Annotated in this window: 54 protein-coding genes, 1 tRNA gene, 1 other RNA gene and 1 pseudogene; 22 read left to right on the forward strand and 35 right to left on the reverse strand. The window is 70.8% G+C overall.

Annotated features, from left to right (window positions below; translation table 11 throughout):
* Positions 1-521: 521 nt before the first annotated feature.
* Positions 522-1,496 (reverse strand): annotated as a pseudogene (locus ADY59_RS52570) (ATP-binding cassette domain-containing protein); the annotation flags it as partial.
* 150 nt (positions 1,497-1,646) lie between these two features.
* Positions 1,647-2,129 carry a MarR family winged helix-turn-helix transcriptional regulator gene (locus ADY59_RS16095; protein WP_049562936.1) on the reverse strand — a complete coding sequence of 161 codons (483 nt, stop codon included), beginning with the start codon at positions 2,127-2,129 and terminating at the stop codon, positions 1,647-1,649.
* A gap of 50 nt (positions 2,130-2,179) precedes the next feature.
* Between ADY59_RS16095 and ADY59_RS16100 the strand changes: the two genes are divergently transcribed.
* Positions 2,180-3,325: an FAD-dependent monooxygenase gene (locus ADY59_RS16100; RefSeq protein WP_049562938.1), complete on the forward strand. Its 1,146-nt coding sequence runs from the start codon at positions 2,180-2,182 to the stop codon at positions 3,323-3,325.
* On the opposite strand, the gene ADY59_RS16105 is transcribed toward ADY59_RS16100, so the two are convergent.
* Positions 3,287-4,165 carry a 4-hydroxy-tetrahydrodipicolinate synthase family protein gene (locus ADY59_RS16105; protein WP_049562939.1) on the reverse strand — a complete coding sequence of 293 codons (879 nt, stop codon included), beginning with the start codon at positions 4,163-4,165 and terminating at the stop codon, positions 3,287-3,289. The two genes, ADY59_RS16100 and ADY59_RS16105, sit on opposite strands and share 39 nt — an antisense overlap.
* Positions 4,166-4,236: 71 nt before the next feature.
* On the opposite strand from ADY59_RS16105, the gene ADY59_RS16110 reads away from it, so the two are divergent.
* The gene (locus ADY59_RS16110; protein WP_049562941.1) at positions 4,237-5,100 is read left to right on the forward strand and encodes a LysR substrate-binding domain-containing protein; all 864 of its coding nucleotides are present in this window, start codon (positions 4,237-4,239) and stop codon (positions 5,098-5,100) included.
* A gap of 61 nt (positions 5,101-5,161) precedes the next feature.
* Positions 5,162-6,619 (forward strand): ATP-binding protein, encoded by a 1,458-nt coding sequence (locus ADY59_RS16115; protein ID WP_049562942.1) that lies wholly within the window; start codon positions 5,162-5,164, stop codon positions 6,617-6,619.
* Positions 6,620-6,634: 15 nt separating this feature from the next.
* Here ADY59_RS16115 and ADY59_RS16120 read toward each other — a convergent pair whose 3' ends face one another.
* Positions 6,635-7,588, reverse strand: a complete 954-nt coding sequence (locus ADY59_RS16120; protein ID WP_049562944.1) for a serine hydrolase domain-containing protein — start codon at positions 7,586-7,588, stop codon at positions 6,635-6,637.
* Positions 7,589-7,762: 174 nt separating this feature from the next.
* Between ADY59_RS16120 and ADY59_RS16125 the strand changes: the two genes are divergently transcribed.
* From ADY59_RS16125 to ADY59_RS16135, 3 genes are all read left to right on the forward strand, one after another.
* Positions 7,763-8,719 (forward strand): polyprenyl synthetase family protein, encoded by a 957-nt coding sequence (locus ADY59_RS16125; protein ID WP_231618742.1) that lies wholly within the window; start codon positions 7,763-7,765, stop codon positions 8,717-8,719.
* 89 nt (positions 8,720-8,808) lie between these two features.
* Entirely contained in the window at positions 8,809-9,468 is a 660-nt protein-coding gene (locus ADY59_RS16130; protein WP_049562947.1) for a hypothetical protein, read from the forward strand.
* A gap of 51 nt (positions 9,469-9,519) precedes the next feature.
* Positions 9,520-10,086, forward strand: coding sequence for a hypothetical protein (locus ADY59_RS16135; protein WP_063780676.1), 567 nt, complete (start codon positions 9,520-9,522; stop codon positions 10,084-10,086).
* On the opposite strand, the gene ADY59_RS16140 is transcribed toward ADY59_RS16135, so the two are convergent.
* Positions 10,055-11,506: an MFS transporter gene (locus ADY59_RS16140; protein WP_049562951.1), complete on the reverse strand. Its 1,452-nt coding sequence runs from the start codon at positions 11,504-11,506 to the stop codon at positions 10,055-10,057. The genes ADY59_RS16135 and ADY59_RS16140 overlap by 32 nt on opposite strands.
* Positions 11,507-11,549: 43 nt before the next feature.
* Positions 11,550-12,242, reverse strand: coding sequence for a class I SAM-dependent methyltransferase (locus tag ADY59_RS16145; protein ID WP_156325536.1), 693 nt, complete (start codon positions 12,240-12,242; stop codon positions 11,550-11,552).
* 242 nt (positions 12,243-12,484) lie between these two features.
* Between ADY59_RS16145 and ADY59_RS16150 the strand changes: the two genes are divergently transcribed.
* Positions 12,485-13,774, forward strand: a complete 1,290-nt coding sequence (locus ADY59_RS16150) for an LCP family protein (RefSeq protein ID WP_231618743.1) — start codon at positions 12,485-12,487, stop codon at positions 13,772-13,774.
* A gap of 268 nt (positions 13,775-14,042) precedes the next feature.
* Here the strand turns inward: ADY59_RS16150 and ADY59_RS16155 are convergent, their stop codons facing one another.
* The 3 genes from ADY59_RS16155 to ADY59_RS16165 form a co-directional block, all read right to left on the reverse strand.
* On the reverse strand, positions 14,043-15,152 hold the full coding sequence (locus ADY59_RS16155) for an aromatic ring-hydroxylating oxygenase subunit alpha (protein ID WP_049562953.1): 1,110 nt from the start codon (positions 15,150-15,152) through the stop codon (positions 14,043-14,045).
* A gap of 13 nt (positions 15,153-15,165) precedes the next feature.
* Complete coding sequence (locus ADY59_RS16160; RefSeq protein ID WP_063780680.1) at positions 15,166-15,840, reverse strand: VC0807 family protein; 675 nt, start codon at positions 15,838-15,840, stop codon at positions 15,166-15,168.
* Between the two features lie 111 nt (positions 15,841-15,951).
* Positions 15,952-16,431: a tetratricopeptide repeat protein gene (locus ADY59_RS16165; protein WP_049562956.1), complete on the reverse strand. Its 480-nt coding sequence runs from the start codon at positions 16,429-16,431 to the stop codon at positions 15,952-15,954.
* Positions 16,432-16,502: 71 nt separating this feature from the next.
* Between ADY59_RS16165 and ADY59_RS16170 the strand changes: the two genes are divergently transcribed.
* Positions 16,503-17,432: an ATP-binding protein gene (locus ADY59_RS16170; RefSeq protein ID WP_049562958.1), complete on the forward strand. Its 930-nt coding sequence runs from the start codon at positions 16,503-16,505 to the stop codon at positions 17,430-17,432.
* 109 nt (positions 17,433-17,541) lie between these two features.
* On the forward strand, positions 17,542-17,928 hold the full coding sequence (locus ADY59_RS16175) for an SCO5389 family protein (protein ID WP_049562960.1): 387 nt from the start codon (positions 17,542-17,544) through the stop codon (positions 17,926-17,928).
* A 5-nt stretch (positions 17,929-17,933) separates the two neighbouring features.
* Here ADY59_RS16175 and ADY59_RS16180 read toward each other — a convergent pair whose 3' ends face one another.
* Genes ADY59_RS16180 through ADY59_RS16190 form a run of 3 tightly spaced genes read right to left on the reverse strand, consistent with a single transcriptional unit; the run spans position 17,934 to position 20,581 of the window.
* Positions 17,934-18,929 (reverse strand): LLM class flavin-dependent oxidoreductase, encoded by a 996-nt coding sequence (locus tag ADY59_RS16180; protein WP_049562961.1) that lies wholly within the window; start codon positions 18,927-18,929, stop codon positions 17,934-17,936.
* Positions 18,930-18,962: 33 nt separating this feature from the next.
* Positions 18,963-19,634 carry a ribonuclease HII gene (locus ADY59_RS16185; RefSeq protein WP_049562962.1) on the reverse strand — a complete coding sequence of 224 codons (672 nt, stop codon included), beginning with the start codon at positions 19,632-19,634 and terminating at the stop codon, positions 18,963-18,965.
* Positions 19,635-19,645: 11 nt separating this feature from the next.
* Positions 19,646-20,581 carry a LysR family transcriptional regulator gene (locus ADY59_RS16190; RefSeq protein ID WP_049562964.1) on the reverse strand — a complete coding sequence of 312 codons (936 nt, stop codon included), beginning with the start codon at positions 20,579-20,581 and terminating at the stop codon, positions 19,646-19,648.
* Positions 20,582-20,660: 79 nt separating this feature from the next.
* On the opposite strand from ADY59_RS16190, the gene ADY59_RS16195 reads away from it, so the two are divergent.
* The 3 genes from ADY59_RS16195 to ADY59_RS16205 all read left to right on the forward strand — a co-directional run bounded on the left by ADY59_RS16195 (position 20,661) and on the right by ADY59_RS16205 (position 25,838).
* Positions 20,661-21,935, forward strand: a complete 1,275-nt coding sequence (locus ADY59_RS16195; protein WP_049562965.1) for a pyridoxal phosphate-dependent aminotransferase — start codon at positions 20,661-20,663, stop codon at positions 21,933-21,935.
* Between the two features lie 131 nt (positions 21,936-22,066).
* A complete protein-coding gene (locus ADY59_RS16200; protein ID WP_049562967.1) occupies positions 22,067-22,711 on the forward strand; it encodes a GNAT family N-acetyltransferase in 645 nt (214 codons plus the stop codon).
* Between the two features lie 157 nt (positions 22,712-22,868).
* On the forward strand, positions 22,869-25,838 hold the full coding sequence (locus ADY59_RS16205) for an AfsR/SARP family transcriptional regulator (RefSeq protein WP_049562969.1): 2,970 nt from the start codon (positions 22,869-22,871) through the stop codon (positions 25,836-25,838).
* A gap of 345 nt (positions 25,839-26,183) precedes the next feature.
* Here ADY59_RS16205 and ADY59_RS16210 read toward each other — a convergent pair whose 3' ends face one another.
* Positions 26,184-27,581 carry a N5-glutamine methyltransferase family protein gene (locus ADY59_RS16210; protein WP_049562971.1) on the reverse strand — a complete coding sequence of 466 codons (1,398 nt, stop codon included), beginning with the start codon at positions 27,579-27,581 and terminating at the stop codon, positions 26,184-26,186.
* Between the two features lie 152 nt (positions 27,582-27,733).
* Here ADY59_RS16210 and ADY59_RS16215 point away from each other — a divergent pair, with 152 nt between their 5' ends.
* Positions 27,734-28,081 carry a hypothetical protein gene (locus ADY59_RS16215; protein WP_049562973.1) on the forward strand — a complete coding sequence of 116 codons (348 nt, stop codon included), beginning with the start codon at positions 27,734-27,736 and terminating at the stop codon, positions 28,079-28,081.
* On the opposite strand, the gene ADY59_RS16220 is transcribed toward ADY59_RS16215, so the two are convergent.
* Entirely contained in the window at positions 28,032-28,625 is a 594-nt protein-coding gene (locus ADY59_RS16220) for a TetR/AcrR family transcriptional regulator (protein ID WP_049562975.1), read from the reverse strand. The two genes, ADY59_RS16215 and ADY59_RS16220, sit on opposite strands and share 50 nt — an antisense overlap.
* The gene (locus ADY59_RS16225) at positions 28,622-29,143 is read right to left on the reverse strand and encodes a GNAT family N-acetyltransferase (protein ID WP_049562976.1); all 522 of its coding nucleotides are present in this window, start codon (positions 29,141-29,143) and stop codon (positions 28,622-28,624) included. Before ADY59_RS16225 ends, ADY59_RS16220 begins: the two co-directional genes overlap by 4 nt.
* Before the next feature lie 60 nt (positions 29,144-29,203).
* On the opposite strand from ADY59_RS16225, the gene ADY59_RS16230 reads away from it, so the two are divergent.
* The 4 genes from ADY59_RS16230 to ADY59_RS16245 all read left to right on the forward strand — a co-directional run bounded on the left by ADY59_RS16230 (position 29,204) and on the right by ADY59_RS16245 (position 32,559).
* A complete protein-coding gene (locus tag ADY59_RS16230) occupies positions 29,204-29,650 on the forward strand; it encodes a winged helix-turn-helix transcriptional regulator (RefSeq protein ID WP_156325537.1) in 447 nt (148 codons plus the stop codon).
* 29 nt (positions 29,651-29,679) lie between these two features.
* Positions 29,680-30,474, forward strand: a complete 795-nt coding sequence (locus ADY59_RS16235) for an SURF1 family cytochrome oxidase biogenesis protein (protein WP_082310143.1) — start codon at positions 29,680-29,682, stop codon at positions 30,472-30,474.
* A gap of 10 nt (positions 30,475-30,484) precedes the next feature.
* Entirely contained in the window at positions 30,485-31,228 is a 744-nt protein-coding gene (locus ADY59_RS16240) for a tyrosine-protein phosphatase (RefSeq protein ID WP_049563044.1), read from the forward strand.
* Between the two features lie 134 nt (positions 31,229-31,362).
* On the forward strand, positions 31,363-32,559 hold the full coding sequence (locus ADY59_RS16245) for an amidohydrolase family protein (RefSeq protein ID WP_049562978.1): 1,197 nt from the start codon (positions 31,363-31,365) through the stop codon (positions 32,557-32,559).
* On the opposite strand, the gene ADY59_RS16250 is transcribed toward ADY59_RS16245, so the two are convergent.
* The 4 genes from ADY59_RS16250 to ADY59_RS16265 form a co-directional block, all read right to left on the reverse strand.
* On the reverse strand, positions 32,556-32,912 hold the full coding sequence (locus ADY59_RS16250; protein ID WP_049563045.1) for a YkvA family protein: 357 nt from the start codon (positions 32,910-32,912) through the stop codon (positions 32,556-32,558). The two genes, ADY59_RS16245 and ADY59_RS16250, sit on opposite strands and share 4 nt — an antisense overlap.
* A gap of 61 nt (positions 32,913-32,973) precedes the next feature.
* Positions 32,974-34,389 carry an amidase gene (locus tag ADY59_RS16255; protein ID WP_049562980.1) on the reverse strand — a complete coding sequence of 472 codons (1,416 nt, stop codon included), beginning with the start codon at positions 34,387-34,389 and terminating at the stop codon, positions 32,974-32,976.
* Positions 34,390-34,395: 6 nt separating this feature from the next.
* Entirely contained in the window at positions 34,396-35,355 is a 960-nt protein-coding gene (locus ADY59_RS16260; protein WP_049562982.1) for an LLM class F420-dependent oxidoreductase, read from the reverse strand.
* A 57-nt stretch (positions 35,356-35,412) separates the two neighbouring features.
* Complete coding sequence (locus ADY59_RS16265) at positions 35,413-36,081, reverse strand: TetR/AcrR family transcriptional regulator (RefSeq protein WP_049563047.1); 669 nt, start codon at positions 36,079-36,081, stop codon at positions 35,413-35,415.
* A 173-nt stretch (positions 36,082-36,254) separates the two neighbouring features.
* Here ADY59_RS16265 and ADY59_RS51450 point away from each other — a divergent pair, with 173 nt between their 5' ends.
* Positions 36,255-37,226 (forward strand): hypothetical protein, encoded by a 972-nt coding sequence (locus ADY59_RS51450; protein ID WP_197093682.1) that lies wholly within the window; start codon positions 36,255-36,257, stop codon positions 37,224-37,226.
* Between the two features lie 102 nt (positions 37,227-37,328).
* Here the strand turns inward: ADY59_RS51450 and ADY59_RS16275 are convergent, their stop codons facing one another.
* From ADY59_RS16275 to ADY59_RS16295, 5 genes are all read right to left on the reverse strand, one after another.
* On the reverse strand, positions 37,329-38,387 hold the full coding sequence (locus ADY59_RS16275; RefSeq protein ID WP_049562983.1) for an aspartate-semialdehyde dehydrogenase: 1,059 nt from the start codon (positions 38,385-38,387) through the stop codon (positions 37,329-37,331).
* Positions 38,384-39,658: an aspartate kinase gene (locus ADY59_RS16280; protein ID WP_049562985.1), complete on the reverse strand. Its 1,275-nt coding sequence runs from the start codon at positions 39,656-39,658 to the stop codon at positions 38,384-38,386. The genes ADY59_RS16275 and ADY59_RS16280 overlap by 4 nt, the downstream gene beginning before the upstream one ends.
* Positions 39,659-39,744: 86 nt before the next feature.
* On the reverse strand, positions 39,745-40,275 hold the full coding sequence (locus tag ADY59_RS16285) for a DUF5063 domain-containing protein (protein ID WP_049562987.1): 531 nt from the start codon (positions 40,273-40,275) through the stop codon (positions 39,745-39,747).
* Positions 40,268-40,867: a recombination mediator RecR gene (gene recR / locus ADY59_RS16290; protein ID WP_049562988.1), complete on the reverse strand. Its 600-nt coding sequence runs from the start codon at positions 40,865-40,867 to the stop codon at positions 40,268-40,270. Before recR ends, ADY59_RS16285 begins: the two co-directional genes overlap by 8 nt.
* Before the next feature lie 3 nt (positions 40,868-40,870).
* Positions 40,871-41,221 (reverse strand): YbaB/EbfC family nucleoid-associated protein, encoded by a 351-nt coding sequence (locus ADY59_RS16295; protein ID WP_082310144.1) that lies wholly within the window; start codon positions 41,219-41,221, stop codon positions 40,871-40,873.
* Between the two features lie 341 nt (positions 41,222-41,562).
* Here ADY59_RS16295 and ADY59_RS16300 point away from each other — a divergent pair, with 341 nt between their 5' ends.
* A complete protein-coding gene (locus tag ADY59_RS16300; protein ID WP_197093683.1) occupies positions 41,563-42,978 on the forward strand; it encodes a GAF domain-containing protein in 1,416 nt (471 codons plus the stop codon).
* Between the two features lie 38 nt (positions 42,979-43,016).
* Here ADY59_RS16300 and ADY59_RS16305 read toward each other — a convergent pair whose 3' ends face one another.
* Positions 43,017-45,671: a DNA polymerase III subunit gamma and tau gene (locus tag ADY59_RS16305; RefSeq protein ID WP_049562991.1), complete on the reverse strand. Its 2,655-nt coding sequence runs from the start codon at positions 45,669-45,671 to the stop codon at positions 43,017-43,019.
* Positions 45,672-45,702: 31 nt separating this feature from the next.
* Positions 45,703-45,798, reverse strand: an RNA gene (gene ffs, locus ADY59_RS47995) — signal recognition particle sRNA small type.
* 83 nt (positions 45,799-45,881) lie between these two features.
* On the opposite strand from ffs, the gene ADY59_RS16310 reads away from it, so the two are divergent.
* A tRNA-Ser gene (locus ADY59_RS16310) sits at positions 45,882-45,969 on the forward strand.
* Positions 45,970-46,034: 65 nt separating this feature from the next.
* Here the strand turns inward: ADY59_RS16310 and ADY59_RS16315 are convergent.
* From ADY59_RS16315 to ADY59_RS16330, 4 genes are all read right to left on the reverse strand, one after another.
* A complete protein-coding gene (locus tag ADY59_RS16315; RefSeq protein ID WP_049562992.1) occupies positions 46,035-47,282 on the reverse strand; it encodes a tyrosine-type recombinase/integrase in 1,248 nt (415 codons plus the stop codon).
* A 10-nt stretch (positions 47,283-47,292) separates the two neighbouring features.
* Positions 47,293-47,532, reverse strand: a complete 240-nt coding sequence (locus ADY59_RS53705; RefSeq protein WP_049562994.1) for a helix-turn-helix domain-containing protein — start codon at positions 47,530-47,532, stop codon at positions 47,293-47,295.
* Between the two features lie 110 nt (positions 47,533-47,642).
* A complete protein-coding gene (locus ADY59_RS16325; protein ID WP_053174811.1) occupies positions 47,643-48,818 on the reverse strand; it encodes a DUF3631 domain-containing protein in 1,176 nt (391 codons plus the stop codon).
* Between the two features lie 44 nt (positions 48,819-48,862).
* Positions 48,863-49,774: a bifunctional DNA primase/polymerase gene (locus ADY59_RS16330; RefSeq protein ID WP_049562995.1), complete on the reverse strand. Its 912-nt coding sequence runs from the start codon at positions 49,772-49,774 to the stop codon at positions 48,863-48,865.
* Between the two features lie 183 nt (positions 49,775-49,957).
* Between ADY59_RS16330 and ADY59_RS16335 the strand changes: the two genes are divergently transcribed.
* Positions 49,958-51,034: an MrcB family domain-containing protein gene (locus tag ADY59_RS16335; protein ID WP_049562996.1), complete on the forward strand. Its 1,077-nt coding sequence runs from the start codon at positions 49,958-49,960 to the stop codon at positions 51,032-51,034.
* Between the two features lie 67 nt (positions 51,035-51,101).
* Here ADY59_RS16335 and ADY59_RS16340 read toward each other — a convergent pair whose 3' ends face one another.
* The 4 genes from ADY59_RS16340 to ADY59_RS16355 all read right to left on the reverse strand — a co-directional run bounded on the left by ADY59_RS16340 (position 51,102) and on the right by ADY59_RS16355 (position 54,811).
* Entirely contained in the window at positions 51,102-52,055 is a 954-nt protein-coding gene (locus tag ADY59_RS16340; protein WP_082310145.1) for a hypothetical protein, read from the reverse strand.
* 4 nt (positions 52,056-52,059) lie between these two features.
* Positions 52,060-53,913 carry a DNA polymerase gene (locus tag ADY59_RS16345; RefSeq protein WP_049562998.1) on the reverse strand — a complete coding sequence of 618 codons (1,854 nt, stop codon included), beginning with the start codon at positions 53,911-53,913 and terminating at the stop codon, positions 52,060-52,062.
* Positions 53,910-54,191, reverse strand: a complete 282-nt coding sequence (locus ADY59_RS16350) for a hypothetical protein (RefSeq protein WP_049562999.1) — start codon at positions 54,189-54,191, stop codon at positions 53,910-53,912. The genes ADY59_RS16345 and ADY59_RS16350 overlap by 4 nt, the downstream gene beginning before the upstream one ends.
* Positions 54,192-54,295: 104 nt before the next feature.
* Entirely contained in the window at positions 54,296-54,811 is a 516-nt protein-coding gene (locus ADY59_RS16355; RefSeq protein WP_049563000.1) for a single-stranded DNA-binding protein, read from the reverse strand.
* 122 nt (positions 54,812-54,933) lie between these two features.
* Here ADY59_RS16355 and ADY59_RS16360 point away from each other — a divergent pair, with 122 nt between their 5' ends.
* The gene (locus ADY59_RS16360; RefSeq protein WP_156325538.1) at positions 54,934-55,203 is read left to right on the forward strand and encodes a hypothetical protein; all 270 of its coding nucleotides are present in this window, start codon (positions 54,934-54,936) and stop codon (positions 55,201-55,203) included.
* 13 nt (positions 55,204-55,216) lie between these two features.
* Here the strand turns inward: ADY59_RS16360 and ADY59_RS16365 are convergent, their stop codons facing one another.
* On the reverse strand, positions 55,217-55,435 hold the full coding sequence (locus ADY59_RS16365; RefSeq protein ID WP_049563003.1) for a hypothetical protein: 219 nt from the start codon (positions 55,433-55,435) through the stop codon (positions 55,217-55,219).
* Positions 55,436-55,560: the final 125 nt, after the last annotated feature.

Here is a 55,560-nt window from a genome sequence, read left to right on the forward strand (position 1 = left end):
CCCCCTCAGCGGCAGGCGCCCCCACCGGCCGCTCCGCGGACCGCCCACCTTCCCAACGGCCGCCCACAGGGTGAGCCACCACCGCAGGATGGACCACCACCGCGGGGTGGGCCGCCCCCGCAGGGTGAATTGCTCCCGCGGGACCGGCCGCCTCCGCAGGATGGGGTGCCTCCGCAGGTTGGGGTGCCTCCCAAGCAGGCTCGGCCTTCGAGGGGGGCACCTCCTCCGAGGTGGGTCCCAGCTTCGGACTGGGCGCCGTCGGCCGAGAGAGGGCCGACGCCGCAAGGCGGGCGCCCTCCGATGGCGGGTGCAGCGCCGGGAGGTGCGTCGTCCATGGGGATAGGGTCGCCGCCGTCAGGCGTGCCTCCTGCGTTGGGGATTCCGCCTGCGGACGGTGTGCCGGCCTTGGGAGGAGCGCTGCCTCCAGGAGGCGCGTCCGGTTCGGCGGGGGCACTGGCGTCGCGCGGTGTGCTCCGCCATTGGTGCGGCCCTGCCCTGCGGTGCGGCCTTGCCCTGCGGTGCGGCCCGTCCTTGGGGTGGGCACGGAGCCAGGCGGCACGCTGGTGGGACTGGCGGATGCGCCCCGCGGCACCGTGGGTGCGGGACCGGGCGCGCCAGGCCCCGGTGCCCATACCGGCCTTGGCCACCTTGCGCGGGATGGCGGCCAGCCGGACGGCGTTGGCGGAGACGAGGTCGGCGTGCCGGGCGAGCTCGGCCTTCCACTCCTCGTGCGCGAGCGCCTGGGCGGCCCGTTCGGCGGCCTTGGCGGCGAGGTAGCCGCCGTAGCCGTTGCCGTAGCGGCGGACGGCGCCCTGGTCGACCTCCAGAATGGTGGAGGTGACCCGGTCCAGGAACACGCGGTCGTGGGTGATGGCCACGACGGTGCCCCGGTGGCCGCGCAGGTGCTGTTCGAGCCAGGCCACGGCCTGGTCGTCGAGGTCGTTGGTCGGCTCGTCGAGCAGCAGCAGTTCGGGGGCGGAGGCGAGCGTTGCGGCCAGGGCGAGCCGGGAGCGCTCGCCGCCCGACAGCGTGGCGACGGGCCGGGCCCGGGAGAGGCCGGGCAGGCCGAGCCCGTGCAGTGCGGCGTCGACCCGCGCGTCGGCCTCGTAGCCGCCGCGTGCCTCGAACTGTTCGACGAGCGCGGCGTACGCGTCCATGGTGTCGTCGGTCAGCGTCTGCTCGGCGGCCCGCATGCGGGCTTCGAGGTCGCGCAGGTCGGCGAGCGCGTGGTCGACGGCGTCGCCGACGGTGGCGCCCGGCGGCAGCTCCAGCGCCTGCGGGAGGTAGCCGACGCCGCCCGGCGCGGCCACGGTGAGTTCGCCGTTGTCCGGCCGTTCCACCCCGGCCATGAGCTTGAGCAGGGTGGACTTGCCGGAGCCGTTGTCGCCGATGACGCCGGCCTTCTCGCCGGGTTTGACGGTGAACGACACGCGGTCGAGCACGACGTGTTCGTCGTAACGCTTGGTGACCTGGGATAGGGAAAGTTGGGTACGCATAGGAAGCACCACCTCCTGTTCTTCGCGCGAACATGAACAGAGCGGGACGCTCGGCGGAGCCGTTTGGCTCTACGCGGAAGCGCCCGGCGCGAACATCACAGGAAGCAGTAACCCATAGGGCGTTGATCTAAGAACACAAATGGGGATAAGTCAAGCCCCTTTCCCCTCGGTCAGCTTCGCGGTGGCGGCGACCTGGATGGCGGTGGCGCGTTCGAGGAAGCCCAGGATCACCTCCAGCTCCTCGTCGGAGTAGTCGGCGTAGAGCTCGGTCAGCCCTGTCACCAGCGGCTCGAACAGCTCCCAGAACCCGCTGATCCGCTCGTGGTTGACCTCGACGATGACCCGTCGGCGGTCCTTGGGATGCCGTACGCGCCGGACCAGCCACTTGGCCTCCAGCCGGTCGATCAGCCCGCTGACGGACGCGGGCGCCAGCCCGGTGTGCTGCGAGATCTCCCCCGCCGTCAACGGCCCGAGGCGCTGGAGCAGGTCGAGCGTCTTCTCCTCGCTCATCCCCAGGCCCATCCGCTCGCCCATGGCCGTGTGGTACATCACGGCGGCGTTGCTGTTGGCCCGCCCGGCGTCGCCGAGGGCTTCGAGCAATTTCTTTCGGCGCTCCGAAATACCTCTGGACACCGGCGCCCCTTCGTCATATATTTCGTTCGACCGAACGAAAGGTTATCACGATGAAGGCTCTGGTCATAGGCTGCGGCATCGGCGGCCCCGCCCTCGCGATGGCGCTGCACGAGGTGGGTATCGAAGCGGAGATCTACGAGGCGTACGGCGACACGGCGCACGGCATCGGCTCGTTCCTCAACCTGGCCTCCAACGGCCTCGACGCCCTGCGCACGCTGGGCCTGCACCGCGAGGTGATGGCGGCCGGCATCCCCACGCCGGACATGGTCATGTGGAGCGGCACCGGCAAGCGCCTGGGCACGGTGGCCAACGGGCTGGCCCTGGACGACGGCACGGTCAGCCACACGGTCCTGCGCTCCGACCTCTACCGGATCATGCGCGACGGGGCCGACCGGCGCGGGGTGCGGATCTCGTACGGCAAGCGGATGGTGTCCTTCGAGGAGACCGGCGAGCAGGTGACGGCGGTGTTCGAGGACGGCACGCGGGCCGGCGGCGACCTGCTGATCGCCGCCGACGGAGTACGGTCGCGGACCCGGCACCTGCTCGACCCGGGGGCGCCCGAGCCCCGCTACGCCGGGCTCTACAGCGGCGGCGGGATCATCCACGACAAGGACTTCACCGGCGAGCCGGGCGTCTACCACATGGTGTTCGGCAAGCGCGCGTTCTTCGGCTACTCGGTGGCCGAGTCGGGCGAGACCTGGTGGTTCGCGAACCTGCCGCGCGCCTTCGGGGACGTGCCGGACGACTGGCGTCCGATCCTGGTCAAGGCGTTCAAGGACGACGCGAACTTCTCCGGCGAGCTGGTCAGGCGCGCCGAGATCGGGCCGATGCTGCCGATCCACGACCTGCCGCCCGTGCCGGTCTGGCACCGGGGCAGGGTCGTGCTGACCGGCGACGCCGCGCACGCCACCTCGCCCAGCTCCGGCCAGGGCGCTTCGCTGGCGATCGAGGACGCGATCGTGCTGGCCCGCTGCCTGCGTGACGCGGACGACCACGACGCAGCGTTCCGGCAGTTCGAGGCCGAACGGCGCGAGCGGGTCGAGCGCGTGGTGGCGTACGCGAAGACGATCAGCAACAGCAAGGCGGCCGGGCCGGTGGCGCGGGTGTTCCGCGACGCGCTGATGCCGTTCTTCCTGAAGAAGAGCGCCGGCCAGGAGTCACTCGCCTGGATGTACCGCCACCAGGTCAGCCTGTGAGACGGCCCGCTCGCTCGCGGGCAGCAGCGGCAGGCGCACGTCCGGGGTCGGGATGAGGCCCCGGGCGTGCAGGACGCCCTTGATGACCGTGGGGTTCGGCTCGGTGAACAGCGCGGCCGAGAGCCTGGCCAGCCGATGCCCGAGCGCCCTGGCCCCGGCCACGTCACCGGCGTGCCAGGCGGCGACCAGCTCGGCGAACCGGTCGGTCGCCAGATGCGCGGAGGCCAGGATGCCGCCCGACGCGCCCAGCGCCAGCAGCGGCGAGACGAACACGTCGTCGCCGCCCAGCACCGCGAACCCGTCGGGCAGGTCGCCGAGCAGGTCCACGGTGTCCTGGTCGATCCCGCCGACCGCGTACTTCACCCCGGCGACCATCGGGTGCGCGCCCAGGTGCCGCAGCGTGGCGGCGCTCACCGCCTGCCCGGTCCGGTAGGGAATGTGGTAGATCACCAGCGGCACCGGCGTCCCCTCGGCAAGCGCCTCGAAGTGCGCGATCACCCCACGCTCCGACGGCCGCAGGAAGTACGGCACTGTGACCAACGCCGCGGCGGTCCCCTCGGGCAGCTCGGTCAGCGCCCGCGCCACGGAGCGCGTGTCGTTGCCCGTGACACCGACAGTCAGCGGCGCCCCACGCTCGCCGCAGACCCGCGCGCACACCTCGATCACCCCGGCCCGCTCGTCGGCGTCGAGCGCGGCCACCTCGGCGGTCGTCCCCAGCGCCACCAGCCCCGCCGCGCCCTGGTCCAGCACGTGCCCGGCGAGCTTCTCGACAGCGTCGTACGCCACCCCGCCCGTCTCGTCGAACGGCGTGATCAGCGGTACATGAATTCCACTCAGCATGCTTCGAGCTTGGCCCCTGGACATTCGGTAGGTCCAGCGATGATTCGTGACGTCCACCGTAAGCTTGACTAATGCTCGACCCTCGCAAGCTACACCTTCTGCGCGAACTGTCCCGGCGCGGCACCATCGCCGCCGTCGCCGAGGCCGTCGCGTTCACCCCATCGGCCGTGTCCCAGCAGCTCAGCACCCTGGAACGGGAGGCGGGCGTGCCGTTGCTGGAGCGCACCGGCCGCACCGTCACGCTGACCCCCGCCGGACACCTGCTGGTCGAGCACGCCCAGGCCGTACTCGAACAGCTCGAACGCGCCTCCGCCGCGCTCGCCGCCGTCCGGGGCGGTCCCGCCGGTCCGCTCCGCGTCGGCGCCTTCCCCACCGCCGCCCGCGTCCTGCTCCCGCCCGCGCTCGCCGCCCTCACCGGCGCCCACCCCGCCGTCGTCCCGATGATCTCCGAGATCGACCCCGCCGACGTCTCCGCCGCCCTGCGCGCCGGCGAGGTGGACGTGGCACTGGTCCACGAATACGACTTCGTCCCGCCGGTCACCGACACGTCGCTGGAGACGGAGCCGCTGTTCAGCGAGCCGATGTACCTGACGAACCGGGCCGCGATCGCCGACGCGGCCGGCGACCCGTGGATCGTCGGCAAGCCCGGCACCCTCTGCCACACCATGACCATCCGGGCATGCCAAGCAGCCGGCTTCGAACCGCTCGTCCGCCACCACATCGACGACTTCGACACCGTCCTCGCCTTCGCCGCCGCCGGCGCGGGCGTGGCGCTCGTCCCGCGCCTCGCTGCCCTGTCGCCGCCGCCCGGCGTCACCCTCACCGCGCTCCCCCTCAGCCGCCGCACCCTGGCCGCCTTCAGACGCGGGTACGGCGACCACCCGGCGATCAGAGCCGCCCTGACCGCGTTCCACGCGGCGATCGCCGAGCTTTAGTCGATCCGGTCTTAGTAAGATTGGTTCTTACTAAGATGTCATCGACCTTCTGGAGGCGGCCATGGCGACGACGTTCAGCGGACGCGCCCCGGATCTCCGCATACTGGACGACCAACTGCGGAGCGTGGTCGAGGGCAGACATACGACCCGAGGGCGCGCGCTGATCATGAGCGGTCGTCGCAGGGTCGGAAAATCGCGCCTCGTGCAGGAGTTCTGCGACCGCTCGAAGCTCCCGTACGTCATCTTCCAGGCCACCCGCGGCCGGGCCCCGGCAGCGGAACGGCGTGACTTCGTCGAGGCCACCGTTTGTGCCGGTCTTCCCGGGGCCGCGCTCGTCCAGGGGTCCGAACCGGCGGACTGGAACGGCGCGCTCAGGGCACTGGCCACCGCGACCGCGGACTCGCCCTGCATCGTGGTCTTGGACGAGGTCCCCTGGCTGATCGAGCAGGATCAGGAATTCGAGGGTGCGCTCCAGACGGTCTGGGATCGCTTCCTGTCCGCCCAACCGATCCTGCTGATCCTTGTGGGCAGCGATCTCACCATGATGGAAGCCCTGCAGGAGTACGGGCGTCCATTCTTCGGGCGGTCGGCCAGTATGACGATCCGGCCGCTGTCCCTTGCCGACGTCGCCGAGATGACCCGGTTGCCAGCGGCCGACGCCGTGGACGCACTCCTCATCACCGGCGGGTTCCCGGAGATCGTCCAGTCCTGGGAGCCTGAATCGTCCCGCCTCGACTTCCTCCGCCGAAGCCTCGATTCGCCGCTGTCACCACTCCTCGCGGCCGGGGAGCTGTCTCTCCTCGGCGAGTTTCCCGCCGGTACGCATGCGCGCGTGGTGCTGGAGGTCATCGGCGCCGGCGAGCGCACGTTCGGCAAGATCGCCGAGAAGGCCGGCAACAACGCCGCGCTTCCCTCCGGCACTCTGGCTCCGATCCTCAAGACCCTCGTCGAGAAGCGGGTGGTGGCAGCGGAAGTCCCGCTCTCCACCAAACCCGAGGACAAGAACAAGCGTTACCGGGTGGCCGACCACTACCTGCGGTTCTGGCTGTCCTTCCTGCAGAAGGCCGTCGCCGACAGCGAGCGGGGGCGTCCCGACGTGGCGCTGCGCCGTATTGAGCGATCCTGGACGGCCTGGCGGGGGCGCGCAGTCGAGCCGATCATCCGCGAATCCATGGCCAGAGCCCTGCCAAATGACCGATGGCCTGACACCGAAGAAGTCGGCGGCTGGTGGAACCGTCAGAACAACCCGGAGATAGACCTGGTCGGTGCCGATCGGGCGCCGCCGGCGAAGCACATCCATTTCGTCGGTTCGATCAAGTGGCTCGAACAACGGCGATTCGACCGGCACGACTACGACGAGCTGACGCGGGGCGCCGAATCCGTGCCGGGGGTCACCGGCCGGACCGCCAGAGTGGCCGTTTCCAGGTCCGGCTTCGAGCCCGGCCTTCCGGTCGAGCAGTGGGGTCCGGACGATCTGCTGGCCGCCTGGCGGGCCGTGCCCGGCCAGGCCGCGTTCTGACGCCGGCCTGCGGTCCTAGGCCGGGTCGAGCGCCTTCATGACGGCTGTGGTGCTGGGCTGGGTGAAGTCGTCGTAGTCGCCCGCCGTCACGGCCACCACCAGCCCCTGCGACGGATCCAGGAACAGCCGCTGCCCGCCGTTGCCGTGCGCGCCGATCTTGCGCGGCTCGCCGGTGTCGACGTACCAGTGATAGCCGTACGCGAAGTTCTCGCCGATCTCCACCCGGGGCCGCAGCACCTCGTCGAGCCAGTCGGCCGGCACGACGCCGCGGCCGCCGTCCAGCACCAGCTCGCCGATGGCCGCCAGGTCCAGCGGTCGTAGCCGCAGCCCCGCGGGAGCCAGCGGCACCCCGTCGTCCCCGGTCGTCCACTCGAACGCGCCGATCCCGAGCGGCTCGAACAGCACGTCCCGGGCGTACTCGGCCAGCGACTGTCCGGTGCCCCGCGCGATGATCCCGCCGACCAGGGTCGTGGCGCCCCCGCAGTACGACCACCGCTTCCCGGCCTCCTCGACGAGGGGACGTTCCAGGACGTAGCGGTAGCGGTCGGGCGCCGCCTCCATGGCGAGCTCGCTGTTGGCGGTGCTCGTGTACGGGACGCTCTCGTCCCAGTCGAGGCCGAGGGTCATGGTCAGGGCGTGCTCGATGGTGAGGTGCGCCCGGGACGCATCGGCCACCAGGTCCGGATATTCGGGGAACTGCGCCACCAGCCCGGCACTCGGCTCCGGGACCAGCCCGTCCTTGAGCGCGATCCCGTACAGCAGGGCGACGACGCTCTTGCTCACCGACCGGACGTCGTGCAGCGTCGTGGCGTCGAACGTGACGTGCCCCAGAGCGTCGCCGAGCCGGTAGTCCTCCCCCGCCCCGTAGTGCTCCACCAGCACCTCGCCGTGCCGCAGGACGACCAGCCCGTGCAGGTTCGGCGCCTCACCGGCGCGCAGAACGGCCTCGACGCGATCCGCCATTGTCATGATGACCTCCCAGGAGTCGGCACATCCTGGTATACGACCTCACACGATGTCAGAGTCAATTTCGCCGCGTCAGGAGGGGCCGGAGTTTCCGGGAAGCACGCCGAGCGCCGGGGCTGAGAGCAGGCTCAGGGTCTCTCAGCGGTCCCACAGGCCCGGACGAGCATGCTGGATCACATGGATCACCTGCTGACCACTCCCGCCATCGCCCAGGGCCTGCGCAAGGTCGAGACCCGGATCCACAAGCTGAGCGCCTCGTCGATGCTGCCCGGCATCACGCAGGGCGTCGATCACGTGGTGACGGCCGGAGGCAAGCGGCTGCGTCCGGCTCTCGCACTGGCCACCGCCCTGGCGCTCGGCAGGGCCCCGGACCGCAGGGTGATCACGGCAGCGGCATGCGTGGAGCTGATCCACACCGGCTCGCTCGTGCACGACGATCTCATGGACCAGGCCACCCAGCGGCGCGGAATCCGTACCCTCAACGCCGACGTCGGTGACGACAAGGCGCTGGTGATCGGTGACTTCATGCTGGCCAAGGCGGGGCTGGCGGCGATCACGTCGGTGTCGAAGCCGGTGGCCGAGGTGCTGGCGGCGACCGTGGTGGAGCTGGCCGAGGGGCAGTACCTGGAGACGGCGGACCTGTTCAACAGGGAGCGGACGCAGGAGAGCGCGCTGAGGTCCATCACGGGGAAGACGGCGGCGTTGTTCCGGGCGGCGTGCCTGGTCGGCGCGCTGTGCGCGAACGCCTCGCCGGAGGACCGGGCGCGGATGGCGGAGTACGGGGAGAAGTTCGGGCTGATCTTCCAGATCCTCGACGACCTGCTGGACCTGACCGCCTCGGAGGAGAGCCTGGGCAAGCCGGTGGGCAACGACCTGCGCCAGGGCGTCTACAGCTTCCCGGTGCTCTTGTCGGGTGTGGACGTGACGTTGACCAGGGGCATGACGGCCGAGCAGGTGGCGGAGGCGCTGGACCGGCTGCGGGCGAGCACCATGGTGCGCGACACGGTCGAGTACTGCCGGGGGCTGGCCGCCGACGCGGTGGCGGCGCTGCCGGTGATCCATGACGCGGAGCTGGCCGATCTGCTGTACGGGCTGCCGTCGGCGTACATCGCGCGCTTCGCCGCCACTCCCTGACGATTTGTTGGTACCAATGGTAAGAATCCCCGTCATTTCCCAAAAAGTGTGCTCATACTGGGGCTAAGGGAGAATGCGGGAGCACGCTCATGCGGAAGATACCCCCGGCGGACGGGCTCGGTCCGGCCCAGTTCCTCCAGTTGGCCGCAGTGGACTTCACCGGCATCTACGCGGTCCACCTCGCCGCCAAGGAAGAGCGCCTGAAGATGACCAGGCTCGCACTGAGCCTGCTGTCCGGGCCGTTCCTGGCGGCGATCGCGCTCACCAGCGCCAAGGTCGTCGACCCGCAGAGCCTGACCACCTGGCAGGGCGTGCCGTGGTACCTGTTCGCGCTGGTGGTGGCGTTCGGGGTGCTGGCCGTGCTGCCGTTCCTGCGCCTCATCGAGGCGGTCAACGCGCACGCCAGGACCGCCCGGGCGATCAACAACTTCCGCCTCCTGTACGCGCCCCGCCTCGGCCCGGAGCTCGGCTGGTCGCCGAACCTGCCGGTCGACCCGCGCTTCCCCGAGACGTACGCGCCGCTGGCCTGGCCGGGCGTGAACGTCATGGTGCTGTCGCTGGTGAACTCCGCCTACCTGACCGTCGGCGTGACCGGCCTGGCCAGGCAGCAGCCGAACGTGCTCCTGCTGCTGTGCGGCGTCCTGCTGGTGGCGCTGGTGCACTACTCCGTCTACTACGTGCGGTGCAACGTGTCCCGGCGGCGCCGGCTCCCCCGCAATCCGTACGATTTCCCGAATCTGGAGACCTGAATGCCCGGCCCTGCGGAATGGGCGTCATGTGGGGAGGCGTGGATCTGGTTGATGCGCCATGTGTGGACGGAGGGAGCGCTGGCCGACGACGACCGGGGGCCGGTGATGGAGGGCCCGTCGGTGCTGTTCGAGATCGCCGAGGTGCGCCGGGACGACCCGATCGTCGAGCGCTTCGGCGACGCCGAGCGGCTGGCGCTCTACCGCAGGAAGTTCAGCCAGGACACGGTGGTGGAGCCGTTCAAGTACAGCTACGGCGCCCGGATCAAAGGGCAGTTGCGCTGGGCGGCCGACCTGCTGCGCGTCAAGCCGTACAGCAAGAGCGCGTGGATCTCGCTGACCATGCCGGGCGAGCCGTACGACTGTGTGCCGTGCCTGATCGGGCTGGCGTTCCGGATCAGGGAGGGCGCGCTGGTGATGACCGCCACGTTCCGCTCGCAGAACGCCTTCACCAGCTACCTCAACTACCTGCCGCTCGCGGACGTCCAGGCGGGCATGGCGAGCGATCTCGGCCTGGTGCTCGGCCCGATGCGGGTGTTCGTGGACGTGCCGCACCTCTACCTGGCCGACAGCACGCAGGTGCTGCGCGTCATGCGTCCTTGCCTGTCGAGGCCGCTGTGAGCGGGGCCGCGATGTCCTCCAGGCCGCGCCGTTCGGCCTTGACGCCGAAGATCAGCTCCACCACCCCGGCGACGATCATCAGGATGGCGCCGATCGCGAAGGCCAGCGCCGTGTCGCCGGGGACACCGCTGGAGACCAGCTCGGCGAAGATCAGCGGCCCGGCGATGCCTCCGGCGGCGGTGCCGATGGCGAAGAAGAACGCGATGGCCATCGCCCTGGTCTCCATCGGGAAGATCTCGCTGACCGTCAGATAGGCGGAGCTCGCCCCCGCCGAGGCCACGAACAGCACCACCGACCAGCACGCCGTCAGCGTGACCGCGGTGAGCACGCCCTCGTTGAACAGCCACGCGGTGCCGAGCAGCAGCAACCCCGAGCCGACATAGGTGGCCGAGATCATCGGCACCCGGCCCACGGTGTCGAACAGCGGCCCGAGCAGCAGCGGCCCGAGGAAGTTGCCGACCGCGATCACCGCGAAGTAGTAGCCCGTGTGCGTGTCGATGTTGTAGAAGGTCGACAGGATCTGCGCGTACCCGAAGGTGATCGCGTTGTAGAGGAACGCCTGCCCGATGAACAGCGACAGCCCCAGCACGGTGCGCTTGGGATAGAGCGCCACCATGGTGTGCGCGATCCGGACGAACCCGATCGACTTGCGCTGGTGGATCGTCATCGACCCGGACGGCTCCGGCAGCTTCCCGTCGACCTGCCGCTCGACCTGCCGCTCGATGTCGTCGACGAGCGCCTCGGCCTCCCGGTCCCGCCCGTGGATGAACATCCAGCGCGGGCTCTCCGGCACGTGCCTGCGCACCAGCAGGATCGCCAGGCCCAGCACCACGCCGAGCCCGAACGCCACCCGCCAGCCGATGTTGACGGGCAGGTCGTTCAGCAGCGGCACGGTCAGCAGCGCGCCACCGGCCGCGCCCAGCCAGTAGCTGCCGTTGATCAGGATGTCGATCCGGCCCCGGTGCTTGCTGGGGATGAGCTCGTCGATCGCCGAGTTGATGGCCGCGTACTCGCCGCCGATGCCGAACCCGGTGAGGAACCTGAACAGGAAGAACCACCACGCGCTGAACGAGAACGCGGTCATCAGCGTCGCCACGAGATAGACGATCAGCGTGATGATGAACAGCTTCTTCCTGCCGAACTTGTCCGTCAGCCAGCCGAAGAACAGCGCTCCCGAGCACGCCCCGGCCACGTAGAGCGCGGCGGCGACACCGGCCACCTGCTGCTGGGTGATGTCCAGGCCGCTGCCCGGCTTGGCGAGCTGGGCGGACAGGTTGCCGACGATCGTGACCTCGAGCCCGTCGAGGATCCAGACGGTGCCGAGACCGATCACGATCATCCAGTGCCAGCGCGACCAGGGCAGCCGGTCCAGCCGGGCGGGCACCTTGGTGCTGATGGTGCCGATCTCCACGTCGCTCATAAGGTCACTGCGATACCCGCGTGACAACCGGCAAACCCGTCGGTTACGGCTTTCGCGCCTCGACGAACCAGGTCGCCGACCACGGTCCGCCGTACCAGAACCGCCAGCCGGGGTCGCGCCTGCGCACCTCGGCCGCGCCGAGCTCGCGCAACGTCGCCTCGTACGCCTGAGTGTGCCTGACGTCGGCGACGAGCAGCAGCCCGCCGGGCCGCAGCACCCGGTACGCCTCCCGGATCGCCCGCTCGCGCCCGTCGAGGTCGCGCAACGCCTGGTTCGACACCACGACGTCGTACGACCCGTCGGCGAACGGCAGGTCACCGGGGTCGCCGGTGACCACCTCGACCCGGTCGGAGACGCCCTCGGCCTCGGCGTTCGCCCGTACGACGGCCTCGCCGCGCCCGCCCCAGAGGACGCCCGTGGCCCGCCCGCGCTCCAGCCGCCCGGCCGCGATCATCAGCACCGCGCCGCGCCCGGACCCCAGGTCGAGCAGTTCCTCGTCCCCCTTGAGCCGCGCCATCTCCGCCTCCCAGACGGCGAACCTGCCACGCCGCGTCGTGTAGACATGGCTGGCCACGCTGGCGAGCGTGTAGCAGGCGCCGAACACGAAGGCGACGGCCGCCGCCGGGACATCGTTGACGTACGAGAGCACCGCCAGGGCGACCAGCAGGGCGGCGCCTGCCAGCAGCCCCGCAAGAGCCCAAGCCGCGTCGAACCCGTAGTTTCCACGCACAATCACGTTATAACTCAAAGAATCTCTTGACCGGATATTGGCACGCCCCTTCCCTGAAGGCAGGTCATACAACGGCAAAGCATCACTAACGTGGGAGGGATTGGCCAGAAACGGGGGTTTGACCAGGCATGACAGGCAAGGAACGCGGTTTCGGGCCCGGCACGAGCATCGCGCTCACGTTGGGCTCGGCCCTGCTCTGGGGCGTGGCACATCTAGCGACACACCGCCACAAGACCGGCCTCTTGCTCATGTCCATATATGTCCTGATGCTGGGCTTCATCCTCACGGTGCTCACCGCGTTCAGCGCCCGCCTGCTGTCGCTGGCCGTCCAGCCGCGCTGGATCACCGTGCTCGCCCTCGCGCTGGCCGCCCTCGCGGTCTCCTGGACCACCGTGATCATCTGGTCCTACATGCTGGTCCGTCCGGCAGCCCCGCACACCGTGGCCCGCGCGCTCAACGCCGGCCTGGCCATCGCCCTGTGCGCGCTCGTCCTTGCCCCCACCGCGTACGCCGCCCGCCTGGCCTACCTGTCGCGTGACGTCGTCCACACCCTGTTCGCGGGCAACTCCTCCCCCGTCGTCGCCCAGGACCCGTGGAACGGCGCCCAGCGCGTCAACTTCCTGCTCATCGGCGCCGACTCCGCGCCCAACCGGCCCGGCGTGCGCACCGACAGCATGACCGTGGCCAGCGTCGACACCGCGACCGGCGCCACCACCCTGTTCGGCCTGCCGCGCAACCTCCAGCAGGTCCCGATGCCGACCGGCCCGCCGCGCGACCTGTTCCCGTACGGCTTCACCGGCGCGGGCGCGGCCACGCCCGGCCTGCTCAACGAGGTCTTCCAGTACGCCGAGGACCACCCCGAGACTGTCCCCGGCCTGCCGGACGGCGACCGGGGCCCGGCGCTGCTGAAGGAGACGGTCAGCGGCATCCTCGGCATCCCGGTCAGCTACTACGCCATGATCGACATGAAGGGCTTCGCCGAGATCGTCGACGCCATGGGCGGCGTCCGCGTCACGGTAGACGAGCCCATCGTGTACGGGCGGCACCGCGAAGGGCTGCTGCCCGCCGGCACCCGCAAGCTGAGCGGCGAGGAAGCCCTCTGGTACGGCCGCTCCCGCACCGACAGCGACGACTACGTGCGCATGGGCCGCCAGAAGTGCCTGCTCAACGCCGTGGTCAAGCAGGCCGACCCGGTGACGGTGCTCAACAGCTTCGAAGGTCTCGCCACCGCCACCAAGCGGGCCATCTCCACCGACCTGCCCCAGGACGTGCTACCGGCGCTGGTCGAGCTGTCGCAGAAGGTCAAGGACACCCACATCAGGAGCCTCAGCTTCGTCCCGCCCCTCATCAGCACCGGCGACCCGGACTGGCATCTCATCAGGCGCAAGGTCTCGCAGGTCCTGTCCGAGCGCCCCACCGTCGCCACCGGCCACACCGCCCCCGACGGGACCACCGCCCAGGGCACCGCCCCCCACCGCACCACCCCCCCGACCCCCAGCCCCGAACGCCCACTCACCCTGGACAGCGCCTGCGCCTGACCCCGACGCGTCCGGTTCCCCAGCACGTCCGCGGGTTCCCTCGGCGCGCCCGCGGCCTCCCTGGCGCGTCCGCGGATCCCCCCGGCACGTCCGTGGGTCGGCCGTCACCCCAGCAGCCATCCCGGCAAACCCGCCTCCCCAAGCGGACCGCCGCCCCAGCCAACCCATCACCCCAGGCAGACCGCCCCAGCCAACCCATAACCTGGGCGACCGCCTAGCGAACTCGTCCCGCAGGCCGCTGCCTCCGTGGGGCTGTGGTGTCCGACTCTCAGGATTGGGGCAGGAGGCGGGAGGCGAGGTAGCGCTGGAACTGCCACAGAGGCCGTTCGAGGTGGGAGAAGCGGCCCGCGGGCGGGTCGGGGTCGGCCGACAGCCCGCGCTGGACCCCGTGGATGGCCACCAGGTCCTCGCCCTGGATCACCCGCAGCCCGGCGACCAGCGAATCGAGGTAGGCCGGGAAGCCCGGCTGCCCGGTGGCGCCCGGCGGGACGAGGACGTGGAAGACCGCGTCGTGCGTCACCGGCCCGGTCGGCCACCAGGTGGCCCACACCGCGAAGCCCGGCTGCAACGCCAGGACGGTGTTGGGGAAGATCCCGGCGATGGTCAGCCCGGAACCGGGGTCGCCCGGGTCGGGCGTGTACATGGTGAACCAGCGGCCGTCGCACTCGTCGACGCGGGTGGCGCGGGCGGGCGCCACGGGTTCGAGCGTGTCGGCGTGGGTGCCCATGTGGTGGTAGTTTTCGGACCCGTTCTCCAGGGCGACCTTCCAGTTGGCCGGCACCGCGTCCCAGCGGAGGGTCGCGGCGTGCGTCCAGGACGCCAGGTCGAACCCGCCGAGCACGTCGTCGAGGCCGGCCAGGTCGGGGGCGAGCGGTGGCGCGCCGGGGTCGAGGTTGAGCATGACGAAGCCGTGCCATTCCTCCAGCCGGTAGGCGGCCAGGCGGCAGGCGGCGCGGTCGAAGCCTGGGGCGCGCATGAGCGGCGCCCCGGCGAGCCGTCCGGCGAAGTCGCCGTTGAGCCGGTAGGTCCAGGTGTGATACGGGCAGGTCAAGCGCTTGAGCCGGCCCTGCGCCGGGGTCGTCTCGGGCGGCAGGATGTCCATGAACCGGTGGCGGCAGACCCGCGAGAGCGCGTGCAGTGCGCCGTCCTCGTCCCGGGTGAGGACCATGGGTCGCCCGGGCAGGTCGAGCCGCAGGTAGGCGCCGGGGTCGGCGAGCTGGTCGGCGCGGGCCACGCAGAGCCAGTCGCGGCGGAAGATCCGCTCCACTTCCAGGTCGTGGAACTCGGGCGAGGTGTAGGCCTCGGGCGGCAGCGTCTCGCTCTCGTCGAACGGCAGGCCGGCGATCCGTCGCACCTCGGCGGTGAGCTGGGTGGTCATAAGGTGTGCCCCCTCAGGTCTGGTAGTCGAGCACGATGCGGCCGTTGTCGGGGATCACCAGGCGGTGGCCGTGACGCCGGCGGAAGCGGCGTGCGTGGACGACGCCCGCGGTGACGGCGGCGGCGACGAAGACCAGCCCCGACAGCCGCACGAGCGGCACCAGGTCCGGCGGGACCATGCTGGTCACCACCGCCGACACCGCCGCGTCGAGCAGCAGCCCCGCTCCCCACAGGGCGGTGATCGTGCGGATGCCGCTCCGGTAGGCCGGGGACGTCCGCCAGGCGGCCTCCCGCTCCGGCGCGCCGAGCTGCAGCGTGAGCTCCAGCGCCAGCGGCCGGGACGAGACCGCGGTGACCAGCGCCCAGCCGCCCGCGACGGCGCCGGTGAGCGCGTCTCTGAACAGCAGTAGCCGCGGGTCACCGCTGAGCAGCGAGCCCACGCCGGTCAGGGCCAGCGTGGCGATCGTGAACCGGTCGAGCCCGTCGATCCGCCCGCCGGCGATCACCTTGTGGGCCAGCGCCGCCGCGGGCACCACGGCCCCGGCCAGGAGCGCGAGCCACGGGCTCGCCCCCAGGGCACGCAGCCCGTAGAAGGCCGCGACGGGCACGGCCACGAAGACCACGAGCATGATGGCCAGCAACACCTGCCAGGACGCCGTACGGGCCTCCGGCCTGGTCGTCACGGTCATCGCGGTCACCCCCGAGTCGATCCCCGATTGGTCACCCCAACGCTACGACGCGATCACCGGCCGTCACATCAGCCCACGGTCTGATCCCGGCTACATCCTTCGATTGACGCGCTAGACCGTTTCATCCAGGTTGTCCGCGTAGTAGGCGACGGCGCGCTCGTAACCGCCCACATGCCCGGCCTCGACGAGCAGCTTGAGCAGCTCCGAGACCGCCCCGCCCGCCTCCCCCGCGTTGTAGAGCGCCATCGTCCGGAACACCCGCAACCCCGGGGCGCCGGGGAACTCCTCCAACGCCCGGTCGAACAGCGCCCGCGACTCCGCGACCCGCCCCAGCACCCGCAACGTGCTGCCCAGCCCGGTGAGCGCGCCGAGCCGATCGGCGGCGCCCAGCCCGTCACCCGCCAGAGCCCGCTCGTAGTAGGGCACCGCCTCGGCCTCGAGCCCGAGCGAGTCGTGCACCCAGGCCGTCTGGTAGGCGATCTCCGCGTCCTGCGGATGCCGCTCCGCCAGGGCGACCAGCATCGACCTGGCCTCCTCCTTCTTACCTTCTTCACGCAACCGCACGGCTCTCGCCAAATCCTCATACCGCATGCACCGAGTGTGGCATGATGGTGACTCGTACCAGCGGAAACGGTTTTCATAATCATCGCCAGGAGGTTCCGGTGAGGGTGGCGTTCGTCGGCAAGGGCGGCAGCGGCAAGACGACGATCTCGGCGCTGTTCGCCAGATACGTCGCGGGCAGGGGCGCGCCGGTGGTGGCGGTCGACGCCGACATCAACCAGCACCTGTCGCTGGTGCTCGGGCTCGACAGGGCGCCGGAGCCGCTCGGCGCCCACCTCACCGAGATCAAGGACTTCCTGCGCGGCGACAACCCGCGCATCCCCTCGGCGTCCGCCATGGTCAAGACCACGCCGCCGGGCCGCGGCTCCCGGCTGGTGTCCGTCAAGGACCTGGCCGAGCACCGCTACGCGGCCGCCACGCCGGAGGGGTTCCGGCTGATGGCCACCGGCCCCTTCAACGACGACGACCTCGGCGTGGCCTGCTACCACTCCAAGGTCGGCGCGGTCGAGCTGCTGCTCAACCACCTGGTCGACGGCCACGGCGAATACGTCGTGGTCGACATGACGGCCGGCTCCGACTCCTTCGCCTCCGGCCTGTTCACCCGCTTCGACCTGACCTTCCTCGTCGCCGAGCCGACCCGGCAGGGCATCGGCGTCTATCGGCAGTACCGCGACTACGCGGCCGACTACGACGTGCCGCTGGCCGTGGTCGGCAACAAGGTGCACGGCCCCTCCGACGTCGACTTCCTGCGCGAGCACGTGGGTGACGACCTGCTCACCTGGCTGGAGCACTCCTCCGCGGTGCGCGCCATGGAGCAGGGCCGCGCCTTCAGCCTCGACGACCTGGAGCCGGCCAACGCCGACGCGCTCGCCGTGCTGCTCAAGCACGTCGACGAGCAGGAGAAGGACTGGGCCAGGTTCGGCCGCCAGGCGGCCGAGTTCCACCTGCGCAACGCGCGCGCCTGGGCCAACGCCAGGACCGGCCTCGACCTGGCCGACCAGATCGACCCCGACTTCGTCTACGGCCCCTGAGCCGAGCAAGAGGCGACCACCGGACCACACGACTGTCCCCCCACGGCCATCTGGAGCGTTTCCGGAGGCTCACCTAGCGTCAAGTTGATGTCTTTCGAAAGGAGACAGCATGTCGCTGACCGTTCCGAACGATCTTCTCGACCAGGCCAGAGCCGGGGATGTCGACGACGCGGCGTTCGTCGCCTGCGTCCGCGACTCCCTGCCCTACGCCTGGTCGGTGATCACCGAGCTGGTCGAGCAGCGTGAGAAGACCGGCGCCCAGTTCGCCGACAACCAGGTGCCACCGCCGGACGAGCAGGCCCGCGGGCAGCTCCTGCGCTGCCTGGCCAGCGACGCGATGCGGGGCGCCCTGGAGCGCCACTTCGGCATGAAGCTGGCCTTCCAGAACTGTCACCGGGTGGCCGTGTTCGACCCGGCGGCGCGCGAGGCGCTGAGCGAGTTCGTCACGCCGCGGGCGCAGATCCTCAACCAGGAGCCGGAGCTGGTGGACTGCTGATCCGTTCAGGGGCCGCCCGCCACACCCGGCGGGCGGTCCTTCAGCAGCGGCAGCACCTCGGCGCCCAGCCGCCGCACGTTCTCCGGCGCGTTCCCGGTCACCTCCACCATCAGGATGAAGTGGTCGATGCCGGTCGCCTCGGCGGTGCGCAGCAGTTTGGCGGCGCAGTGCTCCGGCGACCCGACCGGGTGGATCCCGGCCAGGAAGTCCACGTACGCGTCCACGTCCCTCTCCGGTCGCGGACGCCCGTCCACGGGCACGTAGCTCGCCAGTCCGGGCTTCAACCAGGCGGGCATCGACTCCTTGAGCTCCCGCACGGCCTGCGCCGTCGTGTCGGCCACGTGCGCGACGGCCGCCGCGACATGCCCACCGGACCCGCCGTGCCCGCCGTACGCGCGGACCGCGGCCGCCTTCTCCTCGTCGCCCACGTGCACCCCGAGCAGCATCGGCAGCCCGCGTTCCGCGGCCAGCGCGATCGTCGGCTCCGACGTGCACGCGACGACCGGCCGCATGCGCGCCGAAGGCACCATCCGTACGTCGCGGAAGGCGAAGAAGTCACCGTCCGCCGACACCGTCTCCCGTGAGAGGGCCGCCACCAGCAGGTCGAGCGATTCCGGGAAGCCCCGCTCGAACCGGTCCAGCCCGGTGCCGAAGACTTCCAGGTCGATCCACGGCCCGCCACGCCCGACGCCCAGCGTGAAGCGCCCGCCCGACAGGTGGTGCAGCATGGCGGCCTGTTCGGCCAGCGCGATCGGATGCTGGGTGGACAGCACGCCGACCGCGGTGCCGAGCCCGATCCGGGTGGTACGCCCGACCGCCACCGCCGCCAGCGTGATCGGCGACGGGCAGACGCCGTAGGACATGAAGTGGTGCTCCGCGATCCACGCGTCGTCGAACCCGGCCTGCTCGGCGGCCACGATCAGCTCGACCGTGTCGGCCAGGACCGCGCCGGGCTCCCGGCCCGGGAACTGGGCGGCGACCAGGAAGATGCCGATGCGCATCCCACCGATGATGGCCGAGGCCCGGCCCCGGTGTCAGCCGAAAAGGCTGACCTGCCCCTCGCAGGCGGCCGGGTCGCGGTGCCGCTTGAGATGCCGCCAGGCCGGCAGGTCGTCCAGGTACGACCAGGAAAGCCGGTGGTGCGCCGTCGGCCCCAGCTCCGCCAGCGTCTGCTGGTGCTGCGGCGACGGATACCCGGCGTTCTCCGCGAACCCGTACTCCTCGCAGCCGATCTCGGCCATGTACGCGTCGCGTTTCACCTTGGCCAGCACCGAGGCGGCGGCCACCGAGATGCTGGCCGAATCGCCCTTGACCTCCAGGCGCACCGGCCAGGGCGCCCCGATGTAGTCGTGCTTGCCGTCCAGGATGACGGCGTCGGGCCTGGTGGGCAGCTCTTCGAGGGCCCGGCGGGCGGCCCGGCGCAGCGCCTCGGTCATGCCGAGCTCGTCGATCTCGTCGTGGCTCGCCTCCCCGAAGCCGATGCCCGTGGCCCACGACTCCAGCTCGGCGGCGACCTTGACCCGTTTGGCGGCGGAGAGCTGCTTGGAGTCGGTCAGCCCGGCGGGCGGCGCGGACAGGTCGGTGACGACGGCGCACACGGTGACCGGCCCGGCCCAGGCGCCCCGGCCCACCTCGTCCACGCCCGCGACGGTGCGTACGCTCGGCTGGGCGAGCAGGAGGCTCTCGATGTCGTAGGTCGGCGCCATGGCGCAGAACGCTACCGTTCCGCGAACCGTACCGGATCCAGATCGGCGGCGATGTAGCGGGCGGCCACGTGGATGGCCCGCAGCGTCACCGACACCGACGGGCGGTTGACGCTGGAGACGCGGGCCACCGCGTGCACGTCGCGCCCCACGGGATTGCCGGGGAAGTGCCGCACCGACAGCCCGCGCACGCCCGCCGCCAGCGCCAGCGCGGGCACGGCGGCGATGCCGATGCCCTTGGCGACCAGCGACAGGATCGTGCCGAGCCCCTCGAACTCCCACGGCGTCGGCTTGGTGCCGCCCACGTCCACGAACAGCCGGTCCACCGCCAGCCGCGACGGCTCGCCGTCGGGGGTGGCCATCCACGGCTCGTCGCGCAGTTCCCTGAGGTCGAGCGGCACGTCGGGATCGGCCAGGCGGTGCTTGCGCGGCACGACGAGCACCAGCGGGTCGTGCAGCAGCGGGAAGACCCGCAGGTTCTCGCTGTCACGGGCCTGGCCGTACCAGTCGTCGATGAGCGCGATGTCGACCTCGCCGGACTGCACCTCCCGCATTCCCTTGCCGGACCTGCTCTGCCCCAGCCTGAGCGTGAGTTCGGTGTGACGGCGGAGGGAACGCGCGAGCGCCGGGGCGAATGCGACGGCCGCTGTGGGGAAGGCGGTAACCACGACACGTCCGGCGGGGCTGCCCGCGTGAGCCGAAAGGTCCGACTCAGCCTCCTCGACCATGGAAAGGATGCGTTCCGCGTGCGACACCAGCCTCCGGCCGGCGTCGGTCAGCTCGGCACTGCGCGCGGTCCGGTCGATGAGCGCGGTGCCGGTCTCTCGTTCGAGCGCGGCGAGCTGCTGCGAGACCGCCGAGGGGCTGTAGCCCAGCGACTCCGCGGTCGCGGCGATGCTGCCCCGCCGTGCGAACTCGCAGATCAACGTCAACCGCCGCAAATCGAGCATCGGACTTCCTTACGCCTACCCACAAAAAGCCTCGCTTGTCCTGATGCCTTCCTACAACCACCCTGGGAACGTGACAAACATGACCGTGACTCTCTCCGCCACCCTGGCGGCGAACGAGGACATCGAACGAAGACGGCGCGCCGGGGAACGCGTGCTGAACCTCGCCTTCGGTGAGGCAGGGCTGCCCGTCCACCCGGCGCTGCGCGACCAGCTGGCCGCCGCATCGGAACGCAACGGCTACGGGCCGGTCGCGGGGGCGGCCGGGCTCCGGACGGCAGCGGCGGGCTACTGGGCACGACGGGGGCTCATCACCGACCCCGAGCTGGTCGTCTGCGGACCGGGCAGCAAATCCCTGCTGTACGGCCTGCTCCTGGCGATCGGCGGCGACGTCGTCCTGCCCATGCCCAGCTGGGTCAGCTACGCGGCGCAGGCGGACCTGGTCGGCTCACGCCCGATCCTGATCCCGGCGCCCGCCGGTCAGGGCGGCGTGCCGGACCCCGAACTGGTGGCCTCGGCGGTGCTGCGCGCCCGAGCCGAGGGCCGGACCGTACGCTCCCTGCTCGTGACGCTGCCGGACAACCCCACCGGCCGGCTCGCGCCGCGCTCGGCGATCCGCCGGCTGGCGGCGCTCGCCCGCGAACTCGACCTGTACATCATCTCCGACGAGATCTACCGCGATCTGCTGCACGAGCCCACCACGCCGTTCACCTCCCCGGCCGATCTGGCGCCCGAGCGCACGATCATCACCACCGGGCTGAGCAAGAGCCTGGCCCTGGGCGGCTGGCGGATCGGCGTCGCCCGGCTCCCCGACGGCGCCCACGACCTGCGCGCCCGGCTGCTCGCGGTGGCCAGCGAGATCTGGTCGTCCCCGGCCGCACCGGTCCAGGAGGCCGCGGCGTACGCCTTCACCGACCCGACCGAGCTCACCGAGCGCGTCAGGCTGAGCCGGCGGCTGCACGGCACGCTGGCCCGTGCCGTACGCGACAGGTTCGTGGAGATCGGCGCCTCCGTGCCCGCTCCGCAGGGCGGCTTCTACCTCTACCCGGACCTGAGCCATCTGCGGCTCGGCGGCTCGGCGGACATCACCCGGATCCTGCTCGACCAGCACGGCCTCGGGGTGCTGCCCGGCCACGCCTTCGGCGACGACCCGGCCGCCGCGCGCGTGCGGGTCGCGGTCAGCCTGCTGTACGGGGACACGACCGAGGCCCGGCTGACCGCGCTGACCAGCCCGGATCCGCTCCAGCTGCCGTGGATCGCGGCCTCGCTCGACCATCTGTCGATGGGCCTGAAGGAGCTCTCCCTGACCTCGCGTGAACAGCGTCCGGCGCTCGTGCCGACCGGATGTCACGGTTAGGCGAAATCTTCCCCGGAGATCCTTCCGAATTACCCCTCTGACCTGCGGAAACACCATGCCGTCCGGAGTCCGGGAACGACGGCCCCGATAGCGTGGTTCCGCAGGCTCCGAGCACCCTCCATCATGTGCACATGTCCGCTCTTGTCACCTTGTCCGGGCGCCTTGTGCGCCTGGAACCTCTCAGCCTGGCGGCGGTCGATGACCTCGTCGCCGCGGCGGGTGAAGACCGTTCCGCTTACGGCTTCACCCGCGTCCCGCAGAGCCGGGACGAGATGGCCTCCTACGTGGAGGCCGCGCTGGCTGAGCAGGCGGAGGGCCGCACCGTGCCCTTCGCCATCCGGTGGCTGCACACCGACCGTGTGGTCGGTGCCACCCGTCTCATGAACCTGGAGTACTGGCAGGGTCCCATGCCCTGGCCTCCGGGCACGCGTGGTGCGGTGGGCGAGGTCCCGTCCGTGGCCGACATCGGTTACACCTGGCTGGGCGCCTCCGCCCAGGGCACGGGTGCCAACCGGGAGAGCAAGTTCCTGATGCTCTCGCACGCCTTCGAGACCTGGCAGGTCCACCGCATCACGCTCAAGGCCGACGTGAGGAACGTCCGGTCCCGGGCCGCCATCGAGGCCCTCGGCGCACACTTCGACGGGGTGCGGCGAGCGGAAAGCCGAGGCGCCGACGACACGGTCCGAGATACGGCGTTCTACTCGATCCTGATTTCCGAATGGCCGGCCGTACGAGAACGGCTGCTCCATAGACTCGGCCTGGTCGAGGCAGCGTAGGAAACATCCGTCGAAGGCCCCGCCCGCAATGGGCGGGGCCTGTGTCGTCAAAGCCGGCCAACGCTTCGGTTAACGAATGCCCGCATTCCTAGGTGCTCGGCTTCGTTGGATCTATCATTTGGTAACAAATCGTTCCATTGATGTGGGGACAGGCGGCATGGCTGGTCAGGACATCGAAGGCGCGCTACGGTTCGCCGTGCTGGGTCCCGTCCGCGCGTGGCGCGATGGCCAGGAGCTCGACCTCGGCACTCCGCTGCAGCGGTCCATCCTCGGCATGCTGCTCCTGAGGGAAGGCCGGGCGGTCACCCCGGCCGAGATGATCGACGCCGTCTGGGGCGAGGAAGCGCCGCCCAGGGCGCTCGGCGCACTGCGCACGTACGTGTCCCGCCTGCGTACCGTCCTGGAGCCCGACCGGCCCGCCCGCTCCCGTCCCGAGCTGCTCACCTCCGTCGGCCGGGGCTACGCGCTGCGGCTGCCCGGCGACGCGCTCGACCTGACCCGGTTCGAACGCGGCATGACCGAGGCCGAGAGCGCGCGCAGATCCGGCCGGCTGTCGGCCGCCGCCGCGGGCATGCGGGCCGCGCTGGCCCTGTTCGAGGGCGAGCCGCTGGCCGGGGCCGTCGGCCCGTACGCCGAGCACCAGCGCGACCGGCTGATCGAGCGCCGCCTCAGCGCCATCGAGACGCTCATGGACATGGACCTGGAGCTGGGCAACCACGCGGCGGTCGTGTCGGAGCTGATCGCGCTGACCGCCGACCACCCGCTGCGCGAGCGGCTGCGCGCCCAGCTCATGCTGGCCTACTACCGGTGCGGGCGGCAGGGCGACGCGCTGGCGGTGTTCACCGAGACCCGCGAGGCGCTCGTCGACGAGCTCGGCGTCGAGCCCGGCGCCGAGCTGGCCGCGCTGCACCAGCGCATCCTGGCCGCCGACCCCACGCTCGCCGCCGCCGAGGTGGCCCCCGACGAGCCCCTGGCCGAGGAGGAGCCGGCGCACGAGCTGCCCCGCCCGGCACAGCTCCCGGCGGCGGTGAACGACTTCACCGGGCGCAAGGAGATCGCCCGCAGGCTGCGCACGCTGCTGTCGGCCCAGTCGCCCGCCGAAGGCGTGCCCGTCGCCGCGATCTGCGGCATCGGCGGCGTCGGCAAGACCACGCTGGCCGTGCACGTGGCGCACGCGACCGGCGACCTGTTCCCCGACGGGCAGCTCTACGCCGACCTGCGCGGCTACACCGACGAGGCCACCGCGCCCGAATCGGCGCTCGGCGCGTTCCTGCGCGCGCTCGGCATCCCGACCGACGTGATCCCCGAGGGGCTGGCCGAACGCTCCGCGCTGTTCCGGTCCATCCTCGCCGACCGGCGCATCCTCGTCCTGCTCGACAACGCCCGCGACGCCCGGCAGGTCAGCCCGCTGCTGCCCGGCTCGCCCGGCTGCGCGGCGATCGTCACCAGCCGGGGCAAGCTGGCCGACCTGCCGTCCGCCCGGCTCATCGACCTGGACGTGATGGAGCCGGACGAGGCGCTGTCGCTGTTCTCCTCGGTCGCCGGGCCCGAACGCGTCGCCGCCGAGCACGCCGCCGCCATGGACGTGGTCGCCGCCTGCGGCTTCCTGCCGCTCGCCGTCCGCATCGTGGCCGCCAGGCTCGCCGCGCGCCCCTCCTGGACCGTCGCCTCGCTGGTGCCCAGGCTCGCCGACGAGCAGCGCCGGCTCGACGAGCTGCGCGTGGGCGACCTCGCCGTCGAGGCCACCTTCGCCCTCGGGTACGGCCAGCTCGAAGCCGCCCAGGCCCGGGCCTTCCGGCTGCTGTCGCTGCCCAACGGGCCCGACATCTCGGCGGGCGCCGCGGCCGCCGTGCTGTCGACGACCGTGATCGAGGCCGAGGACGTGCTGGAGTCGCTGGTCGACGCGAGCCTGCTGGAGGCGCCCGCGCCCGGCCGCTACCGCTTCCACGACCTGCTCAAGCTGTTCGCCCGGCGAGCGCTGGAGAAGAGCGAACGGCCGCAGGCCCGCACGATGGCGCTGCGCCGGCTGCTCGGCTTCTACCTGGCCTCCGCCCAGTCGGCGCACCGGCTGGCCTACGAGGGCAGCATGATCTCCGACAACCTGGTGGTGGTCGGCAGCGGGCGGACGTTCGGCACCGCCGACGAGGCCGTCGCCTGGCTGATCGCCGAGGGCGACTCGCTGTTCGCCGCGATCAACCAGGCCGCCGCCTCCTCACGCACCGGCGAGCAGCTGCTGCCCGCCGGGGACCTGCTGGTGGCCATGGAGCCGCTGCTGGAGTCCGGCACCCACACCCGCGAGTTCGACCACGGCACCCGGGCGGTGCTGGCCACCGCCAGGCGGCTCGGCGACCAGGCCGGCGAGCTGCGCGCCCGCTACGTGCTCGGCCGGGTGCTGTTCGCCGGCAACCGGCTGCCGGAGGCGGAGGAGCAGTTCGAGATCGTGCACACGCTGTCGGTCGAGCGCAAGGAGAAGGTCGTCACCGGCGAGGTGCTGAACGCGCTGGCCGTCGTGGTCGGCCGGCAGCGCCGCCACATCGAGGCGCTCGCCTGGTTCGACGCGGCCATGCGCTTCTACCGGGAGAACGGCGTGCCCGCCGGTGAGGGGCTGGTGCTCAGCTACTCCGCCCGTGACCACCTCGGCCTGGGCCGCGCGGACGACGCCATCGCGGCCGCCGAGAAGGGCCTGGCCATCTTCACCGAGATCGGCAGCGGCGCCGGCACCGCCAGGGCCCGCTACCACCTGGGCATCGTGCTGTCGCGGGTCGGCCGGCTCACCGAGGCCGTCCACCACCACGCCGAGTGCCTGGCCTTCTTCCGGGCCAGCAAGCAGCGGGTATGGGAGCAGCGGGTCTGCTCCCGGCTGGCCGAGACGTTCATCGCCGCCGAGCGCTACTCCGACGCCGTACGCCATGCCGAACAGGCTCTGGTCGTGTCGCGGGACATCGGCCACCCCTTCGGGGAGGCGCTGTCGCTGGCGGTGCTGGGCAAGGCGCTGCGCGGGCTCGGCAGCGTCTCCAGGAGCGTCGACTGCCTACGTCAGGCCTTCGACATCTTCACCAGGCTGGGCGCTCCCGAGGCCGGGGACATCAAGGTCCTCCTCGACCGCGTTCAGGTCGTCGAGTCCTGAGTACAGCTCGTCGTCCAGACGTGTCATCCACACATGGTTAAACAAGGCTGTCCCTTTGGAGTCACGACCCCCGTGGCCGATGAGATACGCGGCCCGGCCGGCCATCTGACCGCCACGCGTCGCTAGGGGGCCCGGTTATCCGGATGCTCCGCGTAGCGGCTAGCCGCCTCACATCGACGACCGGCCGGACCCGACACGGTCCTCGAACCCCCCAGGTCCGTGTCGTAGTCAGAAGCTTCCACCGCGCACGTCAACAACCGATCAACGCCCAATCAACACCCAAACCCGGCGCGCATGAAACCTCGAACCAACGCCCAGGAGACTGGACCCTCCGGCGGTGAGGGGCTACAGCAGGAAGTAACCCTCCGCGATGAGGGGGCGGATGGCGTCGGCGTCGGGGATCTCGCCGTCGCCGACCAGCTCGGCGATCACGTTGAGCAGCGGCCCGAGCGCCAGCTCACCGTCGCAGACCCCGGCCAGGGCGGCCTCCACGGTGCCGACCTCCCGGCTGCGGCGCAGCCCGGACGTCTGGCGGAGCACGATGCGCATCGGGTCCTCCGCCCCCGGCAGCCCGACGCGCTCGTCGAGCAGCCCGTCGGCGGTGCGCAGCAGCGCCGAGCCCAGGTCGCGGACACGATGGGCGGCGCCGATCGCGTCGAGCACGTCGTCGACGTAGCCGCCGACGGGCAGCGTGACCTGGTGGGTGAGCCCTTCCAGGCGGACGACCGGATCCAGGGCGCCGGAGTTGCGCATGGTGATCCAGCCGAAGCCGACCCCCTCGACCTTGCGCTCCTCGAACCAGGCCAGCCACCGGTCGTAGTGCTCGGTGTAGCCGGGGGTGCCCTGCTCGGCGGCGTCCTTGAGCCAGAGCTCGACGTACTCGGCCGGGTCCTGGACGTCGCGCTGCACCACCCAGGCGTCGCACCCGGTCTCCCCCAGCCAGCCGCCGACGCGGTCGCGCCAGTCCTCGCCCTCCACGTGCAGCCAGCTCGCCAGGAAGTGGGCCTGGCCGCCGGGATTGAGGTGCCCGGGCGTGTTCCGTACGAGCTCGCGGCAGAAGCCGTCGCCGTCGCCGCCCGTCTCGCGGTAGGTCAGCCGGCCGCCGGGCGAGATGACGAACGGCGGGTTGGAGACGATCAGGTCGAACCGCTCGCCCGCCACCGGCTCGAACAGCGAGCCGGTGCGGGCGTCGACGCCGGTCAGGCCGGACAGCCGCCAGCTCAGCCGGGCGAGCTCGATCGCCCGCGGGTTCACGTCGGTCGCGGTGATGTGGCCGGCCCGCCCGGCCAGGGAGAGCACCTGGACGCCGCAGCCGGTGCCGAGGTCGAGGGCGCGGCCGACGGGGCGGCGGGTGACGAGCTGGGCCAGGTTGGCCGAGGCGCCGCCGGCGCCGACCACGTGGTCGGGGCGCAGCGCCGGGTCGCCCGGCCGCACCTTGCGGTCGGAGACCACGTAGCCGCCGGTCTCCCAGGGCTGCAGGTGGACGGTCGCGCGAGCCTGTGAGCCGGACACGGTGACGAGGCCCGACTCCAGCACCGACCGGTGCAGCGCGCTCGCCTCCACGGACGCGCCCAGCCACCACAGGCGGATCAGCGTGCCCAGCGGGTCGCCGTCGGCGGTGGCGCGCAGGGCCGGAACCAGCTCCTCGCGGGCCAGCGCCGTGGCCGCCACGTCGCCCAGCCGGTCGCGGACGCCGTCGATCGTGTAGCCGGTCTCCAGGAGGTGCTCACGCAGTCGTTCCACGAGACCATCCTTTCACCGCAGATCACATCGGAAGCTCCGATACCGTCAGTGATCATACTGTTACCGAGACATCCGAGTTTTGCGCGAGCTGAAAACAAGCGGGGCCGTGATACTGCTGGGAGCCGGTGTGCCGTTCGACGAGGAGCGGATTCATGCTGATCCCGTGCCTGGCCTGCCAGTCCCGATTCAAGCCCGACGAATACTTCTCGGCCTGCTCCGGCTACAACCGGTGGCTGGACCTGGTCTCGTGGACGTGCCCGCGCTGCGGCAACCACGACGACATGCGGGTGCTGCCCGGTGAGCTCGGCTTCGGCTACCGGCACCGCGGCCGGTTCGCCGTGCATGATCGCGTACGGGTGCCGGGGCTGCGCCGGCAGCGCGGTGAGCTGCGGCTGGACATCTCGCTCAACCGGTCGAGCTGGCGGGTGCCCGCCCGGCTGGGGCCGCCGGTCAGCCCGCCTGACGCAGGCTCTGCCAGGCCGCCTCGCCCAGGCCCTTGATCTCCTCGTCCGTCGGGGTGTGCGCGCCCGCGAACCACAGCCGGCACATCTCCTGCGCCGGCCCGAGCCACAGCACGTAGCACATGGTCGGGTGGACCGGCTGGAGCAGGCCGTTCTTCATGTGCGGCCGCCACCAGTCGGAGACCTGGCGGAAGAAGCCGCGCCGGGCCTCGGCCACCTCGGCGCCGCCCGGCTCGTGCTTGCGCGGCGGGCGCTCGCTCACCAGGATGCGGGCGCGCTCCGGGTGTTCGCCGGCCCAGCGCATGTGGAAGGCGACGATCGCCTCGATCCCCGCCTGGGCGTCGTCGTGCCCGACCAGTTCGGCGAGGAACTCGCTCTGGTAGGACGCCAGGATCTCGCCGTAGAGCACGCCGAAAACGTGCTCCTTGCTGGCGAAGTGATGGTAGAAACTACCGACGCTCACGCCGCTCTCCTCGCGGAGGCTGGCCAGGGTCGTGGCGGACACGCCGTCCTGGCTGAAGCGGCGGAGGGCGCCCTCGATGATCCGGGTCCGTCCGTCGCGTCCGTTCTTGACACTCTTCACGCTGTCAATGGTGAGCCACCAGAACGTTGTTCCGCAAATACTCCCGCCTGTTGGATCATAGCGGTCACTTCCACCGAGCCGGACTCGACCTTCATCCGGGCGTCCGGCCAGAGCCTGCGGATCATTCTCAGCGCCCGCCGGTTCTCGCCCATCACGTCCATGCCCACCGTGGTGGCGCCCCGCATGACGGCCCTGACCAGCAGCGTGTCGACGAGTCTCGGCCCCAGCCCGAAGCCCTGCCAGTGGTCGGCCACCACGACGGCGATCTCCACGTCGGCGGCGCCGCCCCGGTAGCTCATGGCGTGGCCGACGATCTCACCCCCGACCAGGGCCACCAGGGCGTCGCGGCGCCCGTCGACCTCGATCAGGGTGCTCACCAGGCTCGCGGACGGGCGGGTGACGCCGGCGAAGAAGCGCAGCGTCTGGGTGTGCAGTGACAGCCCGGCCAGGAATCGCCGGACAAGCTCACCGTCGTCGGCCCGCGCCGGGCGGATCAGCGGCCACTGAGTTCGAATCACAGACTCAGCTTGCCTTTCACCTTCTGAGTCTGTCAACTGAACTCAGGTATGATGGGCACCATGAACGTGCCTTTCCGGGTGAACCACTGCTCCATCGAGCGGACCCTGGACATCGTCGGGGAGAAGTGGACCTTCCTGGTGCTGCGCGAGGCGTTCAGCGGCGTCCGGCGGTTCGCGGACATGCAGGCGATCACCGGCGCCCCCCGCCAGGTGCTCAGCGCCCGGCTGACCCGGCTGGTGGACGAGGGCCTGCTGCGCAAGGAGCCCTACCGCGAGCCCGGCCAGCGCCAGCGCGACGAGTACCGGCTCACCGACAAGGGGCGCGACCTCTATCCGCTGCTGGTCGCGCTCATGCACTGGGGCGACAGATACCTGTCCGGAGAGGAGGGCCCGCCCGTCCTGCTGACCCATCGCGACTGCGGCGCCCTCGTCGAGCAGCACCTGCGCTGCGCCGACGGCCATGAAGTGGGCGGCCCCCGCGAGGTCACGGCGATACCGGGCGCCTGACCACCGGCATCGGTGCCTACCCTTGTAGCGTGTACCGGTTCCTGCTCACACCCCGTTGGATCGCGCTTCACATCGTCGTGCTGCTCGTGATCCCCGCCTTCGTGTTCCTGGGCCGGTGGCAGTTCGGGCGGTTCGAGGAGCGCTCGGCCAACAGCGACCTGGTCACCGCCAACATCGAGGCCGCCCCGGTGCCCCTCGGCACCCTGGCCGGGGCCGGCGAGCAGGTCAAGGAGTCCGACCGGTTCAAGAAGGTCGTCGTCACGGGCACGTACGACGCCGGGCAGGGCCTGGTGGTGCGCCGCAGGCCGCAGGAGGGGCGCAACGGCTACTACGTCCTGACCCCGCTGGTGACGGGCGAGGGGCAGGCCGTGCTCGTCAACCGGGGCTGGGTGCAGGCCGGGGCGACCGCCGACACCCCGCCGGAGGTGCCGCCGCCGCCCTCGGGTGAGGTAAGTGTCACCGGTCGGCTACGTCCCAGCGAGACCGAGGCGAACAGCGGCATCCGGGAGCGGCCCGGGTTGCCGCCCGGCCAGGTTCTGCTCATCGACCCGGCGAAGATCGGCAAGGCGCTGCCGTACCGGCTCGTGGGTGGTTTCGTGGAGCTGACCGAGCAGCGGCCCGCGCCCGCGCAGGCCCCCGAGCCGGTGCCGGCACCGGACGTCGGCGCAGGTGGAGGGCTCAATCTGGCCTATGGCGTGCAGTGGTGGCTGTTCATCGGGATCGCGATCGGCGGCTGGGTGCTGCTGATCCGCCGGGAGCTGGCCGACCGGAAGGCGCAGGAGGCCCGCGCCGCCGACGAGCAGGTGGAAATGTCCGCCAACTAAGGTGGTGAGGGTGATCCGCCACATCAAGTTCGCCAAAATCCACAACTTCCGCGACATAGGTGGATATGCCACCCAGGACGGCCGGACCGTCCGGTGGCAGCGGCTCTATCGGGCGGACTCCCTCGGCTGGCTGGCCGGCCAGGACCTGGAGACGTTCCGCACGCTGGGCGTGCGCACCGTCATCGACCTGCGCCACCCCTTCGAGGTGGACCGGAACGGCCGGGTGCCCGAGGAGCACGGGCTGGCCTACCACAACCTGCCGATCGAGGGCCGGCGCTGGCAGTTCGCGACCTTCGACGAGGCGCAGGGCGTGCCGCGCTTCCTGGCCGACCGCTACCTGGAGGTCACCGAGGACGGCGTGGACAACCTGCGCACCGCCATGGAGACGATCTGCCGGGCCGACAGCGCCCCCGTGGTGGTCCACTGCGCCGCGGGCAAGGACCGCACCGGGCTGCTCGCCGCCATGATCCTGTCCCTGGCGGGCGTGGCCGACGACGACATCGTGGCCGACTACGAGCTGACCGGCCTGGCCACCGAGCGGTTCATCGCCGACTGGCGCACCCGGCACCCCGACGACGACCTGTGGCCCGGCTTCGGCCTGGCCCCGGCCGAGGCCATGCGCCTGTTCCTGGCCGGCCTGCAGGACAGGCACGGCTCGGTGGAGTCGTACGTCACCGGCGTGCTCGGCGTCACCCCGGACGCCGTCGGCGAACTGCGCGCCCATCTCCTGACTGAACCGGTCGCCCGCGGGTAGCGGCCGGGCCCCGGGATCGCCAACCGTCCCCCTCCCGGCGATCCCGGGCCAGAACGGCCCTCGGATATGCCTGGATACCCAACGGATACGTCGCAGCTTGTTCGACGTTATCCCGCCGTCGTACGGTTACCTGCGTGACTACGCCGCTGCTTCCCGATCCAGAGCCGAGGCGGCGCGACTATGTGATCATCTCCGCCGACGATCACCTGATCGAGCCCCCTGACCTTTTCGAGGACAGGCTGCCGGAGAAATACGCCGAGGTCGCGCCCAAGGTCGTGGAGACCGAGGCCGGTCACCAGGTGTGGCGCTACGGCGGCGCCACCTACCCCTGCGCGGGGCTCGACGTGGGCGCCGGACTGCCCCGCGAGCAGTGGACCCTGGACCCGGTCAGGTTCGAGACCATGCGCCCCGGCTGCCACGACATCGAGGCCCGCATCCAGGACATGGACGTCGCGGGCGTCTGGGCGGCGCTGTGCTTCCCCGGCATGCTGGCCGGGCAGTCGGGCATGCCGTTCGCCAGGACCCGCGACCAGGAACTCGGCCTGGCGCTGATCAAGGCCTACAACGACTGGCACATCGACGTCTGGGCGGGCACCTACCCGGAGCGGATCATCGGCCTGCAGCTCCCCTGGCTGCCCGATCCCGACGTGGCCGCCAAGGAGATCCGCGCCAACGCGGCCCGGGGCTTCAAGGCCGTGGTGTTCCCCGAGTTCCCGACGCGGCTGCGGCTGCCGTCGATCCACACCGGCCACTGGGACCCGTTCTTCGCCGCCTGCGAGGAGACCGGCACGGTCGTCTGCCTGCACACCGGCGCGTCGAGCTGGTCACCGGTGCCGTCGCCCGACACGCCCATCGAGGCGATCACCACGCTGATGCCGACCAGCGCCATGTTCGCCTGCGCCGACTGGCTCTGGTCCGGGCTGCCGCTGCGCTTCCCCAACCTGCGCGTCCTCATCGCCGAGGGCGGCGTGGGCTGGCTGCCGGTGCTCGCCGAGCGGGCCGACTACGCGCTGGACCACCCGGTGGCCGGCGAAGCCCAGTGGGACGGCGGGCTCAAGCCCAGCGAGGTGCTGCGCCGCAACTTCTTCTTCGGCACGCTCGACGACCACGCCCTGTCGGGGGTGCGGCTCGCCGTCGGCCTCGACCACGTGCTGCAGGAGAGCGGCTATCCGCACTCCGACTCCACCTGGCCCGACACCCAGAAGTCCGTCGCGCGCAACCTCGGCGCGCTGCCTCCCGCCGACATCGCCAGGGTCGCGTACGGCAACGCCGCCCGGCTGTTCGGGCACCCGCTGCCGTCGCGCGCCTGGCTGAGGATGGAGGAGATCTAGCCTTCCTGCGGCGCCGGCTCCACCCTGCCGGTGATGATCCTGCGCTCCCAGTCGACGTAGCGGCCGCTCTCGCCGAGCAACGACCCCATCAGCCAGAGGAACACCCCGAAGTCGTCGGCCACGCCGATCAGCATCAGGAAGTCGGGCACCAGGTCGATCGGCGAGACCAGGTAGACGACGCCGAGCGCCATCATGGTCAGCCTGCCCTTGCCCAGCCCGTCGTACCGGCCCCGGAGCGCGGCGCCGAGCATGCGGGGGATCGCCCGGAGCCGCGGCATGAGGCCGGGCGTGCCGGGCTTGGTGACGTCCCGGTAGGCCCGATAGGCCGCCGCGGCCTTCGCTGCTTTCGCCATCATGAGTCTCCCTTTACCCCGTCTCTCACGACATAACGTGTTACCCGGGGCAAGGAGTTCCTCACAGCGCCGCGTGCTCGAAGGGCCTGGCCGCCTCGATCTGCGCCGCCACCCTGATGAGCAGGTCCTCCCGCCCGGCCGCCGCGACGAGCTGGACGCCCACGGGCAGCCCGTCGCGGGTGCGGTGCAGCGGCAGCGAGATGGCCGGCTGACCGCTGGCGTTGATCGGCGAGGTGAAGGCCACCACGTGCGCGGTCCTGCCGAACGCGGTGCTCAGGTCCTCCGGCGGGATCCAGCCGAGCGGGAACGGCGCCACGCCCACCGACGGCATGAGCAGCAGGTCGTGCCCGGCGGTCCACCAGGCCGCCAGCCGCCTGCGGAAGCGGTCGATCCACTGCGCCGCCAGCAGGTGCGCCGCCGCGCTGCGCCCGCGCGCGGCCGCCACCATGGCGGCGTTGCGCGGCTCCAGCTCCTCCAGTTCGACGGCCTTGCCCCTGGTCTGGCCCAGCCCCTCGACGAGCGCGGCCAAATTGTCGGACACGATCGCGCCGAAGTGCAGCGGGAAGTCCGCGTCGCCCAGCGCCTGCGGGCAGCCGGGCGCCACCTCGTGGCCCAGCGCGGCCAGCAGCGCCGCCGCCCCGGTCACGGCGTCGGCCAGGTCGGGGTCCTCCGGCACGTCGCCTCGCGGGTGCGCGGTGACGTACCCGATCCGCAGCCGTCCCGGGTCGGCCCCGGCCTCCTCGGCGAGCGGGCGCGGCAGCGGCTGGGCGGCGTACGGGTCGCCGGGCACGTACCCGGAGACCAGGTCGAGCGCCGCGGCGGTGTCACGCACGGTCCTGGTCACGAACCCCGGGCAGGAGAAGCCGTTCCAGCCCTCCCCCAGGGTCGGCGCGAAGCTGACGCGCCCGCGGGTGGGCTTCAGGCCCACCAGGCCGCATAACGAGGCGGGGATGCGGATCGAGCCGCCGCCGTCGCCGACCGTCGCCAGCGCGACCATCCCGGCCGCCACCGCCGCCGCAGACCCGCCGCTCGACCCGCCGGCCGAGTACGCGGGATCGTACGGATTGCGGGTGGGGCCGAACGCGGCGGGCTCGGTGGTGATCGTGCTGCCGAACTCGGGCGTGCTGGTGCGGCCGAGCACCAGGAAGCCGGCCTCGCGCAGGCGGGCCACGCCGTGCCCGTCCTCCTCGACCGGCAGGCCGTCGTAGACCCGCGAGCCCGCGCTGTAGGGCTCGCCCGCCTGCTGCCAGCCCAGGTCCTTCAGCAGGATCGGCACGCCGCGGAAGGGCGCGTGCTCGGGAATGTCGGCGGCCTCGGCCAGCGCCCGCTCGAACCGGGGGTGCACGACCGCGTTCAGCTCGCCGTCGCGGGCCTCGATCCGGGCGATGGCGGCCTCGGCGAGCTCGCGCGGCGACACCAGCCGCTCGCGTACCGCCCGCGCCTGGCCGACCGCGTCCAGCTTCAGAACGTCGTCCATGCGCCCTCAGCCCTTCGGAGCCAGGTCGCGGACGGCCTGGGTGATGGAGACCTCTCCGCCCGGGATCGGGGCCAGCACGGGCGTGTTGAGGCCGTTCGCGACATACTCCTCGATCCGGGCCCGGCAGGTCGCCGCGTCGCCGTGCACGATGAGCGCGTCCACGACCTCGTCGGGGATCGCCTTGAGCGCGGACTTGCGGTCGCCGGCCGCCCACGCCTCGTGCAGCGGCCGCAGCACCTCGCCGCGTCCCAGCCAGTCGTGGAAGGCCGCGTACGCCGGCACCGTGAGGTAGGAGGCCAGCATCCACCGGGCCTGCTCGCGCACGCGGTCGGTGTCCTCGCTCACGCAGACGAACAGGCGGGCGATCAGCTCGGTGTCCGGCCCGATCTCCGCGCGCACCTTGCGCACGTCGTCCGGCGAGAGCCAGTTGGTGATCGCGCCGTCGGCCTCCTCGGCCGCCAGCCGCAGCATCCGCGGCCGCAGCGCGGCCAGCACGATCTTCGGCGGCACCTTCGGCGCGCGCTCCAGCTTGAAGCCCTTGATCTGGAAGGTCTCGTACGCCTCCGACACCTTCTCGCCGGCCAGCGCCTTCTTCAGGAAGCGCAGGGTGTCGCGGGTGCGGGCGTACGGCTTGGCGAACTCGACGGCGTTCCAGCGCTCCACGATCGCCGGTGACGACGAGCCGATGCCGAGCACGAACCGCTCCGGCGCGAGGTCGGCCAGCGTCGCCGCCGACATGGCCAGCAGCCCCGGCCCGCGCGTGGAGACGGGCACGATGGCGCTGCCCAGCCGGACGCCGGGGGCCCACTGCGAGGCCAGCGCCAGCGGCGTGAACCCGTCCGTGCCGTTGACCTCGGCCGACCACAGATCGGTGTAGCCGAGCGCGGGCAGCTCCGCGATCAGCTCCTGCGACTGGGCCAGGGAACGGTCGTAGAAGGGGATGGTCATGCCCCAGTTCTGGGTCATAGCGCGCCTCCGGGCTCCGGGTGTGCCCCGACCATACCAACCGGTATGTGGCCGGGACTACGCCCGGAGCTCGTGCACCGCGGCGATGAAGTCCTTGGTGATCCCCCGCAGCCCCGGCAGGTGCGACAGCCCGACCAGCCGGTCCACCAGCGGCACCGTCACCTCGATCAGCCGGTACGTGCGCGCGCAGCCGGGCGAGGCGTCGTGCACCCAGAACAGCACCATGCCCATGGACAGCAGCCAGAGCAGCTCGGGCAGTTCCTCGCGCAACTCGGCGTTCATCCGGTCACGCGCCCCCTCGACCACCTGCCGGTAGATCGCGATGGAGGCCTCGCGGGCCGGCGACGACTGCTCGCTGAACGGGCTCAGCGGGTTCGTCGGCTCGGCCGCGTGCTTGTAGAACTTGACCGCGAACTCGTGGTACGGCTCCGAGACGCGCACCCACTCGCGCAGCACCCCGCTCAGCCGCCCGGCCAGCGTGAACTCGGTCGCGAGCAGCTCCCGGCAGGCCTGCTCGTGCTCGGTCTGGGCGCGGTCGTAGTACGCCTGGATCAACGCTTCCTTGCTCGCGAAGTAGTAGTAGGCGTTACCCACGGACACACCGGCCTCGGCGGCGATGGCGCGCATCGTCGTCGCTTCGAAGCCGCGCTCCCGGAACAGTCGCAAGGCCGTCTCGACGATGACCTCTCGAGTGCTCTCCGATCCTCGGTTTCGGGCTTCGGACACGTTCGTCACTTTACGGCTTATTGCCGGGTTAGGTCATGGAGCCGCACGGTGATCGCCGCCACAAGGCAAAAATCCCAGTGCGACAGGGGTTATCCACTGTGAACGGTGGGATTGATGGTTTCAGCGGAAGGGCTATTCCGCGAAAAGGCATCGACATGTGGATACGTAGGACAGTGCGGCTCCTCGTGGTCGCGCTCTTTGGTATCGAGATCTCCATCATCGCGATGGCGTCTGCGGCCTCGGCCGCCCCCAGGACGCCGGCGGACGAGCCACGCCAGGCTCCGGACCCGGTCATCCGGGTCTACGAAGCCGGCGACATGTACAACGCCCCTCGCTGGTACTCCATGCTCGAGAAGACGGCGGCGAGCCTGGAGCGGGCCTACCACGCCCAGCTCGGCTCCATCCACGAGGTGGAGCGTCTGCGCAGGCTTCGCGAGACCCGCGATCACGACGGCAGGTCCGGCGACCCGTACCGGCCCACCGGCCTACGGGAGCCCGCCGACCCGCGGGAACCCGCGGACCCGCGCGAGCCCACCGGCCCGCGCGAGACCGACGACCTCCGGGAGCCCGGCGACGAGCGCGAGTTCCGCGAGCTGTATCTACGGCGCTTCGACGTCGGCCAAGCCGAGCAGACCGAGCAAGCCGAGCGGTCCGAGCCGCGGGCCCGCGGGGGCAAGGAGGCCGGGGCGAACGCCAAGCGGCACCGCCGCCACGCGGTCGACCTGCACCGCGCCCGCCCCAGGCACGCCACCGTGCACCTGTCGCACGCGAACGCGGCCGACTGGCTCAAGGACGCGGGCCTGCGCTGGAAGTCGACGGGCAACTGCACGAGCAAGCACCTGCGTCACTGCACCTCGCTCGACTCGGTACGCACCCGCACGGTCGCCAAGGCCGTGGAGCTCAAGCGGCGCAGCCGGTGCCCGATCATGGTGACGGGAGGCACGGAGACGGGCCACGCCTCCGGCCGGTTCAGCCACGGCAACGGCTACAAGCTCGACATCTCACACAACCAGTGCATCGACCGGTACATCACCAAAAACCATGACCGGACGGGCATGCGCGGCGATGGCGCCACCCTCTACCGCTCGGCGTCAGGCGACGTCTACGCCGACGAGGGCGACCACTGGGACATCCTGTTCCGGTGACAGGGCCGGCTCCGTCCACCGCCCGGTGGACAGAGCCCGCCCGGTGGACAGAGCCCGCCCGGTGGACAGAGCCCGCCCGGTGGACAGAGCCCGCCCGCTTCGTCAGAACTCCGAGGCGACCAGCTCGGCGATCTCCGCCGCGTTCAGCGCGGCACCCTTGCGCAGGTTGTCACCGCACACGAACAGATCCAGCGTGTTGGGGAAGTCGATCGCCTGGCGCACCCGGCCCACGTACGTCGGGTCGGTGCCCACCACGTCGGCGGGGGTCGGGTAGACGCCGTTGGCCGGGTCGTCCATGAGGACCACCGTCGGCGCCGCGCCCAGCACCCGGTGCGCGCCGGCAACCGTGATCTCGCGCGCGAACCGCGCGTGCACGGCCAGCGAGTGCGTGGTGATCACCGGCACCCGGACACAGGTCGCCGAGACCTTCAGGTCGGGGATGCCGAGGATCTTGCGCGACTCGTTGCGCAGCTTGAGCTCCTCGGACGCCCATCCGCCGTCCTTGTACGAGCCCGCCCACGGCACCACGTTGAACGCGATCGGCGCCGGGAACGGCGAGTCGTCGGGCAGCTTGTTGGCCAGCGCCTTGCGCACGTCACCGGCCACCTGACCGATCGACCGGTCGCCGGCCAGCGCCTCGACCTCGTCGTAGAGCCGCGCCGAGCCCGCCACGCCCGCACCGGACACCGCCTGGTAGGAGGCGACGACCAGCTCGGTCAGGGTGTATTCGGCGTGCAGCGCGCCCATGGCCGTCATCATCGACAGCGTGGTGCAGTTGGGCGTGGAGATGATGTTGCGCGGCCGCTCGCGCACGTCGAGCGGGTTGACCTCCGGCACCACCAGCGGGACGTCGGGCTCCATCCGGAACGTGCCGGACTTGTCGATCGCTATCGCGCCACGCTCGGCCGCGATCGGCACCCACACGGCCGACACCTCGTCGGGCACGTCGAAGATGGCGATGTCGATGCCGTCGAACACCTCGGGCGCCAGCGCCTGCACGACGACGTCCTCGCCGCGCACCTGGAGCACCTTGCCGGCCGAGCGCGGGGAGGCCACCAGGCGCACCTCGCCCCAGATGTCGTCACGCGTGGAGACGATGTCCCGCATGACGGTGCCGACGGCTCCGGTGGCCCCGATCAGGGCGAGATTGGGCCTGCTCATCGTCCTGAACCTCCATACACAACGGCTTCGACCTGGTCGGAGTCGAGATCGAAGGCACGGTGGGCGGCCGCCACGGCCGCGTCGACACCGTCCTGCTCGACGATCACGGAGATGCGGATCTCCGACGTGGAGATCATCTCGATGTTGACCCCCGCGTCCGCGAGGGCCGCGAAGAACGTCGCGGTGACGCCCGGGTGCGAGCGCATGCCCGCGCCGATCAGCGACACCTTGCCGATCTGGTCGTCGAACAGCAGCGACTCGTAACCGATCTCGCTCTGGATCCTCTTCAGCGCCGTCAGCGCCGTCTGGCTGTCGGCCGTGGGCAGCGTGAAGGAGATGTCGGTGCGGCCGGTCGCCGCCGCCGAGACGTTCTGCACGATCATGTCGATGTTGATCTCGGCGTTGGCCAGAGTTTTGAAGATCGTGGCAGCCTCACCGACCTTGTCGGGCACCCCGACAACAGTGATCTTGGCCTCGCTCCGGTCGTGCGCGACGCCGGAGATGATCGGCTGCTCCATCTCGGTTCCTTCGGTGTAAGGGTCGGAGACGACCCACGTGCCTTCCCTGTTACTGAACGAGCTGCGTACGTGAATCGGCAGGTTGAAGCGGCGAGCATACTCGACGCAGCGCAGGTGGAGGATTTTCGCGCCGCAGGCCGCCATCTCCATCATCTCGTCGTAGGAGATCCTGGGGATCTGCTTCGCCGCCGGCACGATCCGAGGGTCGGCGGTGAAGATGCCGTCGACGTCGGTGTAGATCTCGCAGACGTCGGCCTCCAGCGCCGCGGCCAGCGCGACCGCGGTCGTGTCGGAGCCGCCTCGGCCCAGCGTGGTGATGTCCTTGGACTGCTGCGAGACGCCCTGGAAACCGGCCACGATCGCGATGTGGCCCTGGTCGAGGGCCTCCTGGATGCGGCTCGGCGTCACATCGATGATGCGCGCCTTGCCGTGCGTCGAGTCGGTGATCACGCCGGCCTGCGAGCCGGTGAACGAGCGGGCCTCGTGCCCCAGGTTGGCGATCGCCATCGCCAGCAGAGCCATCGAGATGCGCTCGCCGGAGGTCAGCAGCATGTCGAGCTCGCGGCCCGGCGGCAGCGGCGACACCTGCTCGGCCAGGTCGAGCAGCTCGTCCGTCGTGTCGCCCATGGCGGAGACGATGACGACCACGTTGTTGCCGGCTTTTTTCGTCGCGACGATCCGCTGCGCGACCCGCTTGATGCAGGACGCGTCGGCGACGGACGAACCACCGTACTTTTGCACAACGAGCGCCACGAGAGTCTCCCGGTCTGGACTGTGAAGTGCCAGTCTACTTGGGGCCTCTCATGCCACTGATGGCTCAACCACTATGTGGACACCCGTCAGACGGTCGTGGCCTCCTCGGCCACGTCGAGCCGCGAATGCGCGGCCAGAGCCTGCAGCGCGCGCATGGCCGCGCCCGCGTGGTTGCCCCAGGTGTTGAAGTAGGAGTATTGCCACCACCACAGCGCCTCGTGCGGCCGCCCCGCCTGATAGTGGCGCAGCCCGTGGATGAGATCGGCGGCGACCGCGGTCAGGTCGTCGGAGAGCCGGTAGGGCGTGACCGCCGTGTCCTTGTACGGGTCGAACACCTCGGCGTAGTCGTCGACCGGGCCGAGCCGCTCGGCCAGCGCCGTGCGCACCCCGTCGATGTCGGGGTCCTCGCTCAGCGGCGGCTCGTAGTTGCCCGACAGGATCACGTCGCGGTTGGCGCCGAGCTTGGCGCCCGCCAGGCTCACCTGCGCGACCTCGACCAGGAGCAGCGACCAGATGGCGTCGCCGCCCTCGCCGCCGGCGACTCTCGCCAGGCCGTCCACATAGTTGCTCGCGTGGCCGGCGATCTCCTCCGCCAGGGCGTTCCACTCGTCAGACATCCAGCAGCCTCCGTCCTTCGAACGCGCGGCCCAAGGTCACCTCGTCGGCGTACTCGAGGTCACCGCCCACAGGCAGACCGCTGGCCAGTCGTGTCACTTTCACACCCATCGGCTTGACCAGACGGGCGAGGTAGGTCGCCGTCGCCTCACCCTCGAGATTGGGGTCGGTGGCGATGATGAGCTCGGTCACCCGGCCGTCGGCCAGCCGGGTCATGAGCTCACGGATGCGCAGGTCGTCGGGGCCGACGCCGTCGATCGGGCTGATCGCCCCGCCGAGCACGTGGTAGGTGCCGCGGAACTCGCGCGTCTTCTCGATCGCGACGACGTCCTTCGACTCCTCGACCACGCAGATCACGTGCGTGTCGCGGCGCGGGTCGCGGCAGATGCGGCACTCCTCCTCGGAGGCCACGTTGCCGCACACCCGGCAGAACCGGACCTTCTCCTTGACCTCCAGGAGCGCGTGCGCCAACCGCTTGACGTCGGCCGGATCGGCCGCCAGCAGGTGGAAGGCGATCCGCTGCGCGCTCTTGGGACCGACGCCGGGGAGCAGGCCGAGCTCGTCGATCAGGTTCTGGACGACCCCTTCGTACATCGCCTAGAACCCCGGCAACTGGCCGAGGCCGCCGCCACCCAGCCCCTGGGCCAGCGGGCCCAGCTTCTCCTGCTGCAGGTCGGCGGCCGCCCTGATGGCGTCGCGCACGGCGGCGATCACCAGATCGGCGATCGTGTCGGCCGTGTCCTGCGGATCCGCGGCGTCGATCACGCTCGGATCGATCTTGAGCTCGAGCAGCTCGCCCGAACCGTTGACGACGGCCGTGACCATGCCGCCGCCGGCCGAGCCCTCGATCTGCGCGTCGTTGAGCTCCTGCTGGGCGCTCACAAGCTGCTGCTGCATGAGCTGGGCCTGCTCCAGCAGCTGCTGCAGGTTGACATCCCCTGGGTTCACCGTCGTGCGCTCCTCGTGGCTCCGCGTTCTTGACTGCCACGAGCCTACGGTGTTTGGGCGCGGTCATGTACTGGCGGGCATACAGGTGTTTCGCGCCCCTGCCTCATTCTGGCCGGATCCCGGCCCCCCTCCAGTGTCCGGGACCCGGCCATCACACCGGCCGGAGCGGCCGCACCATGCCGGTGCGTCGTCAGAGACCCTAGACTTCACCACGTTGCACACACGTTGCGATCGTTCAATCACTCTAAGCAATCCCCTGAACGGGTTGCGCCGGGAGCCCTGTACAACGGATGCTCGCCTAAGGGGCTGATTACATGGAGTGGCCGATGAGTTACGCTCACTTGAACGCATACTCCCGTCGTCTGCGCGCGGCGCACGACAGCATCAGCGCGGACGAGGTGACGCCCGTCGAGCCGCGCGGGATGATCGGAGCCTCCTGGCGGCGCTCCCTCGACGCCGGCATCGACCTCGACGCCACCGCCGCCCCCCTGGCGTTCGACACCGCGACGATGAAGGACATCCGCGCCTCGCACCCGCTCCAGCCCCTGCTCTCGCTCCTGGCCCAGACGCTGGGCCGCTCGGCCGACGAGAGCGAGCACATCGTCCTGGTGACCGACGCCGAAGGCCGGGTCCTGTGGCGCGAGGGCCACGCCGCCACCCTGCGCCGCGCCGACCAGGTCGGGCTCGCCGCCGGTCACCACTGGGGCGAGAACGCCGTCGGCACCAACGGCATCGGCACGGCCCTGGCCCTGCGCCGGCCCGTGCACGTCTACTCCGAGGAACACCTGATGCGCGTGCTGCACGTCTGGTCGTGCAGCGCCGCCCCGATCATCGACCCCGACACCGGCCAGATCCTCGGCTGCGTCGACATCAGCGGCACCGCGCCCAGCCTCCACCCGGCCACGATCGCCCTCGTCGGCGCGGCGGCCAAGCTCGCCGAGACCCAGCTCGCCCTGCGCATGCACGAGCGCGACGACGTGCTGCGCCGCCGCTACGAGGGGCTGCGCGCCCGCTCCACGATCCTGCTGTCCCCCACCGGCCGGGTCATCGCCGGCGACCCCTCCGGCCATCTCGGCTCGCGCGTCACGCTGCCCTCCACCGGCGACCGGATGATCCTGCGCGACGGCCGCGTAGCCGTCCTGGAGCCCTTCTCCGGCGGCTACCTCCTGCGCGCCACCCCCACCGTCAGCGCCTCCCCCCTGGGCCTCGCGCTGCTCGGCGACGGCACCCCGACCGCCGTCGTCAACGGCCGCAAGCTCCCGCTCTCCCTGCGGCACGCCGAGATCCTCGCGCTCCTCGCGCTCCACCCCCGCGGCCTGTCCGCCGACCAGCTCTCCTTCCACCTGTACGGCGACGCGGGCAACCCCGTCACCATCAGGGCCGAGGTGCACCGCCTGCGCGCCCAGCTCGGCGCGATCGTCGAGGCCAAGCCCTACCGGCTGACCTCACCCGTGGACGCCGACTTCCTGGAGCTGCGCCGCCTGCTGTCGGCCAACGACCCGGCGGCCCTGGCCCGCGCCTACGCCGGGCCGCTCCTGCCGCGCTCGGAGTCGCCCGAGATCCGCCGCGCCCGTGACGAGCTCGAAGTGCAGGTCCGCTCCACGATCCTGCGTCACGGCACCCCCCAGGACCTGTGGGCCTACGCCCAGACGGAGAGCGGCCGCGACGACTACCAGGTCCTCGAACGCATCACCAGGGCGCTCCCGCCGGGCGACCCCCGCGCCGCCGCCGCCCACGCCCGCCTCCGCACCGCCTGATCGCCGCGTACGGCCCGTCCCACGGGTGAGGTGGGGGGTCAGGTGTGGTCGATCTCGCCGATCACCTGGGCGCCCAGCTCGCGCTGGAGGAGGGCCATGCCCGAGACGGCGTCCACGTCGGCGTCCGCGTCGTTCAGCGGATCGACGTCCTCCGTCTCCGAGGTCTTGCCGCGGCCCGGCACCGCCTCCGGCCACCCCGACGTCGCGCCCTGCCGGGCCCCCGACCGGGCGCCTGCGCGGGGCCCCGCCTGGGCTGCCGCCCTGGCCGCGGAACGGGCCGCCGCCAGCCCGGCGCCCACCGCACCGCCCGACGCGCCGCCCGACGCCCGCCCGGAAGCCGTCCGGGTGGGATCGGGCGTGGGAGGCGAGCCCGGCCCCGGGTCGTCGGGGGCCGACGGCCATGACTCGTCCGTCGTCCTCGGCCCGCCCGCCGTCCCGTCCGGCGCGGCGTCCTGCTGAACGGACCCCGCGTCCTGCGGACCGTCCGCCGCCGCCCCGCTGCCCGACCGCGCGGCGGCGTCCCCGTACGAGCTCATCGAAGCGCCCGCGTGCGAGCCCGCGGGGCCACCGGGACGAGAGCCCGCAGCCCCCTCGGGACGCGCCCCCGCCGGCCCCGACGGGGGCCCCGAAAGCCCGCCCCGGGCGGCCGGGCCGCCGGCCTCCCCCTGCGCGGCCCCGGACGAGCCGGGACCGGCCTGCTGTACGTCCGCCGCGCCGTTGGACGTGGCGCCCTGCGGCCCGGAAGGACCGCCAGGATGAGAACCCGACGCACCCCCCGGGTGCGAGCCCGGCGCCCCTCCCGGGTGCGACCCGGACGCGCCACCCGGGTGCGAGCCCGGCGCGTTACCCGGAGCGCCGCCGGGATGAGAGCCGCCCGGCTGGGGGCCGCGTGAGGCCGCCGGAGGCCCGCCGCCCACCACCGCCTCCACCCGCCACGTACCGCCCAGGACGTCGCCGAGCGCACCGGCCACCACGGCGTCCTTGCCGCCGCCGGTGAAGTTCTTCATCGCGCCGACCTGGGTGAAGCCGAGGGTGACCAGGTTGCCCTCGACGCCCACCACCTGGGCGTTGGTGCTCACGTTGGCCCACACCACGATGCTGCGCTGCTTGAGCGCCGCCAGCACCGCGGGCCACTGCTGCTGGATCGCCCCGGCCCCACCGGCAACCGGCCCCCCCTGCCCGGACGAGGACTGCCCTGACGAGGACCCGGGCGTGGACCCGGGCGAGGACCCGGGCGTGGACTGCCCGGGGGCGGGCTGACCGGCGGTGGCCGGTTGGACGGGAGCGGGTTGCGGCGGCGAGCCGGGGCGTACGGTCTCGGGCCAGTCGTCGGCCGACGGCCGCGCCGCGTGCCCTTCGCCCGGTGCGGCACCCGGTGCGGCACCGCCATCCGGGGCAGCATGCCCTGCCCCGGCGGGTCCCCCGCCCTGCACCACAGCAGCGGGGCCGTGCGCGGCCACGCCCGGGGCCGCGTCGTGGACGGGCTCGCGTACCGGCGCGGCGGGGGCAGCTGAACGGGCGGCCATCTGGGCGACGGCGCCGCCGCGTTCGAGGCGCTCCAGCCGTGCGAGCAGGGCGACCTCCCCCTGGGAAGCCACGGGGAGCAGGACCCGGGCGCACATCAGCTCCAGCAGGAGCCGGGGCGAGGTGGCGCCGCGCATCTCCGTGAGCCCGGCGTTGAAGATCTCGGCGGCGCGGGTGAGCTCGGCTGGCCCCATGGACGCTGCCTGCTGGACGAGACGCTCCAGCTCGTCGGCGGGACGGTCGAGCAGGCCGCTGGAGGCCGCCTCCGGGACGTTGGCCAGGATGACCAGGTCGCGGAAGCGCTCCAGCAGGTCGGAGGCGAAGCGACGCGGGTCGTGGCCGCCCTCGACGACCCGGTTGACCGCCTGGAAGACCCGGCCGCCGTCGCGGTCGGCGAACGCGGCCACGACGTCGTCGAGCAGGTCGCCGTCGGTGTAGCCGAGCAGCGAGACGGCCTTGGCGTAGGTGATGCCGTCGTCCTCGGCCCCGGCCAGGAGCTGGTCGAGGATGGACAGCGAGTCGCGGGCCGACCCGGCGCCGGCGCGGACGACGAGCGGCAGCGCGGTCGGCTCGAACGGGACGCTCTCGGAGCTGAGGATCTCCTCCATCAGCGCGCGGAGGGTCGCGGGCGGCATCAGCCGGAACGGATAGTGGTGGGTACGCGACTTGATCGTGCCGATGACCTTTTCCGGCTCGGTCGTCGCGAAGATGAACTTCAGGTGCGGCGGCGGCTCCTCGACGAGCTTGAGCAGCGCGTTGAAACCCTCACGGGTCACCATGTGCGCCTCGTCGATGATGTAGATCTTGAAGCGCGCGGAGACCGGCGCGAAGAAGGCCCGCTCACGCAGGTCCCGGGCGTCGTCGACGCCACCGTGGGAAGCCGCGTCGATCTCGATCACGTCGAGGTGGCCGGGGCCCGTCGGCGCCAGCGCGACACAGGACTCGCAGGTGCCGCACGGGTCGGGGGTCGGGCCCTTCTCACAGTTGAGCGAGCGGGCCAGGATGCGGGCGCTGGAGGTCTTGCCACAGCCGCGCGGGCCGCTGAAGAGGTAGGCGTGGTTGACTCGGCCGGTGCGCAGTGCCTGCCGCAGCGGGTCTGTGACGTGTTCCTGACCCTTGACCTCGGCGAAGGTCCCGGGCCGGTACTTGCGGTAAAGCGCAAGGCTCATGCGACCATCCCGCCTGCGAGGGGCTCCTAACGAAAAGAACCCCTCGCACACCCGCCAGAGCCCGCTTATCCTTGCTGCCTTCCGGCCCTGGGGAGGTTCACAGGATGACGCCGCGCGAGGGGTCCACGGACAGTCTAGCGGGATGCGGCAGTGCTCGCTCCACGGAAATCGTGGTCTTCACACGCCAGGAAGTCCGGTAAGCTCGTCGGCGGAGGATTCGCCTAGTGGCCGAGGGCGCACGCTTGGAAAGCGTGTAAAGGGCAACCTTTCAGGGGTTCAAATCCCCTATCCTCCGCCAGCTCAGAGGGGTCATGCCGCGATCAGCGGCATGACCCCTCTTGACGTTCCGTCTCATTTTCCGTCTCAGTTGGCCTCTTCCGGGGTGTCGGTGACTTCCGTTTCCGTCTCCCAGATCAGCCCACCGACTTGCTTGGCGACGGTCTGCCGGATGCCGTCCGTCACGTGCTGATACCGCGCCGCCATGCCCGAGGCCGACCATCCCATGATGGCCATGACGGTGCGCTCGGGTACGCCGAGGATGAGCAGCACCGTGGCGGCGGTGTGGCGAGCGTCGTGAAGGCGTCCGTCCCGTAGGCCGGCGGCCTTCAGCAGAGCCTTCCATTCGTGGTAGTCGCTGGAAGGGCTCACAGGCTGGCCGGTCGCGGTCGTGAAGACCCATCCGCCCTCTTGCCACAGTTGGCGGGCCGCTTCACGGTCCTTATCCTGCTCTGTCTTGTGTTTCCTGAGCAGAGCCACCAACTCATCGGGCAGGCCAATCACGCGCCGCCCCGCCTTCGACTTGGTGTCCGCCGTGTCCTCGTTGATCTGCCGTCGTGCCCGGCAGAAGCCTGGCTTTCGTCCACAGGGCTGGTCATCGCAGCCATGGGCGTACTTGGGCCGTTGACGACTTCGCCGGACTCTGAGAACGCCTTTGTCCAGGTTCACGTGTTCCCAGCGCAGACCGAGGGCTTCACCCTGCCGCAGGCCGAGGGCAAGCGCGATTCCCCACCGAGCGCTGTTTCTCGGCAAGGCGTCGGCGGCCTTGAACAGGCGCCGAATTTCTTCGATGTCGTACGGCTCTATCTCGGTGTCCGTGAGTACCGGCGCTTTGGCGAGCATCACCGGATTCTTGGTGAGATGGCCGCGCCGCACTGCCTCATTGAGGGCGGCGCGAATGGTTCGGTGGACATGGTGAGCCGTGCCGGCGGACCTGCCCGACCGCTGGATTTTGGCGTAGAGCTTTTCGAGGTGCTCAGGCTCCAGCTTGTCGAGACGGTGGGCACCGATGCCAGGGATGAGATGCTTTGTCACGTCCACCTTGTAGCCGGAATGCGTGCTCTCGCGAACGGCTGGTGGGACAGCGATGTTCTCGATCCAGTGCGTGAGCCACTTGGTTACCGTCCAGCGCTGGCCAGCCTTACGGACGCTGCCGCCGTCCCGTTGACGTTCCATTTCCCGTACGGCCTTGATGACCTCGGCTTCTGTCCGGCGCTCGATATGGCGGCGGTCAGGCTTGCCGTTGTCCTTGACGCCCACGGTTACACGCCCGTGCCATTTGCCGTCCTTGCCGAGGTAGATGCTCGATGCGCCGTTCGGCTTCCGCTTGCCCATGCTCACCTCCTCAAGCCGCGCCACGCTGAGCCGGGCAGTGAGCCCGGAGCGTGGACACGTAGTCGTGTAGGGACTCGACAGGGACACGGCGCAGGCGTCCGATGTAGACGGATTCGACGGCGCCGCTTGCAAGGAGCTGGTACATCTGCGTACGGCCGATTCGCAGCCGGCGCGCGGCTTCCTCCACCTTGAGCAGTAGGGCTTCCTCGGTCTCGGTCGGTACAACGGGGATGATTTGATCAACGCTCATGAGTCTGAATCTCCGTGTCCAGGAGCAGTTTTCTGAGGGGTATCCGTCCCATCCGTCCCAAGCTCATTTCCGCAGGTCAAGCCTGGGACGGGTAGAAAGGGTGGGACGGGTCAACCCGTCCCAGGCGCGGTTCCCGTCCCGCGCTGACCTGCGTTGACGAGGTTGGGACGGATGGGACGGGTATCCCTGGCGAACGGCACCACATCGCCCTCGGGAACGGGTTCAACGGTCGGGCAGTAACGGCCCCAGGCGTCCAGGAAATCGGCGCGCTGGTAGCCCTTGACCTGTCCAGTGGTGAACCGGATGTTGGCCGAACGGATCTCGTATTCGCCGAGCATGATGCCGAGCTTCCGGGGCGTCAGTCCGGCGGGGCCGTGCTCGTTCCATTCGGCCTCGGGATCGGCCTTGAGCCGTTCCAGGAGTACGGCGGTGGGCAGTGCGGTGTCGGTGCCGAACGCGGTGCGGCAGGCGGCCAGCAGGCGCACGCGCGCCGAGGTGTGGCCGTTGTCGTCGGCTTCGGCGGTCAGGGCCACGGCGGCGGCTCGGGCGCGGTCGGGCCATGTATCGCCGGCGTAGTCAGCGACGATGACCAGCGGCTCCCAGGTGTCGGCGGCGCGGTCTTCCACGGGCATGGCGGGTTCCGCCTGTTCCAGAGTGGCCAGGTCGGCGCGTAGCCACTGGTTGAGGTCGGCGGCCAGGTCGCGCAGGGGTGTGCGGTCGCGGCGGTGTCGGTAGGGAGCGGCGGTTTCGCCAGGGGCGCGCCGGCGCATCCGGACGACCACGGCGCGGTCTTCGATGGTGTCGGGCATCGCGCCGATACCGGCCAGCGCCGCCATGGCGAAGGTCGGGATGGACTCGACGCGGTTGGCGTTGGCGTCGTAGCGCTTGGCCGGCCGGTTGCGCTGGTGTCCGGCGTTGAGCAGGCCGCGGAGGTCTTCGTTGCCGTCCGCCTTGGGGCCGAAGATGGTGTCGGCCTCATCCACGAGCATGGTCGGCGGGTCGTCGGTGATGGAGCGGTAGACGGCGGCGCTGGAGGAGTTGACCGTGATGAACGGGTTGTGACAGGTGGCCTCCACGATGTCGAGTAGCCGGGACTTGCCGCAGCGCTTTTCCGGGCCGCGGATGACCAGGCGGGGCGCGTGCGCCCATGCGGGTTGGGCATGGGTGGCAGCGATCCACAAGGTGACCGCGTCAGTGGTTTCGGTGGTCGGCAGGATCACGTATCGGGTCATGGCGGCGCGGAGCTGGTTGAGCAGGGCCGCGCCGTTGGGTGTGCGGTGGTGCATGGTGTGGTCTCCCGAAGTCGGTTGACGGGCAGCGCAGAGACGGTTCATGCGGCGCGTATGCCGGCGTCGATGCCGTAGCTGATGACGGCGGCCAGCGCGCGCGGTGGGCGCGGGTCTCGGCTGTGGCTGTTGGCGGTCTCGGCGGCGGTTTGCAGGGCGTGTTCGACCAGGTCGCGGGGTAGCGCGCCGCGGGCGATGAGCTTGCCGAGTTTCCAGGCGGCCAGGTTGAGGGCGCGGTTGCGGCCTCCGTCCGGGGCGGTGGCCACGCGCTCTATCTCGCCGGTCAGGGCGGCGTGGCCGTAGGTGGTCAGCCGGCGGACGGGCAGGCCGGCCCGCAGCTCGGCGACCGTGCCCGTGGCGGGTTGTGACGGGGGCGGGGTGAGCGCGTCGGCCAGCCAGTCGGGTAGCGGTGCGGGTGGTTGGTCGCGGGTCAGGGTGTAGGGGCCGGTGCCGTCGCGGGCGGCCACGTAGCTGCCGGGTGCGACGACGTAGCCGCCGGCGCCGCGGGTATCGATGAGCCAGCCCAGACCCTTGCCGCGTGCTCCCGAGGTGTTGCCGAGATGGCGGCCGGGTGGGGCGGTGAAGTACAGGTGCAGGCCGCCGCGGCGGGTGGTCACGGTGCGGGTGTCGTCGGGGTAGGGCTGGCCGTGCTCGGCGCACAGATGGCGGAAGACCTGCTCACCGGATGCGATGCCACGTCGTACCCAGGCGGCGGGCGGGTGCTCGCCGGCCTTGGGCAGGTCCAGGTCGATGACCAGAAGGTCAGAGGGTCCGCAGGCGATGCCGACGTTGTAGGGGGCGCGCTGCCACCATGCGGCCAGTCGGTCGGGGTCGGTGGTGGCGTTGTGCTCCCAGTCGGTGAAGCCGCGGGCGGGGTACTTGCCGAGCGGTGTCACCGGAAAGACGTGCCAGCCGCGCCGGGCAGCGCTGACGACGGCAGTACGCAGATTGGGCATGGTTGAACCTCTCGTTCGCAAGGGTCACGTACTTGATCAGCAGGGACGCCCCCCAACTGGTGGCCTGGTGAGATAGGCGGCAGAGCCACCAGTTGGGGGGGCAGGTCATGCGCCAGAGAAAAATGTCGGTTAGCCCGACTACAGTTGGTGATCCACCCCCCAAGCCCGCGAGGAGACCAGCTGATGGAGCTCCGATCGCTCATCGGACGGATTGGCGAGACTTACGACCGGTCGCTCGGCATGTCGAGCGAGGCTCAGCGCCTGCTTCGGCAGGCCGGAACGGAGTTGCGTCAGTGGGTTCCGGCCGGTTACCTGCCAGTTGGCAGCGGTGGCAAAGGTGCGGCGGCGTTTGTGCCGTGGATCTCGGTGTTCGATCCTGACGAGACAGATACGGCCAGACATGGCATGTACGTCGTGTATCTGTTCGCGGAGGATATGCAGACGGTAGCCCTGAGTCTGAATCAGGGCGTAACTGAGCTCATCGACCGTTTCAAGACCGCGCGCGGACGCCAACTGTTGAAGCAGCAGGCGGATGCGATCAGAGGGGCCCTTCCCGCAGAAATCGCGCACGGGCTTGACACGACTATTGCGCTGGGTTCCAAGGCAGCTCTTCCGGTCCACTACGAATTCGGCAACATCCTGGCTACCACGTACAAACTCGCCGACCTGCCAAGCGAAATCACCATGGTAAAGGATCTACAGCGATTCATTCGGTTGTACGAAGAGGCTTTGGTCGCCCGTGAAGAGCTCCGGCAAACCCTGCCCGATGCGATTGTCACCACCGTCCAGAAGGAACCCGCTCTTTCCCGGGACAGGACGGCGGAGTTCAAGCCAAAGGATGAGGCTGATTACGTAGCGACGGTCAAGGCGCGCACTCTCGTCAAGAGCCGGAAACACGAACGAGTCGTCAGAGAGTACGGCGAGTACCTCATTTCGTTGGGGCTGGAGCCGAACACCGTGGTCCATCCGCGAGACATGACAGTCAAACTCGACAGTAACGAGTGGCTGATCGAGGTCAAGATGGTTCGGCGCGGCGATGCGGTTAGCGCAACTCGTGAGGCGATTGGTCAACTGTTGTGGTATCGCCACTTTCTCTATCCTGGCCAGACAGAGGCCGTCAGGATGCTCGCGGTCTTCAACGAAGATATCGGCGATGCGTGCGTTGAACTTCTAGAAACGTTGAACATCGCTAGCGTCTGGGCGGACGGCAATGTTTGGCGTGGTTCGAGGACTGCAAATACAGCACAGTTGTGCTCTTGAAACTCTGCGGCAGAGAATGCCCTCGGCTAAAGGCAGCTGCGCTAGCCGAGGGCGAGGATGGCGGGGTTCAGGCGGCTTCCTGGTCGGCGGCGATGTCACCGCGGCAGCTCCACGGAGAACAGCCGTCCACGGCGCCTTCTTCGGGGTCTTCGTCGGCGAAGAAATCGAACAGGTTGCCCTGGCGGCTGCTCCATTCGCGGCGGGTGACCTTGTCGATGGGCGCCTGATCGAGGGGTAGCAAGCTGCGGTGTAGGTAGGGCTTTTCCTTGATCCCGCGTAGCGGCATAGCGCGCAGGGCGCGGTCGAATTCGACGGCGTCGGCCCATTCCTCGGGGTGGTCGTCGCGCAGCTCTCGCCATTGCCGGTTGCCATGGAAGGGGCAGCCGATACAGGCGCTCTTGGGGGTGGATCCCCAGCCGGCGCGGCGGAGGTAGCGCAGGCAATCGCCGCGGGTCCAGCCGGTGACGTTGTCGGCGGAGCCCGGCAGGTCCAGCAGCGGGAAGGCGTTGCGCAGGTAACGCACACGGGCGTCCTTGGCGCGGTGGAATTCGTCGCGGCTGATGCCGACCCACTGTTCGGCGTAGACGTCGGCCGGAACTCGGCGGGGGTGCGGGTAGCCGAGGCGTTCGCGTATAGCCGCCTTGATCGGGGCGACCTTGTACTCTTCGGTGCATTGGCGTCGGACCATGGCGGCGCCGGAGCCGTGCCGGTTGCGGACGAAGACCGGCAGGCGTACGAACGCCCCTGGTGTGAGGGAGTCGTTGCGCAGGTCGCCGGTGATGCGCTGGGCGTTGCTGGTCGCCTGAACGCGAACGATGGGGATGTTGGCAGGGCGGGCGACTTCCCGTTCCAGGCGATCGAGGTGTTCGTAGACCGACCGGGGTTCCCATCCGGTGTCGGCGAAGATCGCGACATCGACCTTGGGTAGCCGGCCCGCGGCGGCGAGCATGAGCAGGGTAGTGGACTGCACACCGGCGCCGAGACTGAGCACACGCAGCGCGGGCGGGGAGGTGATGGTCATGAGGTCAGGTCCTTACGTGCTGGTCGGGCAGGTGGCCCCAGTGGGTGCCGAGAATGTCGGCGTCGGCCACGATGGGCACGCCTCGGAAGCTGGTCGTCATCGCGCCTTGAAGGTCGGCGCACAGGCGTTCGGCGTCGCGGGTGGTGGCCTGGATGATGACTTCGTCATGGACGAACAGCCACAGCTTGGCTTGCGGGTGGGCGGTGGCGAACCGGTAGACGGCGGCCAGCAGCAGGTCACGGGCGGTGGATTGCACCATGTAGTTGCCGTTGGCGTAGCCGCGGGCGGGGTCGGCGGGGATACGCCGGCCGCTCGGCGTGGTCACCACACTCTGTGAGGCAAGTGCCTTGGTGTAGGCGATCACGCGCGGATAGGTGGACTGCCACCGGTCGATGACCTGCCGGGCCACCTCGGGTGTGACGCCGGTCTGGTCGGCCAGCGCGGTCGCGCCGCCGCCGTACAGGGTGCCGAAGGTGCACCGCTTGGAGATGGTGCGTTGCTCTTTGGTGTAGCCGTCGCCGTACATCAGGGCGGCGGTGGCGTCGTGGATGTCGGTGCCGGAAGCGATCACCTGTTTCAGGGTCGGGTCGTTGGACAGGGCGGCGGCCACCCGTACCTCTACCTGCGAGAAGTCGCAGGAGATCAGCACGTGACCGGGGTCGGCGCGAAAGCAGTGCCGTAGCCGCGGGTCGTGCTTCTTGAGCGTCTGCAACGCCGGGCCGGTGATGGACATGCGAGCGGTCTTGGCGCGCAGGGTGTTGATCTGCGGGTGGACACGGCCGGCCGGATCGGCGGCGCGTAGGAACGCGGTCAGGTTGGCAATCAGGTTGGAGGTGCGGGCGACCGTCTGCCGCGCGGCCAGCAGGTCACGCACCGGGGCGGGCAGCGCGCCGGCGCCCCGTTCGGTGAGCGTGGTGAGGGTGTCGGCGGTGACCTTCAGGCGGCCGGTGGGGGTGCGCGGCAGGTCGGTGATGCCCGCCTCGGTGAGGTGGCCGTCCAGCCAGGAGGCGAACCGGGGTGAGCCGGCCGGGAAGCCGAGGGTCTGCGCTATGGCCGTCTCGGCGGCGTGGTGCTCGCGCTGGACCTGGTGCAGGAGGGCGGTGGTGTAGGGGCGGTCCAGCAGCAGGCCGCGGATGGTGATGCCGGTCGCGTGGGCGGCCAGCCATTGTTCCATCCGCACCAGGTGCGTGAAGTCGAGGCAGCCACGCAGCAGCACCGGCAGCAACCGGCGCACGTAGACGGCGTCCAACCCTGCGTACACCAGGTACGCCTCATCGCTGGTCGGCAGGTGGTTCCATCCCCAGATCTGCCAGGTGTGGCCGGCGCGGTGACCGATCGGGGCCAGGGCGCGCATCCGGGCGTGTAGGGCGGCCTCGGCTTGTTGTAGGCCGTCGTCGAGGTGGCGGCCGGTCAGCTCTTTGAGTCCGTGGCCGGCGCGCTCGTCGGGGTCGATCAGCTTGGAGAGCAGGTGCGTGTCGATGACGCGCTGCCCGAGCGCGATGCCGAAGGCCGACCAGACGGCCAGCGGATCGTAGGAGGTGTGGGTGACGAACCGGCGCGCGGGATCGGCCAGCGTCGCCCTGATCGCGGCGTGCTGGTCGGGGTCGGCGGGGTCGAGCACCCACGCCTCACGCGGGGAGCCGAATTGGACCAATCGCACGGTGAAGGCGGGCGTGAACTGGCGGGGACCTTTGTCGTCAATGGCGCTGGTCTCCACGTCCAGCCCCAGCATCGCCTCAGCGGCGCAGAAGCGGGCGAACGCGGCCGGCTCGAACGCGGCGGGCGGATGGACGGTCATGACGTGGCCGGCGTGCTCGCGTACGTAGCAGCCGGCCGGGGCGGCGGGTGGGGCGGTCATCGGGCCTCCACGGGGTGGCAGTGCGGGCAGGTCCACAGCACCGGCGCACTCGCCGGCAGCACGGTGGCGCGGTGGCAGGCCGGGCAGGTGGGCGGCCTCGGCGCGGGCAGCGCGGCGGCCAGCCAGCCGTAACCGTCGCCGGCCAGCGCGGCATCGTGGGCGGTGGGGTCGGCAGCGGCGAAGCGCACACCGGACACCGCAGCCTCGGCGCTGTCCGGCGCGACGGTGAACAGCGATGCCTGGTCGTCGGGTTCGGCGGTCAGAGTGGGTCGCGGCATGGGCACACGGGTCCTTCCTCAAGAGGGCGGGGGCGCCTCGGCGCGGCGACGGCGGCGGGTGAGAGCAGGCCGCGCCGTGCCGAGGCGTCAGGAACCGGGGCGGGTCAGAACGGCGGCTCGTCTCCGTCGCCGTTCCAGCCGTTGCCGCGCGCCGAGGCCGCCGCAGGGGTGGCGCCGGCCCACGGGTCGTCAAACCCGCCGGCCGACGCGCTGCCGGTGGAGGCGTTGCCGTTGCGGGTGGCCTGGCCGTTGCCGCGGGCGGCCTTGACCGGCCGGGCGGTGGCGAACCGCAGCGACGGGCCGACCTCGTCAACGGTCATCTCCATGACGGTGCGCTTGTCGGCGTCGCCGGTCTCGAACGTGCGCATGCGCAGCCGGCCCGAGGCGATGACGCGGGTTCCGCGGGTCAGGGACTCGGCGACGTGCTCGCCGAGGTCGCGCCACGCGCTACAACGCATGAACAGGACCTCTCCGTCTTCCCACTGCTCCACGCTCTTGTTGTAGGTGCGGGCGCTGGAGGCGATGGTGAAGCCGGCGACGGCGGCGCCGGTCTGGGTGAAGCGCAGTTCGGGGTCACCGGTCAGGTTGCCGATGATGGTGATCGTGGTCTCGCCGGACATGGCGGACTTCCTTTCAGGTTTTCGGGATCGGTGTTGGTTAGCGAGGCATCGCAGGTGGGGTGTCTGAGTACGCGCGCCGGTTCGACTCCCTGCCGGGGCCGGCGACGCGTACCGTCGTGCGTATGGCTGAGGAGAGCTACACCCCCGAGGACCTGGCGGAGTGGGAGCGGTCGGTGAACGTGTTGCGCGGTGCGCCGCGGGCGGACATGGCCGATGAGCGGCAGGCGTATGAGGCGACCGCGAATCTGTGCTCGGGATGGGGAGGTTGGATGGACATGCCCGAGCCGATCTCGAACGTCGTGCATCGCGCGGTCGAGGCGGGATATCTGCAAGCCCTGGCCGACGTGCGAGACGGGCGGGTGGACGGGCTCGGCGTACTGGATCGGGGTTAAGGGGTCGGCTGGATCAGCGGGTGCCGTCGTGGTGCAGGCGGCGTAGGTAGACGTAGAGCTGCCAGCCGAGGCGGGGCCGCATGCCGGTGCCCTCACAGGCGCGGCAGGTGTGGTTCTTGCCGCCGGGCGCGCACCGGCGGCAGACGCCCCACGGGGAGGCGTAGCACCAGCAGGCGTAACCGAGAGTGACTATCGGCAGGCAGACGACTAGCAGGGCGATGACGGTAGCCAAGATGGCCTCCAGGGCCGATTCCGGGGTTTGCGCAAGTCAGCTTCTAGACGCTAGATCGCTGGTAGACAGCGGTTTTCGGGTCTAGGGGAACCTCTAGACCTAGAGGGGCCTGCCTCTAGATCTAG

Origin of the sequence: Nonomuraea sp. SBT364, assembly GCF_001083785.1 — a bacterium.
Taxonomy (GTDB): domain Bacteria; phylum Actinomycetota; class Actinomycetes; order Streptosporangiales; family Streptosporangiaceae; genus Nonomuraea.

Coding starts and splice junctions, on each gene's coding strand:
- ADY59_RS16305 (WP_049562991.1), bottom strand. CDS start 45,671: ATGAGCCTTGCGCTTTACCGCAAGTACCGGCCCGGGACCTTCGCCGAG.
- ADY59_RS16255 (WP_049562980.1), bottom strand. CDS start 34,389: ATGGACGACGTTCTGAAGCTGGACGCGGTCGGCCAGGCGCGGGCGGTA.
- ADY59_RS16355 (WP_049563000.1), bottom strand. CDS start 54,811: ATGTCCGGCGAGACCACGATCACCATCATCGGCAACCTGACCGGTGAC.
- ADY59_RS16260 (WP_049562982.1), bottom strand. CDS start 35,355: ATGACCCAGAACTGGGGCATGACCATCCCCTTCTACGACCGTTCCCTG.
- ADY59_RS16350 (WP_049562999.1), bottom strand. CDS start 54,191: ATGCCGCGACCCACTCTGACCGCCGAACCCGACGACCAGGCATCGCTG.
- ADY59_RS16180 (WP_049562961.1), bottom strand. CDS start 18,929: ATGCGCATCGGCATCTTCCTGGTCGCCGCCCAGTTCCCGGGCCGGGAG.
- ADY59_RS16155 (WP_049562953.1), bottom strand. CDS start 15,152: ATGACCACCCAGCTCACCGCCGAGGTGCGACGGATCGCCGGCCTGCCG.
- ADY59_RS16330 (WP_049562995.1), bottom strand. CDS start 49,774: ATGCCCAATCTGCGTACTGCCGTCGTCAGCGCTGCCCGGCGCGGCTGG.
- ADY59_RS53705 (WP_049562994.1), bottom strand. CDS start 47,532: ATGAGCGTTGATCAAATCATCCCCGTTGTACCGACCGAGACCGAGGAA.
- ADY59_RS16335 (WP_049562996.1), top strand. CDS start 49,958: ATGGAGCTCCGATCGCTCATCGGACGGATTGGCGAGACTTACGACCGG.
- ADY59_RS16110 (WP_049562941.1), top strand. CDS start 4,237: ATGCTCGACCCTCGCAAGCTACACCTTCTGCGCGAACTGTCCCGGCGC.
- ADY59_RS16150 (WP_231618743.1), top strand. CDS start 12,485: ATGTCCATATATGTCCTGATGCTGGGCTTCATCCTCACGGTGCTCACC.
- ADY59_RS16185 (WP_049562962.1), bottom strand. CDS start 19,634: ATGGCGCCGACCTACGACATCGAGAGCCTCCTGCTCGCCCAGCCGAGC.
- ADY59_RS16105 (WP_049562939.1), bottom strand. CDS start 4,165: ATGCTGAGTGGAATTCATGTACCGCTGATCACGCCGTTCGACGAGACG.
- ADY59_RS16115 (WP_049562942.1), top strand. CDS start 5,162: ATGGCGACGACGTTCAGCGGACGCGCCCCGGATCTCCGCATACTGGAC.
- ADY59_RS16230 (WP_156325537.1), top strand. CDS start 29,204: ATGAACGTGCCTTTCCGGGTGAACCACTGCTCCATCGAGCGGACCCTG.
- ADY59_RS16125 (WP_231618742.1), top strand. CDS start 7,763: ATGGATCACCTGCTGACCACTCCCGCCATCGCCCAGGGCCTGCGCAAG.
- ADY59_RS16200 (WP_049562967.1), top strand. CDS start 22,067: ATGTCCGCTCTTGTCACCTTGTCCGGGCGCCTTGTGCGCCTGGAACCT.
- ADY59_RS16345 (WP_049562998.1), bottom strand. CDS start 53,913: ATGACCGCCCCACCCGCCGCCCCGGCCGGCTGCTACGTACGCGAGCAC.
- ADY59_RS16315 (WP_049562992.1), bottom strand. CDS start 47,282: ATGGGCAAGCGGAAGCCGAACGGCGCATCGAGCATCTACCTCGGCAAG.
- ADY59_RS16215 (WP_049562973.1), top strand. CDS start 27,734: ATGCTGATCCCGTGCCTGGCCTGCCAGTCCCGATTCAAGCCCGACGAA.
- ADY59_RS16160 (WP_063780680.1), bottom strand. CDS start 15,840: ATGACCGTGACGACCAGGCCGGAGGCCCGTACGGCGTCCTGGCAGGTG.
- ADY59_RS16175 (WP_049562960.1), top strand. CDS start 17,542: ATGTCGCTGACCGTTCCGAACGATCTTCTCGACCAGGCCAGAGCCGGG.
- ADY59_RS16100 (WP_049562938.1), top strand. CDS start 2,180: ATGAAGGCTCTGGTCATAGGCTGCGGCATCGGCGGCCCCGCCCTCGCG.
- ADY59_RS16120 (WP_049562944.1), bottom strand. CDS start 7,588: ATGACAATGGCGGATCGCGTCGAGGCCGTTCTGCGCGCCGGTGAGGCG.
- ADY59_RS16165 (WP_049562956.1), bottom strand. CDS start 16,431: ATGCGGTATGAGGATTTGGCGAGAGCCGTGCGGTTGCGTGAAGAAGGT.
- ADY59_RS16285 (WP_049562987.1), bottom strand. CDS start 40,275: ATGTCTGACGAGTGGAACGCCCTGGCGGAGGAGATCGCCGGCCACGCG.
- ADY59_RS16135 (WP_063780676.1), top strand. CDS start 9,520: ATGCGCCATGTGTGGACGGAGGGAGCGCTGGCCGACGACGACCGGGGG.
- ADY59_RS16205 (WP_049562969.1), top strand. CDS start 22,869: ATGGCTGGTCAGGACATCGAAGGCGCGCTACGGTTCGCCGTGCTGGGT.
- ADY59_RS16250 (WP_049563045.1), bottom strand. CDS start 32,912: ATGGCGAAAGCAGCGAAGGCCGCGGCGGCCTATCGGGCCTACCGGGAC.
- recR (WP_049562988.1), bottom strand. CDS start 40,867: ATGTACGAAGGGGTCGTCCAGAACCTGATCGACGAGCTCGGCCTGCTC.
- ADY59_RS16325 (WP_053174811.1), bottom strand. CDS start 48,818: ATGCACCACCGCACACCCAACGGCGCGGCCCTGCTCAACCAGCTCCGC.
- ADY59_RS16190 (WP_049562964.1), bottom strand. CDS start 20,581: ATGCTCGATTTGCGGCGGTTGACGTTGATCTGCGAGTTCGCACGGCGG.
- ADY59_RS16360 (WP_156325538.1), top strand. CDS start 54,934: ATGGCTGAGGAGAGCTACACCCCCGAGGACCTGGCGGAGTGGGAGCGG.
- ADY59_RS16195 (WP_049562965.1), top strand. CDS start 20,661: ATGACCGTGACTCTCTCCGCCACCCTGGCGGCGAACGAGGACATCGAA.
- ADY59_RS16340 (WP_082310145.1), bottom strand. CDS start 52,055: ATGACCATCACCTCCCCGCCCGCGCTGCGTGTGCTCAGTCTCGGCGCC.
- ADY59_RS16130 (WP_049562947.1), top strand. CDS start 8,809: ATGCGGAAGATACCCCCGGCGGACGGGCTCGGTCCGGCCCAGTTCCTC.
- ADY59_RS16275 (WP_049562983.1), bottom strand. CDS start 38,387: ATGAGCAGGCCCAATCTCGCCCTGATCGGGGCCACCGGAGCCGTCGGC.
- ADY59_RS16140 (WP_049562951.1), bottom strand. CDS start 11,506: ATGAGCGACGTGGAGATCGGCACCATCAGCACCAAGGTGCCCGCCCGG.